The sequence below is a fragment of the Flavobacterium sp. FG19 genome (assembly GCF_057809475.1).
On record NZ_JBMDKA010000001.1, the window covers coordinates 288,358 to 346,028 of the forward strand.

Consider the following 57,671-nt stretch of genomic DNA (forward strand, 5'->3'; position numbering starts at 1 on the left):
AAATTGCTGTAACCAATAAATCAAAATTATCTCAGTTTTCTGCTCCGGGAGGAGGTTATGCGATAAGTATTATTGAAACCAAATAACACCCTAAAAAGACAAGTAATTTCCCCCAAGATTGCTTGTCTTTTTTTTAAAATGATGAAGCTGTCCTGCAAGGTTTTCAAAACCTTGTAGGTCTTCTAAAGTTTTACTCAATTTATACCTACAAGGTTTTGAAAACCTTGCAGGAAATCGAAACAAAAAACAGAAAATGAATTACAAGACAAGCTTTTTGATTTTTTTGACAGTACTTTTTTCTCTAAACAACTATTCTCAACAGAAAGTGTCAGCGAAATACGATTACTTATTGTATCTCCCAAAAGACTATTCAAAAGAAACCAAAAAGTATCCGCTTGTAATTTATCTTCATGGTGGAGGACAAAAAGGAAATGATTTAAATAAACTCAAAACATACGGCTTGCCTTATCTGGTTGAAAAAGGACAAAATTTCGATTTTATAATAGCTTCACCTCAATGTCCGGACAATAAATATTGGTCAACTGAAAATTGGTTCGAAACATTATATGCCGATTTGGAAGCAAAATATAGAATTGATAAAAGCAGAATTTATATTACCGGAATCAGTATGGGAGGTTATGGTGCTTACATTGCAGCATTAGACTTTCCAGATAAATTTGCCGCTGTTGTTGCCCTTTGTGGCGGCATTAACGACAGCGACGTAACAAGAGTATGTAATCTTAGTAAAATTCCAATTTGGGCTTTTCACGGCACAGCCGATGATAAAATTCCTTTTAGTGAAACGAAGAGAATCGCAAAAGGTCTTGAATCTTGTGAAAGTAAAAATAATTTCAAGTTTACCATTTTAGAAAATGAAGGTCATGAGATTCAGTACCTCTATGAAACAAAACCAGAAATATATAAATGGATGCTGGAACAAAAGAAATAAAAAATACAAACTATGAAAAACCAAAAAATATCACTTATCTATAAATTAATCCTGTTGGTTTTGTTGTTTTCCGCTTCCGCGAAAGCGCAAATCCAAAAAGTAGAACCTCCATTTTGGTATGCCGGAATGAAAAATTCGGAATTGCAGATTATGTTCTACGGAAAAAATATTGCACAATACGAAGCTTCCGTTTCTAATAATGTTGTGATTAAAAACGTTGAGAAAACAGAAAACCCAAACTACCTTTTCGTAACCATCAATACAAAAGATGTCAAAGCTTCTGAATTAACTTTCTCTTTCAAAAACAAAAATAAAGTCGCTTTTACTCAAAAATATGCTCTTAAAGAAAGAAGAGCCAATTCTGCCGACAGAAAAAGCTACGATGCCTCTGATTTAATTTACTTAATCATGCCGGATCGTTTTGCTAATGGAAATCCTAAAAATGACAGCAATGTTTCTTTAACTGAAAAAGCAAACCGCCAAGATCCAAGCGGACGTCATGGCGGAGATATTGAAGGAATCATCAAAAACTTAGATTATATTTCGTCTTTGGGTGCAACGACAATCTGGAGCACGCCTTTATGTGAAGACAACGACAAACAACATTCGTATCACACTTACGGACAATCTGATGTTTACAAAATTGATCCACGTTACGGAACAAATGACGATTACGCTCGTTTAGCAGCAGAAATGCATAAAAAGAACATGAAACTGGTTATGGATTATGTAACGAATCACTGGGGAATTACACACTGGATGATGAGTGATATTCCAACCAAAACTTGGTTTAATCAATTCGAAACTTTCACGCAAACACATCACCGTCGCGAAGTTATTACCGATATGCACGCTTCAAAAATCGATCAGGAAGTTTGTATTGATGGATGGTTTGTGCCTTCAATGCCCGATTTGAATTTAAGAAATCCTTTAGTTGCAAAATACCTAACTCAAAATGCCATTTGGTGGATTGAGTTTGCCAATCTTGACGGATTCAGAGTGGATACTTATAATTACTCTGATAAAACTGCCATGGCAGAATGGGCAAAATCTATTACAAATGAATACCCAAATTTCAATATTGTGGGCGAAATCTGGATGCACAATCAGGCGAGTTTGGCTTTTTGGCAGAAAGACAGTAAAATTGGTGCGATTGAAAACTACAATTCAAATCTTCCAAGTGTAATGGATTTTACGCTTCAAAGTCAGATTACTTCTGCTTTCAACGAAGACGAACCAAATTGGGACAGCGGATTGATTAAATTCTACAACAATTTTGCAATGGATTTTCTATATCCAAACACGAATAACATTTTGGTCTTCGCCGAAAATCACGATACAGATCGTATGAACGAAAAGTTCAAATATGATTTGTCAAAATACAAACTGGCTATGACTTTATTGGCAACCGTTCGTGGAATTCCGCAGATTTATTACGGTTCAGAAATCGGAATGGGCGGTGATAAAGGTAAAGGCGGAGATGCCGATATTCGTCAAGATTTCCCTGGCGGATGGGCTGGCGACAAAAACAACGCTTTTACAGCAGCAGGAAGAACGGCTCAACAAGCTTCTTTCTTTGATTTTACTTCAAAATTATTCAACTGGCGAAAATCAAATGAAGTAATTCATACTGGAAAAATGACGCATTATATTCCGGAAAACAATACTTATGTGTATTTCAGATATAATGACGCCAAAACCGTAATGGTAGTTTTCAATAACAATGCAAAAGAACAAGTTGTAAAAACAAATCGTTTCAAGGAAAACATCAAAAGCTTTAAATCAGGAAAAGATGTTATCACAGGAAAAACATTTGATTTAGCTACTGAAATCACTTTAGAACCAAAATCAGCTTTGATTTTAGAATTGGAATAAAAATATTTTTTCTCTCGCAGATTGAGCAGATTGAGCAGATAATTAAAAAAAATCTGCCGAATCTGCGAGATCTGCGAGAGACATTTTTTTTCCGCCACGAATTCACGAATTATTTTTTGACAATCTTTGAGAATAAAATTCGTGAATTCGTGGCTATTTTTTTTTAGCACAAAGTATTTCACGAATTATTTTTGACAATCTTTAAGAATAAAAATTCGTGAATTCGTGGCTATTTTTTTTAAACAAAATCTTAAATAATGAAAAAATACACTTTCCTTTTTTTATCTTTAGTATTCATAATTACGGGTTGTTCTGGCTCAAAATCAGTTACAATGAATGATACTTCAAAAACACCTTTCGTTTGGGAAGGGGCAAATGTTTATTTTTTACTTACAGATCGTTTTTACAACGGAGACACTTCCAACGACGTCAATTTTAACCGAACTAAAACGCCCGGAAAACTCCGCGGATTTGAAGGCGGTGATATTATCGGAATCACTAAAAAAATCGAATCAGGATATTTTGAAAAATTAGGAATCAATGCCATTTGGCTTACGCCGATTGTCGAGCAAATCCACGATGGCGTTGACGAAGGAACTGGATTGAGTTATGGCTTTCACGGTTATTGGGCAAAAGACTGGACGGCTCTTGATCCGAATTTCGGGACCAAAGAAGATTTAGCCAATCTGGTAAAAAAAGCACACGAAAAAGGCATTAGAATTATTCTCGATGGTGTAATTAACCATACAGGTCCTGTAACTCCAGAGGATCCTGTCTGGCCTTCTGACTGGGTAAGAACGGGCGTAGTCTGCGATTACAAATCGTTTGAAAACACCACAATGTGTACTTTAGTTGAGAATCTTCCAGACGTAAGAACAGAAAGTGTTCAGGAAGTGGAATTACCTCCTTTCTTAATCGAAAAATGGAAAAAAGAAGGCCGTTACGAAAAAGAAATTGCTTCATTAGATGCTTTCTTCAAAAGAACGAATTATCCAAAAACGCCAAAATATTACATCATAAAATGGCTTACTGATTATATACTAGAATTCGGAATTGACGGTTATCGTGCCGATACGGTAAAACATACCGAAGAAAGTGTTTGGGCAGATTTTAAAAAAGAATGCGAATACGCTTTTGAAACCTGGAAAAAACACCACCCGATGCAGGTTTTAGACCAAAATCCGTTTTACACTATTGCCGAAGTTTACGGTTATGGAATCAGCGGTGGTCAGGATTATGATTTTGGAGACCGAAAAGTAAATTACTTTCAGAATGGTTTCAACAGCATGATCAATTTTGAATTCAAATGGAATGCTGGTCAAAACGATTACGAAGGTTTATTTTCAAAATATTCGAATGCTTTAAATAATGGCTTAAAAGGTTATTCTGTACTTAATTATATGTCTTCTCATGACGACGGACAGCCTTTTGATGCCAATAGAACAAAAAGCATCGAAACAGCCAATAAACTATTACTTTCTCCAGGAATGTCTCAGGTTTATTACGGAGATGAATCGGCTAGGTCTTTAGTTGTAGAAGGCACGCAGGGCGATGCGACTTTACGTTCTAATATGAATTGGGACGATATTCAGAATAATCCTGAAACACAAAAAACACTTTTACACTGGCAGAAATTAGGACAATTTAGACGAAATCATCCTGCTGTTGGTGCTGGTGTTCACAAATTGATTAATCCGTATCCTTATACTTTTTCCAGAACCTTTACCCAAGGTAATTTTACCGATAAAGTAATTATGGGATTAGATTTACCAAAAGGCAGAAAAGAACTTCCAATCGGCGACGTCTTCCCAAACGGAACAAAATTGTTGGACACTTATTCTGGTCAAAAAACAGAAGTTATCGATGGAAAAGTGATTCTCGACAATGATTTTGATATTGTTTTACTGGAGAAAATTTAACCGCAAGGCACGCTAAGATTTACGTTAAGTACGCTATGTTTTGTTAGCCACGAATTCACGAATTATTTTTTTTCAATCTTTGAGAATAGAAAATTCGTGAATTCGTGGCTATTTAATTTTCACAAATCATTGCGTGCTTTGCGTAAAACTTTGCGACCTTTGCAGTTAAACTCGCAACAGATGCTCAAGATCGCACATAGAGGCGCCAAAGCCTACGAACCTGAAAATACTTTACAAGCTTTTCAAAAAGCCCTAGATCTAAATTCAGACGGAATAGAACTAGACGTTCATTTGAGCGCTGACGGTCACATAATCGTAATTCACGACGAAACCATCGATAGAACCACTAATGGAAAAGGAGAAGTAAACACTTTTACTTTAGTAGAATTAAAATCATTTTTGATTGATGAAAAACAACAGATTCCAACTTTGAATGAAGTTTTTGATTTAGTGGATAAAAAATGTTTCATCAACATCGAATTGAAAGGTTTGGGAACTGTTCCTAAAGTTGTGGCATTAATTGAGGAATATATTGCAAAAAAGAACTGGAAATATGAGGATTTTATCATTTCAAGTTTCGATTGGAATATGTTAGACGAAACATCAAAACTAAACTCAAATATTCCAATTGGTGTTTTAACAGAAGAAGATATAAATACCGCTTTGGCTTTCGCCGAAAAAATAAAAGCAAAAGCCATTCATCCCGATTTCCAATTATTAAATGCAGAAAATGTAAGCGAAATGCAGAAAAAGGGTTTTCTAGTTTTACCGTGGACAGTAAACTCAAAAGAAGACATTCAAAAAGTAAAAAGTTACAATGTAAACGGAATTATCTCTGATAATCCAGACAAAATATAAAAGTAAAATAGCCACGAATTCACGAATTATTTTTTTATAATCTTTGAGAATAAAAATTCGTGAATTGCTTCGCCTGTTCGCTATCGCTCGGGTCGTGGCTAACAAAAAAATATGATTAAAAATTTCGACATCATAATCGTTGGCGGAGGCGCAGCCGGTTTTTTTACCGCAATTAATATTGCAGAGAAAAACCCAAAACTGAAAATCGCCATATTAGAAAGAGGAAAAGAAGTGCTTTCTAAAGTCCGCGTTTCTGGAGGCGGACGTTGCAACGTTACGCATGCTTGCTTTGAACCTAACGAATTAGTAAAATTTTATCCTCGTGGGGAAAAAGAACTTCGCGGACCTTTTCATCAATTTTGTTCGGGAGACACTATTGAATGGTTCGAGAAACATGGCGTTGAGTTGAAAATTGAAGAAGACGGAAGAATGTTTCCAGTTTCCAATTCATCGCAAACTATTATAGATTGTTTTCTAAAAGCAACAGAAAAATTAGGCATAAAAGTATTGACAGGACAAAGCGTACAATCTATTTTCAAAAAAGAAAATCACTGGAAAATTGATACACAAAGTGATAATTTTGCTTGTGAAAAACTGGTTATGGCAACAGGAAGCAACCCAAAAATATGGGAAATGCTTCAGGAACACGGACACGCCATTGTAAGCCCTGTTCCTTCCCTATTTACTTTCAATATCAAAGATTCTAGAATTAAAGAATTGCCTGGTGTTGCAGCACAAGTTTCAGTAAAAGTAAAAGACACTAAATTAGAATCGACTGGACCTTTATTGATTACACATTGGGGAATGAGCGGTCCGGCGATACTGAAACTTTCAGCTTGGGGCGCAAGAATTCTACACGATAAAAATTATCAGTTTACCATTTTTGTGAATTGGTTAAATGATGTCGATTACGAAGATGCAGAAAAAAATCTAAAAGACTTAAAACAGGAACACGCTAAAAAAGCCGTTTCAAAAAAATCTCCTTTTGACTTCCCGAATCGTTTATGGGAAAGTTTGGTTTTGGCTTCAGGAATTGAAACGGAAACCAAATGGGCAGATTTATCTAAAAATCAATTGCAGAATCTGACTTCACAACTCACAAAAGCCGAATTTAAAGTAAATGGAAAAAGTACATTCAAGGAAGAATTTGTAACTGCTGGCGGAATCGATTTAAAAGAAATCAATTTCAAAACCATGGAAAGCAAAATTCATGAAAACCTTTATTTTGCTGGTGAAATTGTAAACATAGACGCTATTACCGGCGGATTTAATTTTCAGAATGCCTGGACAAGCGGGTTTATTCTGGCACAAAATATTTAATACAAAATGAAATTTAAAGGAATTATTTTTGATTTAGACGGAACTTTAGTTAACTCATTACACGACATTTCAGATGCGATGAATAAAGTACTTACTGCTCTAAGTTATCCAACACATGATTACGATACTTATCAATATTTTATCGGAAGCGGTTTACGAAATTTGGTAAGCAAAGCTTTGCCAGCCACAAACAATTCTGATGATGAAATTGAAAGTTGTTTTGAATGTATGGTTGATGAATATACTAAAATCTGCACGCTGAAAACAAAACCTTACGACGGAATTGTAGAACTGTTAGAAAAACTGACTTCGCAAAATATCAAAATGGCTGTTTTCTCTAACAAAGCAGATGAATTGACTAAAAAAATTGCAACAGAATTATTTCCAAAACAATTTGACACAGCAGTTGGTTTGAGCACAGAAGAACTTAAAAAACCAAATCCGTTTGAAGCGATTGAAATCAGCAAAAAATGGAATTTAAAACCAGAAGAAATTCTATTTGTAGGTGATTCTGATATTGATATGAAAACAGCTGTAAACGCAAATATGTTTCCTGTTGGCGTTACCTGGGGTTACAGAACTGAAGAAGAATTAAAATCTAGTGGCGCAAAAGCAGTTATTAATAATGCTTCAGAATTAATCGAAATGTTGTAAATCGTGAATGCTGAATTACAAAAACAAATTACATCGATCGCTTCGTTTTCTGAAAATGAAATCGAAATGATCGATTCCTGTTTTGAACATGAAAGTTTTACTGCCAAAGAATTCCTTTCCGAAATGGGAAAAACCAGCAGTAAAATCTTTTTTATTATTGAAGGCTTGGCTCGTGTTTATTACTTAAAAGACGGAAAAGAAATTACGACTTATTTAAGTTGTAATGACGGTTTTATTTCATCGTATTCCAGTTTTATAAACCAATCTGTTTCTTTCGAAAATATTCAGTGCATTGAAGATTGCGAAGTCCTTTCCATCACTTTCGAAAAAATGCAGTTTTTGTATAACCAAATTCCGAATTGGGAACGTGTCGGCAGAATTCTCGCTGAGCAGAATTACCTTTGCATGGCCGACAGAGTTTTAAAACTGCAAATGATTCCCGCCAAAGAAAAATATCAGACATTTTTGGCCTCGGCTCCAGCCAAAATAATCCAGCGAACGCCTTTAATTTATATCGCTTCTTTTCTCGGAATTACGCCCGAGTCTTTGAGTCGAATTCGTCAGGACATTTCTTAACATTTATCAAGTGAGTTGAGAAACGGAATTCAAATCTTTGCCAAAATAAAATTTGAAAAAGATGAAGAATATTGCCCAAGACGTTTACCAGATTCCTTTATTTCCCAGAAATGCTATTAATTGTTATTTGATCGAAGATGTATTAATTGATGCCGGAATCCGCAGTTCTGCAAATACCATTTTAAAAGCTTTAAAAGGTAAAACCGTTACTAAACATGCCTTAACACATGCTCACGCCGATCATCAGGGAAGCAGTAAAATAATCTGTGAAACTTTGAATATTCCTCTTTTATGCAGTGAACCTGAAAAAGAATTTGCAGAGAATGGAAATGTAATTACGGAATACCCAAACCCAAATCATATTATTTCGAAATTTCAGAAAAACTTCTGGGCAGGAAAAGGACACCCAGTTTCTGAAACTTTAAAGGAAGGCGATCAAATTGGCGGATTTACCGTTATTGAAACTCCTGGGCATTCCAGCGGGCATTTATCTTTTTTCAGAGAAAAAGACGGTGTTTTGATTGTTGGCGATGTCATGACTAATATGAATCTGCTTACTACAAAAACGGGATTACATGAACCGCCGGTTTTGTTTACCAAAGATCAGGAAACAAATAGAAAATCTATTCAAAAACTGGCTATGTTACAACCTAAAATATTGTGTTTCGGACATGGACCTGTTTTATTCAAAAATGAAGATTTTTACAGGTTTTTAAAAAAGCAGCTGCGTAATTAACATCATTTTAGATATTTCATAGGTTTTCATTAAGACAATTCTAATAATTTTACTGCCGATTAAATACCCCCTATGAAAGTAAAATTACTTACCATAATTCTAATATTAACTTATCATTCAGGAATTTCACAGACCGAAAAGGTCCTTCGTGGAAAGGTTATGTACAACAACAATGTGCTTAAGGATGTGGAAGTCATCAATAAAACAGCTAAAACAAGTACTAAGACCGATATTTTAGGGGAATTTTCAATTGTTGTAAACGTAAAAGACAGCTTACTTTTCTATTCCAAAAATTACTTTTTCAAAAGACTGAAAGTGACTCAGGAAAATATCCAGACCAATAACCTTTTGGTAAATATGATTCCAAAACCTGAAGAACTGGATGAAGTTGTAATTACCGGTATCAAATTTCCTAAAGTTACATTTGATCCGGAAGCCATCAGTAAGATTAATATCAACAAACAGTCTCGTGATCTCACTCGTTATATTCAGGGGTATAATAATGGAACTATAACAAACGGAATCAATTTTATGGCTTTAGGAGGCGGGCTTGCAGGTTTATTTAATGGAAATCGTGAAGAATCTAAAAAGAAAATTCCTGATAGTAATTTTAAAAAAATGGTAAATTCGACCTGTCCTCCTGACTTTTTTACAAAAGACCTGAAATTATCTCCGGATGAAAAAGAACTCTTTCTGGAATACTGTGATGCCGACCCCAGATCGAAACTTCTCTTAGAACATCCTAACATCCTGTCTACTATGGATTTTTTGTATAATAAAAATGAACTTTTTCAGAAAATGAAAAGCGAAATTAAAAATTAAATGAAAGCAAAATTGCTCACCACAATTTCTTTTTTAACTTATCAGCTTAGTATTTCTCAGACAAAAAAAATGATTCAGGGAAAAGTTCTCTCCAATAAAGTCCCTCTCAACAAAGTTGAAGTTATAAATAAAACAGCTAAAACCAGTACAAGAACAAATGAGCTGGGAGAATTCTCAATTTTAGCAAGAGAACAAGACAGTTTACTTTTTTTCTCTAAAGATTATTTCTTTACACGGCTGAAACTTACATCCGAAAATTTAAAGAAAAATAATCTTGTTGTTGACATGATTATTAAAGCCGAAGAACTTAATGAAGTTGTAATTACATCCATAAAATTTCAAAAAGTAGAGTTTGATGCCGAAAAAGTAAATGAAATCAACAATCGCAAAACTGCCAACGATCTTACTCGTTACACTGGCGTAAATGATGGAAGAACAAGATATTCTGCAAACATCAATATACCTTTAAAAAAATCACATCCAAAAGAAAAGTATGAAGTTGACGATCGTTTTAAAAAACATGCAGCGGCATATTGTACTCCAGATTTCTTTAGTTACAATTTAAAACTTAACCCTGATCAAAAAGAGCTTTTTCTTGAATTTTGTGATGCCGATCCAAAATCAAAAACCCTTTTAGAACACCCGAATGTTTTGGCTACAATGGATTTTTTGTATGCTAAAAATGAGGAGTTTAGGAAGTTAAAACCTTGAAGCCCTAAACAAAACTATTTATTCAGCCACCAGATACTGGCATTTAAAACCGTAGCAAAACCAACCCAGGCCAGATAGGGAACCAATAAATATCCTGAAATTTTATTGATTTTAACAAACTTCAAATACGTTTCATAAATCATCAGCCATAAAAGAATAATTTCAATTAAAGCCAGCATTGGGTTTTTTAATCCAAAAAACAAATACGACCAAATAGCATTTAAGGTTAACTGAACCAGAAAAAACAACAGTGCTTTTTTAACCTCTTCTGTATGCTCTTTTATTTTGTCCCAAACCAAAGCTGCTGCAATGGCCATAAAAATATAAAGCACTGTCCAAACCGGCATAAAAATCCAGTTGGGCGGATTAAAAACTGGTTTTTCCAACGTTACATACCAGGTCTCAATACTTGGTTTTGTTACTACCCCCGCAGAATACCCTACTGTTAAACAAATTACTAAAGCTATAGCGATTTTTACGAACTTATTCATTTTATTAAATTTTGTAGTCAAAAATAGTTAAAAGAAAGGTTTAAACCATATAAGTGATATAAGTTCATTTTAGTAAACCATGCTTATAATTTCTTATATAACTTATATGGTGGAAAAATGAAAAACCTATCTTTGCCAAAATTTTATAATTCATGTTTACAGCAGCCGATTTTATTCCAAATCCATATACTTCAGCCATCGAAAAAGGAAACTTTGAGTGGAGCGCTCCAAGTAACATCGCCTTAGTAAAATACTGGGGGAAAAAAGACAATCAGATTCCGGCGAATCCTTCTGTCAGTTTTACGCTTAACAACTGTAAAACCATTACAAAACTGGCTTTTTCGAAAAAAGAACATAATGGTACTTTTTCGTTTGATTTACTTTTTGAAGGAAAACCAAAAGAAGACTTCAAACCAAAAATCCAGAAGTTTTTAGAAAGAGTTGAAGTATATCTGCCGTTTTTGAAAGACTATCATTTTACGATTGATACACAGAATACTTTTCCGCATAGTTCAGGAATCGCTTCTTCGGCTTCCGGAATGGCTGCGCTGGCAATGAATTTTATGAGTTTGGAAAAACTTTTAAATCCAGAAATGACTGATGACTATTTCTATCAAAAAGCTTCGTTTCTGGCACGTTTAGGTTCCGGAAGCGCCTGCCGAAGTGTAAAAGGAAACATGGTCGTTTGGGGAAATCAAGCTAACATTGAAGGAAGCTCAGACTTATTTGGAGTTGAATATCCATACGCTGTTCATGATAATTTCAGGAATTATCAGGATACTATTTTATTAGTTGATAAAGGCGAAAAACAAGTTTCAAGCACAGTTGGACATGATTTGATGCACAATCATCCGTATGCAGAAAGACGCTTTGCGCAGGCACACGAAAATCTGGATAAATTAACTGCCATTTTTGAAAACGGAAATCTGGAAGAATTTATTAAAGTCGTAGAAAGTGAAGCCTTGACTTTACACGCTATGATGATGACCTCGATGCCCTATTATATTTTAATGAAACCAAATACGCTTCAAATCATAAATGCGATTTGGAAATTCAGAAATGAAACCCGGATTCCGGTTTGTTTTACGCTTGATGCTGGTGCCAATGTGCATGTGCTTTATCCCGAAAACGTTACCGAAAAAGTATTACAATTTATTCAGGACGAATTAGTTGTATTTTGTCAGAATAGTCAATACATTTGCGACAAAATTGGAAGTGGTGCAATTGCATTATAATTTTGCGTATCTTTAGTTAAATTTTTTGGTTATGGACATTCAATTAGAAAAACTCGAATTAATAAAGCTAGTAGCTGATACTGAAAACCCTGCTATTTTGAAATCTATTCGAAAAATTTTTAAAAAAGAAGAGAAAGATTGGTGGGATGATTTGACAGAAGAACAAAAGGCCGAAATTGAAGCATCTGAAAGAGAAATAGAAAATGGTGAATTTTATCTTTTTGAAGATGTAATGGCAAAATATAAGAAATGAGAAGAATTGTATTTTCTGGTCGTTCTAAATTTCAACTTGAACAGTTACTAGAATATTTAGAGATTAGATTTTCACTTTCAACTAGAGATAAGTTTATATCAAATTTTTATAAAATTATTGAAACAATTAGGCTTAATCCTGACACTTTTCCTCTTTCAAGCAGGAATAAAACTAGGAGATGTGTAATTTCAAAACAAACAATGCTTTATTACAAATATACCACTCAAGAAGTTCGTCTTTTGTCACTTTTCGACACCAGACAAAACCCAAATAAAATTAAGAAAGACATAAAATAAATCATGAAAGGACCATTATTTTATTCAAAAATATTGCTTTTTGGAGAGTACGGAATCATCCGCGATTCAAAAGGGCTTGCCATTCCTTATAACTTTTACAATGGCGCTTTAAAAAAGTCCGAAGAACCTTCAGACGAAGCCATTGCCTCAAATAAAAGTTTGAGAAGTTTTGCTTCTTATCTTGAAGTATTACAGACACAGCAGCCGGATTTGGTTACTTTCGATTTAGAAAACCTTAAAAATGATGTCGAAACCGGAATGTATTTCGATTCCAGTATTCCGCAGGGATACGGTGTTGGAAGCAGCGGTGCACTTGTAGCGGCCATTTACGATAAATATGCAGCTAACAAAATTACGGTTTTAGAAAATCTGACACGTGAAAAATTATTACTTCTAAAAAATATCTTTTCTCAAATGGAAAGTTTTTTCCATGGAAAAAGCTCTGGTTTAGATCCGCTCAACAGCTATTTAAGCATTCCAATTTTAATTAATTCTAAAGACAATATCCAGACAACCGGTATTCCAACACAAAGTTTTGACGGAAAAGGTGCTGTATTTTTATTAGATTCGGGAATTGTGGGTGAAACAGCTCCAATGATCAGCATTTTTATGGAAAACTTAAAAGACAAAGGTTTCCGTGCTATGCTTAAAAATCAGTTTGTAAAATATACGGATATCTGTATCGAGAACTTTTTACATGGCGATATGAAGTCATTGATTGGCAATACTAAAAAACTCTCCAAAGTGGTTTTAAACAACTTCAAACCCATGATTCCGGAGCAGTTTCATGCCATCTGGCAGCAGGGTATTGACACAAATGATTATTACCTAAAACTCTGCGGTTCCGGAGGAGGTGGTTATATCCTTGGATTTACTGAAGATTTAGAACGTGCAAAGACCTCTTTAAAAGACTATAAACTGGAAGTAGTTTATCAGTTCTAACCCTTTAAAACCAGAGTTGTTTGAGTAGATTTTCATAAGTTTCAACCTAAAAAGTAATGCATTATGAAAAGTATTTTAAGAATAATCAAAGCAACTTTTTTAGGAGGAATTCTGTTTTTAGCACCATTGGTTGTACTGCTTATTATTCTGGAAAAAGGATATGGCATTATTCAAAAAGTAACACTGCCGCTCGTTAATAATCTGCCCAGAGTACATGTTTTAGGAATAGCACTTCAGGAACTTGTTGGCACACTCCTCCTGATCCTTATTTGTTTCGCAGCGGGATTACTGGCCAAAACTACCAGTGCCAAAAGACTAATCCAAAAACTGGAAGACAGTATTTTAAGTTTTGTTCCCGGATACTCGTTTATGAAAAACATGAATGAAAGCATTATGGGTTTTGAATCTAAAGAAGACTTAAAAGTCATTTTGGTTCCTACTGATGCCGGCTGGCAGTTTGCCTTTTTAATAGAACCAATAGATGAAAACCATTTTACTGTTTTTGTTCCTGATGCACCAAATCCGTGGAGCGGTTCTGTTTGTTTTGTTGAAAAGAAAGACATCAAAGAAATCGACATGACCCAAAAACAAGCTTTAGCCTGCATTCGAAAATTAGGCTACGGCTCTAAAGAATTGTTAAAAAACAAGCTCTGAATTTCTGGTTTAAAAAATATCCTTTAACTTCAAATCTAATTTAATCCACAACCTGTAATTTATGTTAAGCAGACAGCACAAACTTTTAGTAATGAAAATTGTTAGTTTGTTTTCTGTGGTACGCGGTTATAACATTCCTATTATAATTTTAGCACAGTATTTATCGGCTATTTTTATTCTGGCTCCCGAGAAAAGAGCTCTGGATATTCTGTTAGATTTTTACTTGTTTCTTATTGTATCTGCTTCGGCCGTTACCATTGCTTCGGGTTATATTATCAATAATTTTTACGACAGTCAGAAAGACTTAATTAATCGTCCCAACAAATCCATGCTCGACAGATTAGTGAGCCAGAAAACCAAACTAACGGTTTATTTCAGCCTGAACTTCCTGGCTGTTTTAATGGCTTCTATTGTTTCCTGGCGTGCTTTTCTATTCTTTTCGGCCTATATTTTCCTTATTTGGTTTTACTCTCATAAAATAAAAAAATATCCAATTGTCGGAAACCTCACGGCTGCCTTTATGGCCGTAATTCCGTTTTTTGCTATTTTACTTTATTTCTATAACTCCATTTCATTCGAAGAGCTTGAAAATCACAGAGGGCATTTTGTTGTGATCTCGGCTCATGCCATGTTTTTGTTTCTTTTGCTTTTGATTCGGGAAATGATCAAAGATTTAGAAAACCTGAAAGGTGACCTGGCCAATGATTATCATACGATCCCGATTATCTATAATGAAAAAATTTCCAAACAGATTATTACCGTCCTGACATTACTGACTGTGGTTCCGGTATATATATTGATCAACATTTATGATGTAGGATATATGGACATCTATTTCTATGTCTGTTTTATCGTCCTGATCTTTTTTCTGCTTTATTTATGGAAATCCAGCTCCAAAGAGCAGTTTTTATTACTGCACAACGTATTGAAATTCCTGATTGTTTCGGGTGTTTTCTGTATCGTTTTAATCAATCCAAGTGTGTTGTGGCACGGACGCGAACTGATTTCTAATTATTAACTCTTAATGAAATAAGATATTCTCAATGCAGGCAAAAGAAACCTGTTGTCTGAATTTTAGCCCCCACCAGGTTCCGTTTATGAAATCAGATAAAACCGAAATGCTTCAAAAAATATTAAATGGACTGTTTCTGAATATCTTAAAATAAAATGCTAGTAATCTAAGAACATTGAACTTAGGATTTATTAGCAGGAAAAAACTATCTTTGCACAAATTAATGATTTTATGAACAACAAGGAAGGCAATAATAAAAGAGGCGGATCAAGACCAAACAACTCAAGATCAAACTCTAACAAGCCAAAACCTGCTTTACCAAAGCGTGCGCAAGGGCCAAAAAAAGTAAAACCTGAAGTAAAAGCAGCTCAGGAAGCAGCCGCTGAAAAATTCAGAAAACAAAATCAGCCGGCGAAGAGACAAAAGGCCTCAGACGAAATTCGTCTGAACAAATACATCTCAAATTCAGGGGTTTGTTCACGACGTGATGCCGATTTATATATTCAGTCCGGGAACGTTAAAGTAAACGGTGTTCCGGTTACTGAAATGGGATATTTAGTAAAAATTAATGATGTTGTGAATTTTGACGGTGTGGTTTTAACTCCTGAAAAGAAAGAATACATTTTACTAAACAAACCTAAAAACTTCACAACGGCACTTGAAGAAGGCCATGAATATCGTAACGTTCTGGAACTTGTTCGTGCTGCAACCAATGCAAAAATTGCTCCGGTTGGACGAATGGACAAAAATACAACAGGGTTATTATTGTTCACTAACGATACGGATATGATTCGTAAATTTAGTCTGCCGAATCAGAAATCTTCTAAAATCTACCAGGTTTCTTTAGACAAGAACCTAAAATTTGAAGATCTGGAAAAAATAAGCAATGGTTTGGTACTGGACGGGCACCGTGTGTTTGTTGAAGAAGTAAGTTATATCGAGAAAGAACCCAAAAGCGAAGTAGGTCTGAAACTACGTACCTCAAATGTAAAAGTAGTCCGTGCTATTTTTGAAAACTTTGATTATGATGTTTTACGTATAGACCGTGTATCTTTTGCCGGTTTAACTAAGAAAAACCTGCCAAGAGGAAACTGGCGTTTTTTAACCAGTCAGGAAATTATCAATTTGAAAAACGCATAAACGCTTCAACATTGATTTACGATAACGAATCCTGTTTTACTACTTCTGGTAAAATGGGATTTTTTATTTTAGAAACTAAAAAAGTTATGTCCGAAAAGAGTAAAGATAGATCTTCCGATGTTTTGATTTTTTTCTTCAACCGATTCGTAACATGAAAATCCAAGGATGATTTTGATTCCGGGCTGAATACTGTTTAAAATGTCTCTTTTTTGCTCTTCCAGAAGTAATTTCAAACTGTCGAGTAACTGGATATTATTTTTAAGATAAGAGACTACAAGCAGTGCAGAGAAGTTAAGTATTTCACGGGCTGTTTCGCTTTTGATGCCCACTTCGTTTGAAATCATTTCAGAAATTCTGCCTTTTTTATTGGTAAAGATTTCTTTTAGCAGTGCATTTCCTTCCAGGCGATAACAGTCGTCAACTGATAAAATTCTGCCGGAAGTAAAATCGACTTCCTGATAAAAATTAGAATTATCCGGTATGAGTGATACAATCCCCTTATAAAAGCCTGATTCCTCAGCCCTATTGTATAATCCCATTAAAACTGTACCGATTGAAACATCAATTCCTTTGATTAGGAGCGCATCATTTTCAAAATAAAATTTGTTTAGTTTTGAAACAACATTAGAAGAAATAAAACGTCTAAGTTCAATTTGTAGGTTTGGGGTCATACTCATAACGTATTAAAGTGATTATTTATACCTGTTCAAAATAATCGATAAAGTGGGGCTTTTTATCGTTTATCAGGATAAAAATATAAAATATTTTAACATATCCAAAAAATAAGTTAAGAATTTAGTCATTAGATTATGAGCACTTTAACATAAAAAACGCTCAATACCAGTAAATATAACCCTTTCGTAATCAAAACAAAGACAAATTGACTTTTTAAAAAATTAGAAATTTTCTTAAAAAAAATAAAAAATAAGAAAAAAGCCAATTATTTATTACATAATTAAAATAAAATGTTTCGATATTCCCATGCGGTATGAATAAAAATACCGAAATATATGATACTAAATAAAAAGTTTATAAAACTTGATGCCAGAAACCCCAAAAAGGACCCCGTTGCTGCTTTTAATGCCCGCTGATGATTGGCAGAGTCGTACATCAGCTCACCTATAAATGCCCCGACAAACGGACCAATTATAACCCCAAAAGGTATTGGAGCAAAAATACCTACCAGCAGTCCAATATTAGTTCCCCAGACCCCGTAAGAACTGCCGCCAAACTTTTTAGTACCCCTGGCCGGAATTACATAATCTAAAATTGTAATAATAATGGTCAGTACCAATGTTATACCCAAAACCCAGTAATTATTCTCGACAGTGTCTGTCAGATACAGCAGCAATAATCCAGTCCAGGAAGCAGTAAGTCCCGGAAGAACCGGAAGAAAACTTCCAAAAACCCCAATAATCATACATATAAAACCTAAAGTAAACAGTAATGAATCCATATAATTTTGTAATTTTGTACTTACATTTTTTTAACAATTCCAATAATGCGTAATGTTATATTCTATATTGCAGCCTTATTCCTGATTTCTTTAATCAGCATTAATGTATGTGCGCAAACCAAAAAACTTTCTATTGACGACCAGCTCCTGCAGGACAGCATCTATAAAAGTAATAAGAAAAAAGTTCTGAATTTCTCTATGAAAGAATTTGACAATCTTTTCTTTGAATTTTTCAATCGTAAAAATGATACCAATATTGTGCTGAGTAAAACAGAATTCTACAATTACACCGTACAAATCGCCGCTTTCTCAGACCGGCTTGCCAAATTATATCCCGATCAAAAAGAAATTGCCGCTAAAAACAAAGAACAATGGCTCTCAGAAAGCTATGAAGATTATTTACTTTATAAGGCTTCTCAAAAAAAATAATTGTATTTTTATATCGTAAATCCATTTTATCCAATTCAAAATCAAAATCTTGAAGCCTTATTCTTTCTACTTTTTAACCCTTTTACTCTGCAGCTCTTGTCAATATTTTGAGAAGAAAGTTCCATCTGAAAAAGAATTACTTCAGAAAGAGTTAAAATCTATAAACTGGAAGGAAGTGGATGAATACCCAACCGTTGCAGAATGTGAAACGATCAACGACAAAAAGCAGCGCCAAACCTGCTTCTTTGATGTAATGTCGAAGCTTATTCAGCAAAAACTAAACATTGACAGTTTGTCGACTGCATATCCTAAGCTGGATACTATACAAGTAAAAGTGACGATTTATCCCAATTCTAAGATGAAATTTGAACCTGAATTCCAAAAAGATTCGGTTACTTATGACACCATCCGTATTGACAGCATCCTGCAATCCCGTCTGGTTGATTTTCCAAAAGTAAATCCGGCTATAAAACGAGGACTTCCGGTAAAAACTCAATTCATGTTACCCGTAATTTTAAAGGCAAAAAACAAGAACTAGCTGTATCAGGAACCCACTCCCGGTCTTTGTTATATCTTTAGTGTCTGATGCCATAAGACCAGAATAGTCATTTTCAAAAAACTTACTTTTTAAACTGACGGTCTTTCCATTCATAAACCCCAAACAAACTGTACAAGGCTACAAAAGAACTAAAAAAAGGATAAAGCAAACTGCTCAATAAAAGACTTCTGATTCTGGTTTCAGTTAAAAATCTATTCGTTATTGATAATAAAATAAAGTCGGTTATAAACTTTAAAAAGGCCAATAAAACCAAAATAGGATAACTCAGAATTCCAAAGAGAAATAAGAAAAAACCAACAACTAAAGTCAGATTTCCAAAGAAAACAATCAGCCCTAAAAACTTTCCAAAAGTACTTTTATACGAACTGGTTTTAGCTGCCCAGCGCACTCTTTGATAAAAAAGAGCTTTCCAGTTTTCGGTGGGCTTTGTAATGACTATGGCTTCCTGAGCTTTAAGATAATGTACTTCCGCAGGGAATTTCTCAATGGCTTTCTGCAGTAAAAAAACATCATCACCACTGGCGATTTTATCATTTCCTTCAAAGCCATTTAAACTTTCAAAAACTGATTTGGTGTAAGCAAAATTAGCTCCGTTGCACATAAAGCCTTTGTTAATTCCAAAACTTCCAATAGTCGCCCCTTGCAGACTCGTTAAATCTAACTGCTGGAAATGATCTAAAAAAGAGTTTTTACATTGGTATGAAACTGCTCCGGCAAGCATCGAAACTTTATTCTCCTGAATGTAATTATCAAATACCAAAAGCCAGTTTTCAGGTACAATACAATCCGCATCTGTTGTAATTACCCAATTGGTTTTTACCTGCTGCATGGCGGTTGTAATCGCGTCTTTTTTGGGAGAATTTGAAACCCGGACATTATCGATAACTGACAATTGATAATTAACAGCTGGTAAATGAAATTTCTCTTTAGAGCTATCATCTACTAAAATAACCTCAAATAAATCTGTTGGATAATGGAGTTTGGAAATACTATTTAAAAGATTAGGAAGGTTCTTTTCTTCATTTCTAAAAGGAACAATAATCGTAAAACTCATCTTCGGTTTTAAATCTGCGCTTTGATATTTTTTGATTTTAAAAAAACCATAAATCAGCAAATTAACACTAATTAGATATAGGATCAATATGCTCAATAAAGCAAAAATCATACTGCTGTTTTAGTTTTAAAATTCAGCACAAAATAACTTCCCAGCACTACCGGCAGCACTACATTTAAGAACCACATTAAAGTACTGATGAAAACTACAATCCATTCGTTTACGCCCAGTATCCCAAAGAAATACATCGCAACACTTCCTTTTACAGCAAAATCCAGAAACTGAAATGTAGGCAGAGATGAAGCCAGAAAATAAACCGAGGTTATTGTAGCCATCAGAATAAAATAAGGCAGTTCGACATCAAAAGCCAAAAACAAAAAGTAGTACTGATGCGAAAAAACCAAATAACGTAAAATTCCTAAAACTATATTTTTTCGGTGAACGGTTTTCGGAATTTCATTTATTTTATGAATCAGTTTTTCAATCGAATAGCCTTTGATTTTGATCTTCTTTAAAGAGAATAAAACTATCAGAAGCAATACAAATCCTCCAAATAAAATGGCAACAGTTTTGGTTGTAATGACGTGATATTGTGCATTGAAATACAGCAATCCAAACAGTCCAAAAATGACCGTTAAAATCATCTGGATTCCATTACAGATTAAGTTCAGGAAAACTACTCTTTTAGCCTCTGATTTTGGATAATACAATGCTTTTCCAGCGTACTCTCCTACTCCGTTTGGCGTGAAAATTCCGGCAGTTAAGGCCGCTAAAACCTGTTTTGTGGCTTCATAAACAGAGATTTTATGAATGACCTGAGCCAGATTCTGCCATTTTAAAATCTCAAAATAACGATTCAAAGCACTTAAAAGCAGAATAAACGAAATTCCTAAAACCGACTGGTTTTTACGAAACAAAACAATGAATTTCTGCCAGTCCAGCTTATCATTGCTGGCCAGCTGATTGTAAATAAAATAAAAAGCACCGCCAACAATCAAAAGTTTAGCCAGAAGAACAAGGAATTGCTTAGCTTTGTGAGGAATTGAAATCATGCCGCAAAAGTAATTGAATTTGAGAATGTGGCAATTTGAAAATAAGAAAATGAATCGTTTCGTTTTTCAAAAACTTGAAACCTGAAACTTGAAACAAAAAAACACTTGACAAAAGAACGCATCATATTAGGTATTGACCCCGGAACCACCATCATGGGTTTTGGATTGATTAAAGTAACCAATAAAAAAATGGAATTTCTACAGTTAAACGAATTGCAGCTTTCCAAATACGATAATCATTACCAAAAACTACGAGTTATTTTTGAAAGAACCATCGAGTTAATCGAAACACACTGCCCGGACGAAATCGCGATTGAAGCGCCTTTCTTTGGTAAAAACGTACAATCGATGTTAAAACTAGGCCGTGCACAGGGCGTTGCGATGGCGGCGGGACTTTCGAGAGGCATTCCAATTACTGAATACGAACCTAAAAAGATAAAAATGGCCATTACCGGAAACGGAAATGCCAGTAAAGAACAGGTCGCTAAAATGTTACAGCAGCTTTTAGGCTTAAAAGAATTACCTAAAAATCTCGATTCAACAGATGGTCTGGCCGCTGCGGTTTGCCACCATTTTAATTCTGGAAAAGTTATTGCCGGAAAGAGTTATTCTGGCTGGGATGCATTTGTGAAACAAAACGAAGATCGTATTAAGAAATGAGTTAATGTGCCAATTTGATAATTAGATAATTCTATAAACGACAAATAAATTATCTAATTGACGCATTCTCTAATTATCTAATTAAAAATGTCGGGGATCTACATTCACATACCTTTTTGCAAACAGGCCTGCCACTATTGCGACTTTCATTTTTCGACTTCGATGAAAAAGAAAGACGAAATGGTTTTGGCTTTGGCTAAAGAAATTACTGCACGCAAAAAAGAATTCGAAAACGATCCCGAATTCTCGGGAGTAGAAACCATTTATTTTGGCGGCGGAACTCCTTCGGTTTTGTCAAATGATGAAATCAACTTTTTAATTTCAGAAGTTTATAAAAACTATAAAGTTGTCGAAAATCCGGAAATTACGCTTGAAGCCAATCCGGATGATTTGTCTGCGGAACGCATTCTGGAATTATCAAAAAGTCCGATAAATCGTCTGAGCATCGGAATTCAGTCTTTTTATGAAGATGATCTGAAGATGATGAATCGTGCTCATAATTCGGCGGAAGCCAAAAAATGTCTGGAAGAAGCAACAAAATACTTCGATAATATTTCACTAGATTTAATTTACGGAATTCCCGGACTTAGCGACGAAATGTGGAAACAGAACATTCAAACGGCTTTGGATTTTGGTATTCCGCACATTTCGAGTTATGCTTTGACAGTGGAACCAAAAACCGCTTTAAGCAAATTAATTCAAACCGGAAAAATTGCTGAACCACAAGACGAAGCAGCCTCGAATCACTTTATGATTCTGGTGGATATGCTTCAGAAAAACGGTTTTATTCATTACGAATTATCCAATTTTGGAAAAGAGAATTATTTCTCCAAAAACAATTCGGCTTACTGGTTAGGAAAAAAATATATCGGAATCGGGCCTTCTGCGCATAGTTATGACGGTAAAAAAAGAGGCTGGAATATCGCGAATAACTCCTTGTATTTAAAAGCAATTCAAAACGATGAGCTTCCTATTGAAACAGAAATCTTAACTATTTCAGATCGTTATAATGAATATATTATGACGGGATTACGAACAATCTGGGGTGTTTCTCTTGAAAGAATTGAAAACGAATTTGGTTCAGAATATCTGAATTATTTATTGGAACAATCTCAGAAATTCCTAAATGACGATTTACTTTCCATCCAAAACAACATTTTAAAACCAACACCCAAAGGAAAATTTTTAACGGATGGAATTGCTTCAGATTTATTTTATCTGGAAGTTTAGGTCTAACCGCAAGTTTCGCTAAGATTTACGCTAAGAACGCAATTTATTTATTTGTAGGAATAAAATTATTATTTTAAAATCAAGCATTATATTTGAATTTTAAAATATTGATCGTATGTCAGAAAATGATTTATCCCGAATTGTATTTCATTCGGCATTAAAAGTTCATCAAACTTTAGGACCAGGACTTTTAGAAAGCGCTTATGAAGAATGCTTGTTTTATGAGTTGAAGAAATTAAACTTACTAGTTGAAAAACAAAAGGCTTTACCATTAATTTACGAAGAAGTAAAGTTAGATGTTGGTTATCGACTAGATATTTTAGTAGAAAATAAACTAATTTTGGAGATAAAGTCGGTAGATTGTTTAAATGATGTTCATTTTGCTCAACTATTGACATACTTAAAACTAACAAATTGCAAATTAGGATTATTAATAAATTTTAATGTCGCATTATTAAAACATGGAATTAAAAGAATAGTAAACAATCTCTAACAAAAAACATAGCGCCCTTTGCGTAAATCTTAGCGAACTTTGCGGTTAAATCTATGAAAGCAAAAATCAACAACTTCGAAATCGACTTATCAAAACCAATAGACATCTCCATTCCATTAACCAATACCGATAAAAATCCGATAGCCTGGTACATCGAAAAACCGGTTATCGAACCAGTAATTTTTGGTGACTGGATTGGGAAAGTTTCGGAAGGAAAATCATCTACGAATTTCAATAATATTTTCTTCAATCCGCATGGACATGGTACACATACGGAATGTCTGGGACATATTACAAATGATTTTTACAGTATCAATCAAGCTTTAAAGCAGTTTTTCTTTTTTGCTGAATTGATTACAATTGAACCTGAGAAAATTGGAGATGATTTTGTCATTACGAAAGAACAGATTTCAGCTTTAGTGACTACAAAAGCTGAAGCTTTAATCATCAGAACACTTCCAAATCAGCTAGAAAAAAAGTCTCGGAAATATTCGAATACCAATCCGCCGTATTTGTCTGAAGAGGCTGCGGTTTTCATCCACGAAAGCGAAATTCAGCATTTACTGATTGATCTTCCCAGCGTTGACAAAGAACATGACGAAGGGAAATTACTGGCTCACAAAGCATTTTGGAATGTAAAAGACACGATAAATCTAAATGCTGATGCAAGATTAAATGCCACGATTACCGAAATGATTTATGTTCTGGACGAAATTGAAGACGGCGATTACATCCTAAATCTTCAAATTGCTTCATTTGAAAACGACGCAAGTCCGAGCAAACCAATTTTATATAAGATTTAAAAGTTCGCCGCTAATTGCACCAATTTACACGAATTAATTTTTTGCCACAGATTATAAGGATTAAAATGATTTAATCTGTGTTAATCTTTTTAATCTGTGGCAGAATAAAAATAGAAATCAGCGCAAATCCATGAAATTGCTTCACCTGTTCGCTATCGCTCGGGTAGTGGCAAAAAAACAACAAACTATGATTACTGTTTCAACAGATAAAACTAAACTCGACGTTCCGTTTATACAGAACTTTTTAAAAGATATTTATTGGGCAGCAGGAAGAACTCTTGAAGAAGTCCAGCGTACTATTGATGCTTCAGTTTGTTTCGGAATTTACCTGAATGACAAACAAATTGGTTTTGCCAGAGTGATAACTGATTACGTCGTTTTTGCTTATTTAATGGATGTTTTTATTACAGAAGAACATCGTGGAAAAGGTTATTCGTCTATATTAATTGACTCCTTGATGAAGGAACCTCAATTACAGGAAGTCAAAATCTGGCGACTGGCAACCACCGACGCTCACTTTTTATATGAGAAATTCGGATTCACAAAACTGAATCATCCTGAAAAGATGATGGAAAAAATAATCAAATGAAAACAGTTCTAAAACTCGAAGAAACAGCCTTATTAATTCTCGGCATTTTTTTATTTAACCGCTTAAATTACGACTGGTGGTGGTTTTTAGCTTTATTATTGGCTCCGGATTTGTCGATGATTGGCTATGTTTTTGGAAATAAAACTGGCGCTTTATCCTATAATATCTTTCATCATAAAGGAATAGCACTTTTCCTTTATGGCATTGGATGTTATTTTAGTATTGAAAGTGTTCAGTTAGCCGGAATTATTTTATTTTCACATTCGGCAATGGATCGTGTTTTTGGTTATGGCTTAAAATATGAAAAAGGCTTTAAATACACACATTTAGGTGAAATTGGAAAATAAATACAGTTATGAATTTAGAAACGTTTTATGAATACTGTCTGTCGAAAAAAGGCGTAAGTGAACACTTCCCTTTTGATGAAGACACACTGGTTTTTAAAGTGGGCGGAAAAATGTTTGCTTTATCCTCTTTATCACAGTGGGAAAAGAACCAACAATCTGTCAACTTAAAATGCGATCCGGATCGCGCACAGGAACTCAGAGCAGAATATGACGAAATACAGCCTGGATTTCATATGAGCAAAGTACACTGGAATACGGTTTCTTTAAACGGAAACCTGCCTGTAAAATTCGTTCAAGAACTTATAGACCATTCGTATGATTTGGTTTTCAAAAGTTTGACAAAGAAAATTCAGACCGAAATTATCGACCCGAGGTAAAAATTTTACCGAACTGGCGAAGCAATTAGAAAATTAGGCATTACATTTGCAAGTAAGACAACAAACTTAACAACTCAATCCTAACAGCCGAAAGGATTGCCAATTAGCAGTTTATAGAACCATGAAAGAACAATTTAAAAAATTTCTTAACGAAGAACAAGATCCAAAAGCGATTGAAAAAATCACTTCAAAACTGAACGACTTATTAATGAAAGGCGAAGAAGTTGGATATATCGCAGTACAAAAAAAACCTGCTATTACTGTTTTTCCTGATAGTATTGTATTGACAAACAAACGTATTATTATCTGTAAACCTAAAAATTTAGGCCTTTCTATGGATTTTACAGATTACACCTGGGATGATATTGCCAGTACTTTTGTAAAAGAAAACATCTTAGGTTCTGAGTTTTCATTTGGCACCAAAACAGATTTAGCAGTTTCTATTGATTATATCCCAAAAATTCAGGCCCGAAAAATTTATACATATGCTAAAGAACAATTGGATTTATTAAAAAATCCGGTTTCTGCAGCAGTTCCGGTTCAGGAAATTATTGAAGAAGAACCTGTAATTGAAGATATTGTTGAAGAAGTAGAAACGGAAGAGGTAACCAGCTTCGCTGAAATCTTACCTTCGGCTCCGGCTTTTACCGAAACTTTTGAACCGCTTCCAACGCAGCCGGCAGGAGAACGTAAATTAAGCGATTTATCTAAAGAAGAACTTTTTGATAAATTACAGAACTATAAAAAACTTCTTGATAATGGTTTGATTATGCAGGGAGAATATGATGCTTACAAAAAAGAGATTTTAAGTTATATGTAATAGCTAACCGTAAAGGTCGCTAAGACTTACGCAAGGTTCGCAAAGAAAAACCCATCAGCATAACTGATGGGTTTTATTTTATAAAAACTTTGCGAACTTTTGCGCAAAATCCTTGCGCTCTTTGCGGTTAAGCAAACTAAAGCGTACCTTCTGTTTGTCTAAAAATCTGTGTGATTGTAACTCTAATAACTCTTTTGCGTTTTTTCGCTGCAGATCGTACAGGTTTTTATCTTCGGCAATATCGGCATATACCTGATCGTGCATCTGGGCACTGGTTTTGATCAGTAGTTCACGCTGGTATTTATTTTGTTCCAGAGTCGCTTTCATGGCTGTTTCGGCTTCTTCCTGTTTGAAATCGAATTCTCCTTTTGGAGCCAATAATTTGGCAATAATCGGCGATGTTTCGATTGCCAGAAACAACAGCATGATAAAAAATGAAGGAAGCCAAGGCAGTTTGTTCAAGGCATTAATACGCGCCATTAATCCGTCGAAACCTTCAATGATGGGTTGTGTCTGTGAAACTTTTTTGTCTAAATCGGCTTGTAATTGTTTACCCGCTTTTTCTTTTTCGGCAATTTTGGCTTCGTTTGTCGTTTTTAAAGTTTCGAATTCTTTGAGAGCGGCATCGTGTTTTTCACGTTTTTCTTTGTAAACCGGGCCTTTCCCCAGTTTTTTAGTTCCGGAAGTTCCTTCAGCTTCGGTAATATAAGTATTGTATAAAGCATTTACTTCTTTCTCTTTTTTTACAATATCGGCTTTTAGGGCTGCGATTTCGGCTTTGTTTTTATCTAAATCCGATTTGAAATAATTCCCAACCTGCTTTTTGTTGGCCAGTTCCATTTCATTTTTCTCTTTCAGTAAAACAGTATTGATTTCTTTTTCAAAGATTTTAATCTCTAATGGTTTCGAAATAACAATGGCAATAATGATGGCCAGCGCAATACGGGGAGTCGCCTGAAGGAATTCATCCATAAAACGGTCTCTCTTTTTAATGGTCGAAACGATAAACCGGTCCAGGTTAAAAATTAGTAAACTCCAGACAAATCCAAAGATTAAAGCAGGATAAATGGAATCAAAAACGGTGAATAGTGCATAAGCACTGGCTAAAAATGCCATTACAGCGGTAAAAAATACGGTGGCGCCAATACCCACATATTTAGTTTGTTCGCCCTCTGAGCATCCTTCTAACAAGTCCCGGTCAGCTCCGGAACACAGGATAAAAAATTGTTTTAACATGATTGATGATTTTTGATTGATTGATACGGCAAATTTAACGCCAAATTTTCAATTACAATCAAAATATCAATTTGTTTTTCACTGCTGCTCAATTATTTGGTGAAACAAATGTTATTTAAACATTAATAAAAACAAGTCTCATTTGATTAATCATAACACTATGTTAATTTTTTTAAAGGGTTTTAGTAATACAAAGATTCTAGTTTCGCAACCAAATCAAACTAAACAACACAATGAAAAAATTCTATTTATTACTAACATTTCTATTTCTTGCCGTTTCAGGTTATGCGCAAAAAGCCATAATTTCGGGAAAAGTACTGGATGCTGATGACAAACTGCCTCTGCCTGGAGCTATGGTTCAGATTGTAGGCGAGAAAAAATACACCGTTTCTGATTATAACGGTCGTTTTGAACTATTGAATATTAACGAGGGAACTTATACAGTTGAAGTTAAATATATTGGATATACTACTTTATCTCAGGAAATAAAAGTAGAACAGGGAAAAAACAATGTAATTGATTTTGCTCTTAAGGCTTCTGAAAATGAACTGAAAGAAGTTATTGTCGGAGACATCTTAAAAGGTCAGGCAAAAGCACTGAATCAGCAGAAAAACAACAAAAATATTGGTAACGTAATCTCTTCTGATCAAATGGGACGTTTCCCGGATGCTAACGTGGGAGATGCTCTAAAACGTGTTCCTGGTATTACGATGCAGAATGATCAGGGTGAAGCCCGTAATATTATCATCAGAGGTTTAGCTCCGTCATTAAACTCGGTTACTTTAAATGGTGACCGTATTCCATCTGCTGAAGGTGATAACAGAAACGTACAAATGGACTTAATTCCGTCTGATATGATTTCGACTATTGAAGTAAACAAAACCTTAACTTCAGACATGGATGCTGATGCGATTGGAGGTTCTGTAAACTTAATTACTAGAGCCACTCCAAATGGCGAAAGAATCTCGACAACTCTTGCAGGAGGATATCTTCCAATTCGTGAACATGCAAGTTATACGGCAGGTTTAGTATATGGTAACCGCTTTTTTGATAACAAATTGGGAGCTGTTTTCAGCGGTTCCTATAACAATGTAGATTACGGATCTGACAACATCGAAAACGAATGGGTAAAAGATGAATTTGGAAACGAATATCTTCAGGCTTCAGAAATCAGAAAATATGATGTACAGCGTATTCGCCGCAGCGGATCTATTGCTTTAGATTATAAATTTAACGAAAACAATACCATTTTTGCTAATGCCATTTACAACTGGAGAGATGACAGAGAAAATCGTTTCAGAACGACTATTGATGATATTGAACCAATTTATAATGGTGAAGAAATCACTGGTTTTGAAGGTCGTGTAAAACGCCAGACAAAAGGTGGTTTAGACAACAGCCGTAACAAAAACAGAAGATTAGAAGACCAAAGAGTTCAAAATTACTCTCTTCGTGGAGAACACCTAATCAACTCAACTTTAGATTTAGACTGGTCTGCCAACTACGCAAAAGCAAGAGAATACCGTCCGGGTGAACGTTATATTGAATATCGTCAAAAAGGTCTTGATGTATTTCAAAACTTAACAGATACCAGATTTCCTTTAGTTACTACAGCTGGCGAAGCTACAGACGAATTTGAATTTGATTCGGTTACCGAAAATACAGACGAAACCAGCGAAAGTGAATTTGGAGCTAAAGTAAACATCCGTTTTCCATTTTCTGTAATTGCGGGAGAAAAAGGAAGATTGAGAACGGGTTTAAGACTTCGTTTAAAAGAGAAAGAAAGAAACAATATGTTCTATTCTTATACGCCGTTAAATGATGATATGGAATTATTATCACAAGTCCCAACAAGTTATTATGATGGACAGGGATTTAATCCGGGAAGTAAATATGTACCGGGAACTTTTGCTTCTGCGGCTTATTTAGGAAGTTTAGATTTAAACAATGCTTCCTTATTTGAAAAAGAAACTGATCCGGCAGAATATTTAGCGGTAAACTATAACGCTAAAGAAAGAATTACGGCAGCTTATGTAAGATGGGATCAGGATTTTAATGATAAACTTTCAATGGTAATGGGGGTTCGTGTTGAAAATACTCATATTGATTATACAGGAAACCGCGTATTAGACGAAGAAGAATTAGAAAGCAAAATCAACAATACAAACTCATACACAAATGTATTGCCAAGTATTTCATTCCAATACAACGCGACAAAAGATTTAGTTTTAAGAGCTGCAGTTACAACGGCTTTAGCAAGACCAAATTACTATGCTTTGGCTCCTTATGTAAACAATATTGCTGCTGATAAAGAAATTACAGCAGGAAATCCGGGTCTTAAAGCTACTTACTCCTACAACTATGATTTCATGGCAGAGAACTATTTCAAATCTGTTGGTTTGATTTCAGGAGGTGTTTTCTACAAAAGATTAAATGATTTTATTTACAACTACAGCGACAATCAATATACTGATGCTAAATTTGCTGCAGATTTCCCAAATCAATCGAATCCAATTCCAGCAGGAGAAAACTGGTCTTTCTTACAATCGAGAAATGGAGATAACGTTGATGTTTACGGATTTGAAGTTGCTTTCCAGCGTCAGTTGGATTTCCTTCCGGGTAAATTCTTAAAAGGTTTTGCTGTATACTTAAACTATACTTACACAAAATCTAAAGCAAGCGGAATTGCTGACGAAGACGGAAACGAAAGAAACGACATCAGTCTTCCGGGAACAACGCCTCACATGTTTAACGGATCTTTATCCTGGGAAAACAAACGTTTTTCTGCCAGAATCTCAACCAACTTTACCTCTGATTACTTAGATGAATTAGGTTCTGAGTCTTACAAAGACAGTTATTATGACAAGCAGTTTTTCTTAGATGCTAATGCTTCTTATAAAATTACTCCAAAACTTCGCTTTTTTGCTGAAGCTAACAACTTAACCAACCAGCCGTTACGTTACTACCAGGGAGTTGCTGCACACACCAAACAAGCTGAATACTACCAGCCTCGTTATAACTTCGGATTGAAATTAGACTTGTAAAATCAATACTAAAAACTACTAAATTAGACAGGACTTAGTGGTTCTGTCTAATTCATTTAAAATAAAATAACAAAATGAAAAATAAATCGATACTTGCTTTTTTACTTTTAAGTTTGGCCTTTACAGCTTGTAAAGACGATAAATTAGCACCCATTCAACCCAATGCTGTAAAACCTACAGTGGTTACTGAAGCTTTGCCTCATGATACAGACGATCCATCAATCTGGATTAATCCGGCAGATGCTTCCAAAAGTATTATCGTTGGAACAGACAAAGACACTGACGGAGGTTTATACGCTTTTGATCTGAATGGAAAAATCCTTAAAAAATCAATTCCGTTAAAACGTCCGAACAATGTAGATATCGCTTACGGATTAATCATTGACGGAAAAAAAGTAGACGTTGCCGTTACGACAGAACGTGAGAGCAATAAAATCAGAATCTTCAGTTTACCGGATTTAGAGCCAATTGATAATGGCGGAATCGAAGTTTTTGAAGGCGAAGCTGAACGCGATCCAATGGGAATTTCTTTATACACTCGTCCGAGCGACCAAAAGATTTTTGCTATCGTTGGAAGAAAAACAGGTCCTTCTGGAACTTATTTATGGCAGTATGAGCTTTCTGGAAATGGAAAATTTGCTGCAGCAAAAGTGGTTCGTAAATTTGGAACTTACAGCGGAAAGAAAGAAATTGAAGCTATCGCAGTTGACAATGAATTAGGTTTCGTGTACTATTGCGACGAACAAATTGGAATTAGAAAATACAAAGCAGATCCGGCTTTAAAGGACAATAAAGAATTGGCTTTCTTTGGTCAAAAAGACTTCAAAGCAGATCACGAAGGAATTGCTATTTACAAAAAAACAGATTCTACCGGATATATTTTAGTGTCTAACCAACAGGCAAATTCTTTTATGGTGTATCCAAGAGAAGGTGCAAATGGAAATCCAAACAATCATCCATTGTTAGCTGAAGTTCCAACTTCGACAATCGAATGCGATGGTGCCGACGTTACAAGCGTAAACTTAGGTCCAAAATTCAAAAACGGACTTTTCGCAGCAATGAGTAACGGAATGACGTTTCATTATTACACCTGGGATTTAATCCAAAAACGTATTGACGAAGCGAAGAAATAAAGTTTTCAGTCGCAGTCACAGTTTTCAGTCTCGCTCTGAAAACTGTGACTGAGACTGAGACTACAAAAAAAGCTGTTCAAAACGAACAGCTTTTTTACTTTGAATTAAATAATTCCTTTTATTCTGTAATCGGTGCGCCTGCTAAGATTTCAGCATTGGCAAACTCTTCAAATTTGGCAAAATTAGCTTTGAATTTCTGTGCTAATTCCAGCGCTTTTTTATCGTATAAATCTTTGTCTTCCCAGGTGTTTCTTGGGTTTAGAATTTCACTTGGGACATTCGGACAAGACTGAGGTTTTGCAATTCCAAAAACTTTGTGATCTGCGTACTCTACATTATCCAGCTCTCCGTTTAAAGCTGCGGTAATCATAGCACGGGTATATTTTAATTTCATACGGCTTCCGGTTCCGTAGGCTCCGCCTGTCCATCCTGTATTGATTAACCACACTTTTACACCGGCATCTTTCATTTTTTTGCTTAACATTTCAGCATATTTTGTTGGGTGCAAAGGCATAAACGGTGCTCCAAAACAAGCCGAAAAATTAGGCTGCGGCTCTGTTACTCCGGCTTCTGTTCCCGCTACTTTTGCTGTATAACCAGAAATAAAGTGATAAGCAGCCTGACCCGGAGTTAATTTTGAAATTGGAGGCAGGATTCCAAATGAATCTGCTGTAAGGAAAAAGATATTCTTTGGGTTATGTCCGATAGACCCCGGCTGAATATTGTCGATATGGGTAATTGGGTAACTTACACGAGTATTTTGTGTGATCGAAACATCATCATAATCTACCTCGTTAGTTCCTGTTTTAAAAACTACATTTTCTAAAAGAGCTCCTTTTTTGATTGCTCTGAAAATATCCGGTTCGTTTTCTTCTGAAAGGTTTATTACTTTAGCGTAACATCCGCCTTCAAAATTGAAAACCGTATTTTCACTTGTCCATCCGTGCTCATCGTCTCCAATTAATTTACGTTCCGGATCAGCGGATAAAGTTGTTTTTCCTGTTCCGGATAAACCAAAGAAAATCGCAGTATCACCATCTTTACCTACATTGGCACTGCAGTGCATTGGTAATGTGTTTTCAAAAACCGGCAAAATGAAGTTTAAGGCAGAGAAAATTCCTTTTTTCATTTCTCCCGTATATCCTGTCCCGCCAATTAAGGCTGTTTTTTTAGTAAAATCCAAAATAGCAAAATTAGACTGACGTGTTCCGTCTACAGCAGGATCTGCCATAAAACCAGGAGCACATATTACGGTCCACTCCGGAGTAAAATTGGCTAACTCAGAATCTTCCGGTCTTAAGAACATATTGTAGCAAAACAAGTTCGACCATGCAGTTTCGGTTACAACACGAACATTTAATCTGTAGTTTTTATCGGAGCACACATAGGAATCACGAACAAAAACTTCTTTGTTGGATAAATAAGCTGTTACCTTGTTATATAATTTTTCAAAAGCTTCCGGTGCAAAAGGAATATTTACATTTCCCCACCATACTTTATCTTCTGTAATGCTGTCTTTTACAATAAAACGATCTTGTGGAGAGCGTCCTGTAAATTCACCTGTATTAATTGCCAAAGCACCTGTAGAGGCCTCAACACCTTGTCCTGACTGCACAGTAATCGCATGTAATTCTTCTGGTGATAACTGGTAGCGAACCGCTGCATTTTCTATTCCTAAATCTTTTAGCGAAATCGATTGCGCAAATAGGGTATTATTGTCCATAAATTTTAATGTTGTTGTGTTATTTTTCGGTGCAACAAAATATAATTTTACTTAGTCCTGAACGTAAAGTACAAGTTTGCAAATTGTTATATTTTTTATCAAAGCAGATAAAAAGCAATAAAAATTCACATAAGCAACCTTATATGTTAATTATGAGACAAAATTAAAGATTAATTTTTATACAGAATTTTTTTTTCGGGATTTTATGATTTTTTCCTCAAAATAGTAAGAAATAATACTGCCCAGGCGATAATTAATAAGAATCCGCCCAAAGGTGTTGCGAAAACGATAATTTTAGAATCAAAAACTGTAAGACTTTTGGTGGCTAATAAGTAAATCGATCCACTAAAAAGAACAACTCCGGCTACAACTAAATTGTAAATAGTTTTTGTCGTTTTTTCGGCTATATCTTTACGGGTAGAAAGAAAAAGTAAAAAGAGTGCGTGGTACATTTGATAACGAACACCCACCTCAAAAGTGTTTAACTCTTCAATAGACAAATATTTTTTTAATAAATGGGCTCCAAAAGCACCAAAAATAATGGCTAACATTCCTATAAAGGCTCCGGTTAAAACAATTCTTCTTTTCATATTTTGTTATACTTTAATTTTAGCAAAAATACTTCATCCTGCTTAATTTTTGTTTCTGTTTACAAAATATTTCATATCCAAAACGGACTTTTTTATTTCATGGTACAGTAAAAAATGAATTGTATTTTTTAAATTAAATTTGTTATATTTATAACATTTTAATATGTTTGTGTTAAATACCTAAATTATGAGAAGCATTTTAATAATTGGAGCCGGCAGATCTGCATCTTCCTTAATACACTATCTGCTTTCAAAATCAGAAACCGAAGACCTGCATTTGGTTGTAGCTGATTTGTCTTTGGCCTTAGCCGAGAAAAAAACACAAAAACATCCCAATGCTACTCCAATTGCTTTAGACATTTTTGATACCAAAGAAAGACAGGCGGCTGTCGAAAAAGCTTCTATCGTCATTTCGATGCTTCCGGCTCATTTACATATTGAAATTGCCAAAGACTGTATTCTCTTCAAAAAACATCTCGTAACAGCTTCTTATATAAGTGATGCCATGCAGGCTTTGGATGAAGAAGTTAAAAAAAACAATCTGATCTTCATGAATGAAATTGGCCTTGATCCCGGAATTGATCATATGAGTGCCATGAAAGTGATTGACGAAATCCGGTCAAAAGGCGGTAATATGTTGTTGTTTGAATCTTTTTGCGGCGGATTAGTAGCTCCGGAATCTGATACTAATTTATGGAATTACAAATTTACCTGGGCACCAAGAAATGTTGTTCTGGCCGGACAGGGCGGTGCAGCCAAATTTATTCAGGAAGGTACATATAAATATATTCCGTACAGCGCTTTGTTTAGAAGAACTGAATTCCTGGAAGTAGAAGGCTACGGAAAATTTGAAGCTTATTCTAATAGGGATTCGCTTAAATACAGATCTGTTTATGGCTTAGATGATATCCTGACTTTATATAGAGGAACTATACGAAGGGTTGGTTTTTCGAAAGCATGGAATATGTTTGTACAACTTGGAATGACGGATGACAGTTATATTATGGAAGGCTCAGAAAATATGAGTTATCGTGAATTTGTGAATTCGTTCCTACCCTACCATCCAACAGATTCTGTTGAAATCAAAACTCGTTTTATTTTAAAAATAGACCAGGACGACATTATGTGGGACAAGCTTTTGGAACTGGATTTATTTAACCCAAACAAAAAGGTAAATCTGCCTAATGCAACTCCTGCCCAGATTTTAGAAAAAATCCTAACCGACAGCTGGGCCTTACAGGCGGATGATAAAGATATGATCGTGATGTACCATAAGTTTGGCTACGAACTCAACGGAGAGAAAAAACAGATCGATTCAAAAATGGTCTGCATTGGCGACGATCAGACGTATACTGCCATGGCAAAAACAGTGGGACTTCCGGTAGCAATTGCCGCATTACTGATTTTAAACGGAAAAATCACCACTCCGGGCGTACAGCTTCCTATAAAAAAGGAAGTGTATGAACCTATATTAAAAGAACTGGAAGCGTACGACGTTATTTTTAACGAACAAACTGTACCTTATTTTGGATACAATCCGGATTTATTCTAATTCGGATTCCTTTTTATTTTTAGAATTTTTTTTAGTTTATTTTATCCGCTTCTGGAAAACAGAAGCGGATTTTTTATTTTAAGACTCTACCGGAAAAGGTTTAAAGAAACAGAGGTTTTATGATTTGCCGCAATTTTAATTTTTATAACGTTTCTTAAAACAGTATACTTTAAAAGTCCCCGAAAGACAGCAAATCACCTATAAAACACTCATTTTGAAATTTTAAACACCTTTGAAACTTCAAAAATTTAACCTTTGATTTTACTTCTTTTCAAAATAAATACGTTTCTCTTTTTCCTGGTTTGTATCTATATAAATCCGAAAAACGATAATGCCTTTAACCTTTTTCCCGTTAATCGAGGCTGGTTTCCATTTTGGCGAAAGCTGAATAACCCGCAGCGCTTCTTCGTCTAATCCAAAACCTAAATTCGTCAAAACTTTAATATCAGATACAGAACCGTCTTTGTCTACTATAAACTGTACCGGAATTTCTCCCTGCACTTTTTTCCTGACTGCTTTATTAGGGATTTTAAAATTGTTTTTTACAAAATCACGAAACTTATAGATACTTCCCGGAAAATCAGCGGCAATTTCTACAGACATAAAAATATCATTTGCGGCTCCATCTTCTTGTTTTGCATTAAGATCCTGAGCCCTGCTTTTGGTGTTTAAAAAAAGTAACAGCAGCACTATAAAATTCAGACTAAGTATTTTTTTCATATTCTTTAAGTCGTTTAAACAATTAAAACATGTATGGTTCTTATATACAAATATAGATTTTTAAAAGTGTTCACTAATCTGACAAAAAAAATCCGCTCATTTCTGAACGGATTCTATATTTAAAAAACTTTGTGTCTTCGAGCTTTTAAAGCAAAAACAACTTATTTACTTAATTCGACAAAATACTTATAAAATAACGGAATAGTCTCAATACCTTTCAGGTAATTAAAGATTCCGAAATGTTCATTTGGTGAGTGAATCGCATCGCTGTCTAAGCCAAATCCCATTAGGATCGTTTTGCTTTTTAATTCTTTCTCAAACAAAGCTACAATTGGAATACTTCCTCCTGAACGAACCGGAATTGCCGGAACGCCAAAAGTTTCTGTATAGGCTTTGTTCGCTGCCTGATACCCAATACTGTCAATTGGGGTTACGTAACCTTGTCCGCCATGATGCGGCGTTACTTTTACTGTAACTCCGGCGGGAGCAATACTGGTAAAATGTTTGGTAAAAAGTGCTGTAATCTCTTCCCAATCCTGATTTGGAACCAAACGCATCGAGATTTTAGCAAAAGCTTTGCTTGCAATAACGGTTTTAGCGCCTTCGCCGGTATAACCGCCCCAGATTCCGTTTACGTCTAATGTCGGACGAATTGAATTACGTTCGTTTGTTACATACCCTTTTTCACCGTAAACATCGGCAATATTTAAAGCATTTTTATATTTTTCTAAGCTAAAAGGCGCTTTTGCCATTTCGGCTCTTTCTTCTGCAGATAATTCCTGAACTTTATCATAGAAACCCGGAATCGTGATATGGTTCTCTTCGTCGTGAAGCGAAGCAATCATTTTTGCCAGAATATTAATTGGATTAGCCACCGCACCTCCGTATAACCCTGAATGTAAATCACGATTTGGCCCTGTAACCTCAACCTCAACATAACTCAAACCTCTTAAACCTGTTGTAATGGAAGGCTGCTGGTTGGAGATCATTCCGGTATCTGAAATTAAAATAACATCATTTTTTAGTTTTTCCTGATTGCGTTCTACAAACCAGGCCAGACTTGCAGACCCCACTTCTTCTTCTCCTTCGATCATGAATTTTACGTTACAAGGCAGGGTATTACTTTGTACCATTAATTCAAGCGCTTTTACATGCATGTACATCTGACCTTTGTCGTCGCAGGCACCACGGGCAAAAATAGCGCCTTCCGGGTGAATGTCGGTAGTTTTAATAACGGGTTCAAATGGTGGTGAAGTCCATAATTCTAGTGGATCCGGCGGTTGAACATCATAATGTCCGTAAACTAAAACCGTTGGAAGATTGGGATCTATTATTTTCTCTCCGTAGATAATTGGGTAACCCGGAGTGTCGCAAACTTCAACTAAATCGCAGCCTGCTTTTGATAAACTTTCTTTTACAGCCTCTGCTGTGTCAATAACATCTTGTGAGTATGCAGTGTCGGCACTTACCGACGGAATCTTTAATAATTCGATCAATTCATTGATAAACCGATCTTTATGTTGTTGAACGTAAGACTTAATATTTTCCATTTAAATTATTTTTATAGAAATTCAAATGTACAAAAAAGAGAATTAAAAAATTTTTTGAAAAAATGCTTTGATTATTCAAAAGTATGCTTATCTTTGCACCCACAATTACCGCGGATATGGCGAAATTGGTAGACGTGCCAGACTTAGGATCTGGTGCCGCAAGGCGTGTAGGTTCGAGTCCTATTATCCGCACAAAAAAAGCTTCTGATTTTCAGGAGCTTTTTTATTTTTACCCCTCCCCTTTTTACCGGATCAATCTCAAAAACAGAAAAAAAACAACAAACAGACGATCCTATTTTCCTCTAACGAAATAACTAATTGTTAAAATTCTTTACAAGCTTAAAGTTTTTTGTCTTTTCAGAAGTTTGCCGAAATGCCTTTTTTTTTCAGAAAACCAGATAAGAAATTATAAGTTGAGGTTCGTTTTGTATGTTTTTTGATTTTTTCGTTAACTTCATTCAATTGTTCATATATTTATCTTCTGCCAGACAAACACAAAGCAATTTAAATCTTGTCACTTGATAAACTTTGTGAAAATGCCATTTTAAAGATTTCCTAATTAACCTGTAAACAAAACAAAAATGACCTTAAAAAACAATCTTATCCTTGGCTGTTTAACTGTACTGCTTTTAACTGCCTGCCAAAAGAACAAACAAAACAAAAACATCTCCGCCATAAAAAATAACGTAATCGTTAATGAACTTAAAGAAGTATCGATTGACACTTTTTCTACTTTTCCTCCTGGAGTTGAGGGCTGTTCCTGCTATTTTTCGAATGATTCGATAGAATTCAAAAAAGAGAAATACATCTATGTAGAAGATTCTGACGGAAATGCTTTTTTAAAAATAAATGGTGTATTTACCAAATTCACTTTTACCGATGTAAAAGAAATTGACCCTCTGAACAGTATTTCAAAATACAAAGGTCAAAATTTCGATATTATACTTGAGAAAAAAGACGGAAAACAAAATGGTGATGAAACTGCTTTAAAAACAGGCAAAATTATTTTGACAGACAAAAACAAAAAAACAAACACCAAAACATTTTACGGCGAATGTGGTTGTTAATTGAATGAAAAAACAAAGCTAAAAACCTCACTTCACTCCGCATCCAGATAAGGATCTAAAGTTTCTGCCAGTTTATTGAGCCAGTAAAAATTATCACCAATATTAGGTAATTCGGCTTCGAGTGTTTCGCAGCCCCGCATCGAACTCAACGAAAGCGCATAACTTACTTGTCGCAGGTTTTTGGCCAGGTCTCTAGGGTCGATAATATCTTTAAAGAAATCGTTTAATCTGGTTTCAACATCGTTTGTCATAATACTTTAATTTTATAAACCCCAAAATTCTAAGGTTTTATTTTTAAATTAGACTCATATATGCGCCTAATTCTAATTTTATTTTTCGTATAGATTCGAGATCTTAATTAACTCAAAAAGCATTAAAATCTAAACATGATAAAATACAAACATCTTGATCTAACTCAAAAAATTGCAATTGCAATTCCTGTTTTATTCATCCTTAGCTGTGCAGTAAAACATTATGTCGAGAGGTTTCGGTTTTCTACAGAACTCAGATTGATATATGAATACGGAAGCATTGGCTCTTTGTTCTTATGCTTTTTACTGTTCTTTTTTTCTTTTGCTAATTCTGTTTTAATTATCAGAGATTTAAGAACAAAACCTCTGCCCAAAACACTTTGGTTTTTGTTAAGTGCTTCTGTTTTCCTTTTATTTATTGGATTACTACTCACAATAGCATTAGGCATTGTTTAATTTTTTTTAGAATAATTTGAGCCAAAGCCTTTTCCCTCTCTTAAACACAAAACCTTTAGCTAAAACAGAAGGCAATTTATTCAGTTTTGTCATTTCGATGTAAAAAAATCCTTTTAATCCTAACAATCTGTGGCAAAAACACAACTCAGAAATTTCTTTAATTATTTCATGTTTTAATCTCTAAATATTCTTACTTTTAAAATACCAAAATCTTAAATCTGCATCTTTTATTTTGTTTTTTAATTTCAAAAATTATTTAGAACATGAAGAAATACAGATTATTAGTCATTTTTTTAGCCATTATTCCTGTTTTTTATTTGGCAAGAACGGTTCGAATCTTTACTGTTAAACAGGAAACCCGAACCCTTAAATCGGAACATTTTGTTATTTCCTACAGCGGAATTTATAAAAGCGAAGCCGAAAAAGTCAGCAAACATCTCGAAGATAATTATTCGACAATAAGAGAAAATTTAAAGGACGTAAAACACGACCTGATAAAGGTTTTTGTTTACGGCTCGCAATTTAAGTTTAATACCGCTACAGGTTTAACCGAAAATACAAAAGGCACAAGTCGTGGTCCGAACGAGTTTCATTTTGTGTGGACCAATTGGTTTAATTCCATCTTTCCAGACGATCCTCTAAAAACGGCTCTCCACGAATTTACGCATTGTGTTCAGCTGAATATATTAATCGGCAAAGCCAAAGAAACCATCATCACACAAGACCGACTAACTTTTGATAGGGAATTTGATAAAAAGTTTAAAGCCGAATATCCGCGCTGGCTCTGGGAATCGATTAGTATTTATGAAGCAAAAGAAGTTAATTCGATAAGCGTGAAATATGCCAAAAGCAAAAACCTGACTTTAGAAGAACTAAATCAAGGCAATCAGATTTACAATATTGGCTACACAATTATCGAATATATGACCCAAAAATGGGGAAAAGATATTCTGCCCAAACTAATCGCATCGTTTGGCAACATCGAAAAAACATTGAACATAACACCCGAAGAGTTCGAAAAAGGCTGGATGGCTTTTCTGGAGGAGAATTATTAAAAGTTATTTCACGCAGATTCAAAATGATTTAAGCAGATAAACGTAGATATTATCAAATTAAATCTGCTGAAATCTGCCGAATCTGCGTGAAACAAAAACCATATAACTAAAAAACTTTGCGACTTCGCGTCTTTGCGAGAGATTCATAAGTTTAATACTTTAAAAATTAATCTCGCAAAGTCGCAAAGTTTGGAATTTGGAATTTTAAGAATTGGAATTTATTTCCCCAATATCTCAATAATCTTATTCACATTAACCTCACTATAATCCTTAATATAAAAATCGCAAGGCGGAAGTTCTTCTTTGGTATGCGTGCTCAAAACGCCTACGACTTTCATTCCGGCATTTAATCCTGCTGTAACACCCGAAAAAGAATCCTCGAAAACCACACAATCAGACGGATAAACCCCAACTCTTTCTGCCGATTTTAGATATACTTCCGGATTTGGTTTATGAAACGTAACGTCTTCGCTGGACATCATAGAATCCATTTTTTCTCCAAGTTTCAGGAAATTAGCAATCAAATCCAGATTCGCACGAGGCGCCGATGTGGCAACTGCGGTTTTGAAACCACGGGATTTTAATTCGTTTAAAAAATCCATATAATGCGGAATCGTTTCGACTTTGTCTTTGTAAATTTCACGAAACATGCCTTCTTTTTCATCTTCAAGTTTGGTCAGTTCATCTCCCTGAATCGGACGCTTGAAGAAATGCGTCATGATATAACTATTGTGTTTTCCGTACATATGCTCTTCAAATTCTTCCTGCGTATACGGAATATCATATTTTTTGAAAAACTCCTCAAAAGCGACTACATGATGCGGATTGGTGTGGCAGATCACGCCATCCATATCAAAAATTACACATTGCTGGCTCATATATTTGTTTTGTTGTTTTTAACGGTTGCAAGATAAGTTATTCCGCAGAGTTGCACGGAGATTTTTCGCAGAGATTCGCTAAGATTTTGTTTTTAATCTCGCAAAGACGCGAAAGTTTATTCCACGCAGATTTAAAAAGATTTAAGCAGATAAGTGCAGATTATTTATCTCTAAAATCTTAAAATTAAATCTGCTGAAATCTGCAGAATCTGCGTGAAACAAAATCTTTTTAATCTTATTAATCTGTGGCCCTAAAAAAAACTCCGCGACTTCGCGTCTTTGCGAGATTAATTATCCAATCCAAATCTTACTTTTTACCAAAGTCATAGTCTGTCTCAAATGCTGATTGCACGCAATTAGAAAAATCAAAACTAACAATCCATATCCAACGATAGTATAAATCTCCATATCGGCCAAAAGAGTCGATTGTTTCGCAACTGTTCCGAAAATCTTTTTCATTGCTAAAACATTCGCATTATCTGCAGAATATCCTTTTGCTATAAAACTCTGTGTAGTTGAAGCGATAGTTTGCTGCGCTTCGGGATTTTCGCCAATTACAAACTGACTTAGTTTTAAAAAGTGTTTTTTATTTAAGAAAACCGTCGCATTCTGCATTACACAAAAACCAATCGTACTTCCCCAGAAACGTCCTGAAACCCCAACAATTCCCGAAGAAACCGCCATATTTGCCGGAACCGAAGAGGTGGTAAACAGAATTAACGGAACAAATAAAAACCCTACTCCGATTCCTTGCAAAATGTATGGAACAATAATATCTGACAAAGCCACATCTGGCACAAAAAGAAACGTAAACCAAAAATGAAACAATGCAATCAATGAAAAACCAATTATAAAAATGATTTTGGTAGAAACCGATTTCATCAGGAAAAAAGCAGCCAGAATTAACCCAATTACATTTCCGAGTCCGTTGATGTACTGTACACCTGCAACTCTCGACGGATCCCAATTCCAAATCGAATACATCGCCGAATGACAAAGGCTCAGCGTTGCCCTGCTGATGTAAAAAAGGAAAAACAATAAAAATCCAATTCGCAGATTGGCATATTTAAAGACCTCAAAATCAAAAGTGGGTCTTTTTACCAAAAGTTCTTTAAAGATGAACAAACCGCCCGAGATCAAAGCAATCATTAAAGCTAAAACCATTTGAGAAGAGTCAAACCAATATTTTTTCTCGGCATAAACAAAAAAGTAGGCACCGCAAAGAATAGCTGTTAAAACCAAAAAATAGCTCATCCAGTCGATTTGATACAACGGAATTTTCTTTGTGATTCGGTGCCCGCGAAAAGTAACTAAGATTAAAAAGACATTTAAAACCTGTAGTCCGCCCGAAACATACAGCATGTATTTCCAGTCGTAATGATCCAGAAACCAAACCGCAATATTCATAATAAATGGCGTTGACAATAACAGCGAACCATAATAAAAGGAAAACCCAATGATAATGGCATTTTTAGAATTGAACTGCTCAATCAATAATTGTCTGATCGTAATTACCGGAAGCGCCATTAAGATTCCTTCGGCAATTCTCATAATTAAGAAAAGCGAAAAATTGGTAATATACGCCGAGGAAACAATTGTAATTCCGATTAAGGAATAAACCGCCATGAGGTAGTTTTTGGCAGGGAAAAAACTCGAAAAACGGGCTTCGATCAAAATAGTCGCCAGCAGAGTTCCGTACGTAACGCACATCGCAAACTGCAAATCTTCGGGCTCAATGTCCAGAAAACTCGCTGCATACGTTACGTTTGACGTATAAACTCCCAATAAAATCATGGAGTGCAAAAGGCAGACAAACAAAATTATAATGATTGCCCATCTTGGAACCCATGATTTAAAAATACTTTTATCTTCCATTTTAGTGTGCTGCAATCACCGTGATATTCATTCCTGCTCTTAAAAAATCGGTTTGTTTGTCGTTGTCTTTTAACTGAATTCTAACCGGAATTCTTTGTTCAATTTTTACGAAGTTCCCCGTTGCATTATCGGGAGGAAGCAATGAAAATCTTGCCCCGCTCGCCGGAGATAAAGAAGCAATTGTACCAATGAAAGTTTTATCGCTCAAAGCATCGGCTTTAATTTCTACATCCTGCCCAACGGTTAAATATTGCAGTTGCGTTTCTTTAAAATTGGCTGTAATCCATTTTTCTTTACTTACAATTGATAACAAAGATTGTCCTTCTTTTACTAATTGCCCAGGCTGTAAAGTTCGTTTTCCAACCCAGCCGTCATAAGGCGCTGTAATAATCGTGTACGAAAGGAATAAAGCTGCATTATCTGCCACAGCTTGTTTTGAAGCAATATTAGTCTGCGTTGTCGGAACATTCGCTTCGGCAACAGAAGTACTTAAAGTCGCAGAGTGAATTCTGTTTTTCATTTCCTGAAAATGCGCCTGTGCCGATTCGTAATCGGCGCGGACTTTTTCTAATTGCTGAGAAGTCGCTGCTTCTTCGCTAACCAAAGCTTTGTATCTTTCGTATTCCAGTTTGGTTTTCCAAAGATTCGATTTGGCAGCGTCTAATTGCGCTTCGTTAATCGCTGTTGCGCTGGCCGTGTTTACCGCATTTTTCTCGGCCACTATACTATTTTGTTTCGCATTCTGAACATCGGCAAGAGCCACATCCAGTTTCGATTTGTATTCTCTGTTATCAATTATAACCAAAGTATCTCCTTTATGCACAAATTGATTTTCGTTAAAACGAACTTCCTGCACATACCCCGTAATTCTGGACATAATTGGCGTTACGTATTGCTCAACCTGAGCGTCATTGGTTTCTTCGTGATTTCGGTTAAACACATAAAACCAAATCCCTAAAATAACCCCGCTTATAACAAGCACACACGCAATAATCGTTATTAGTATATGAAACGTTTTGTTTCTTCTAGTTTCATTTTTAATCTTAACCATAAACTCTATATCTTTTTTGTCTATTTTTTTAGTCTATTCTCTATTTTCTATGCTCTAATCTAAATCTCATTAGGCATCATTCCCGCCGTATGAAGCAATTCGTAATGTTTCAAAATCGCATCCAATCGCGTAGAAATTTTGTTGTATTTCGCCTGAAGCAAAGCATTATCAGCGTCAACCATCTCAGTAATTAAAACCAGCTGATTTAAGTATTTCAGCTTTACGATTCTGTAATTTTCATTGGCTAAATCCAAAGCTTTGTCAACCACCACAAACTTTTCAAGGATTTCCTGATACTGCGTATGCTCTTTAAAAAGCTTATCCTGAATTTCATCTTTTACGATTTCAGACTGCATTTTCTGCCACTCGATTTTAGTATTCGCCTGATCCATTTTGGTTTTGTTTTTATACAAAGACGAAAGATCAAAAGTCGCTTCAATTCCGACTTGACCTAAAGTGTACAAATACGGATTGGGCGGAAAGAATTTATAGTTTGGATAATAAAAACCATAGTTCCCAAAGAAGTGAACGCTTGGCAGATAATTTCCTTTTACCAGTTTCAGTTCCGTTTTACTGATATTCAATTCCTGACTTGCAATACGCATTTCTTCATTTTGCATCGCTTTAGTCATATAATAATCATACGGATCCAGACCGTTCATTTCGTCTAGATTTGACGTCGTATCGATTGCAATTTCCTCATTTTCGGGAAGCTGAATCAGCGTTTTCAGATCGTGAAGTGCGATTTTAATGTTTTTGGAGTTAGTTAACGCATTCAATTCACGATCCGAAAGCTGTAATTCGGCACGAATAACTTCGTTTTTCGTAACCGTTCCATGTTTTTGGAGTGCTTGTACTTCTTTCAATCGGCTTTTTTCTTCTTTGATATTTTCTTCAAAAATCTTCTGAAGTTCCATCATTTTATAAATCGCCAGATAATTGGCAACGACTTCAAGCTCAATATCATTTTCGGCCTTTTCCGTTTTTATTTTGGCAATTTCGTTTTCCTGATTCGCAATTTTTATGGCATTATTAATCTTATTCCCGGCATAAATTGGCATTTTGAACGTCGAATTTACCTCATAAATTTCAGGAATTGCCGGTGCAACTTCTTTGTCTTTTAAGAATCCGCTTCCTTTGAATTCCGTAATATTCGTAATTCTGGAATACATGCCGTTTAGTTGTACGTCTGGCAGTCGGAGTTCTTTTCTTTCTTTAATGTTTTGCTCTGAGAGCGTGACCTCCAATTGAGATCTAAGGATTTTTTTGTTGTTTTCTTTCGCCAGTTTCATCGCTTCTTTTAATGAAACCGAATGAACTTCCTGCGCTTGTAAGCCATTGAATGCTAATATCATTAAGAATAACAGCAGGATTCCGGGAAAACAATCGTCTGTAGAATTAGTTGTTTTAAGGAACATGAATACTTTAATATTTGATGGTGCAAAGTTCCTTCATTTTTCTGTTGACTGATAATTCTAAAAAGCCAACAACATATTCATTTCGGACAAACGTTAAAATTCTATTTCCCGAAAACGTTATATTAAAACACTGAAAAACAATTTATTACAAAATAGATTTGAATTGTGATTATTTTTTAAATTCTCTCGCAGATTTGGCAGATCAAGTAGATTATTAATGTATTAAAATGAAAATCTGCAAAATTTGCTAAATCTGCGAGAGAAAAATAAATCATTTTCTTTCCAAAATCTCTTCACCATTTAAGTAATCGGAAGGTCTTTGGCCTAGAATCTTGAAGAATGTATTGCTGAAAGTTGGAACGCTGTTGTAGCCAACTTCTTCGGCTACCTCTTTTACCGAAAGTTTTCTTTCTAATAAAAGTTCGATTGCCTTTAAAATTCTTCGAATGGTATAATATTGAATGAACGACATGCCCAGGTCTTTTTGAAACAAACGATACAAAGAGCGTTCGCTGTAACCAAATTCATGGGCCACATCGGCAAACAAAATGGTTTCTCCGAGGTTATTTTCGATGTAACGAAGAATTTTCCCAAGACGTTTGTCTTTTGGCTGTGGTAATTCTAAAGGTAAATTATTAGTACAAATTTGCGGAAGAATCGCTTTTATAGCTTTGGCAATAGTAAAGTTTGGTGTTCCCTTTTTAAGATCACCATTCCAACGGTTGGTAAAAAGCATCATTTGCAATAACAAATTGTTTACGGGATATATTCCTTCTACTTTATAAAAGTCATCTTCGTCTTTTTCAACCGGAAAATACAGATTTCGCATCGTCACACTTTCCGATTTCGGTTCAATGCTATGCTCCACTCCACTCGGAATCCAGATAAAATGTCTTGCTGGCAAAAAGTACGTTTTGGTTTCAGTCGTTACAAAAACAACATCGCCTTCAGCATACAAAAGCTGTGCTTTCTGGTGTCTGTGTGGTGGAATAAACAATTCCCCCATCAAATCATGGTGACAGTAAATGCTCTTTTTATCAGCATCTACTTTCTTGATGTAATACTTATCGAGTTTTTGACCGGAATATTCCATTGGTGTAATTTCGTAATATAAAGATAAGAAAGAAATTTAACCGCAAAGACACAAGGGAAAGCGCAAAGTTCGCAAAGATTTTATTCTTAAAAAATTTTAGCCACAGATTAAAAGGATTAGAAGGATTTTAAAAATCTGTGTTAATCTTTAAATCTGTGGCTAAATAACTTTGCGTGCTTTGCGTAAATCTTAGCGCTCTTTGCGGTTAAACTCTAAATTCTATAAAACAAAAAAGCCCTTCCGTTAAGAAAGGCTTTTAAACAACTTAGTCTCGTTCTTTAACGAGAGGACTCGAACCCGTCTCGTCCCTAGACGAGATGACAGGCATGTATTCTAACCAGATTTACATTCCCTTATTATACTCTTTAATTAAAGCTTCAATAGATTTTCTATTTAACTTTTTCAGTCTCAATTCTTCAATTAAAGCTTCTTTTTTAGTTTCAAATGCTTTTAAATAAACCAATTCCCACGGACCTTTATTTGAAGTATATCGGCTTCTGTTTTCATTATGGTACAATAATCTCTGAGTAATATCTTCACTAAAACCTTTGTAATAAACATCAAAAGTTTTAGAATAAATTATGTAAACGTAAAACATAAATTAAAATTTAATGGCAAAAAAAAATGCCTATCATAATGATAGGCATTTTTAACAACTTAGTCTCGTTCTTTAACGAGAGGACTCGAACCCGTCTCGTCCCTAGACGAGATGACAGGCATGTATTCTAACCAGATTTACATTCCCTTATTATACTCTTTAATTAAAGCTTCAATAGATTTTCTATTTAACTTTTTCAGTCTCAATTCTTCAATTAAAGCTTCTTTTTTAGTTTCAAATGCTTTCAAATAAACCAATTCCCAAGGGCCTTTATTTGAAGTATATCGGCTTCTGTTTTCATTATGGTACAATAATCTCTGAGTAATATCTTCACTAAAACCTTTGTAATAAACATTAAAAGTTTTAGAATAAATTATGTAAACGTAAAACATAAATTAAAATTTAATGGCAAAAAAAAATGCCTATCATAATGATAGGCATTTTTAACAACTTAGGCGGTCTGGACGGGACTCGAACCCGCGACCCCATGCGTGACAGGCATGTATTCTAACCAACTGAACTACCAAACCCTGCGTTATTGCGAGTGCAAAAATACAACAGATTTTCGTTTCTGCAAGCGTTTTTACGAATAAAATTTGAGTTTTTTTTAATCGATTAAATTCCAATATTTTAAAAATCGACCTCTAAACCAAAAAAGAAGAACTTTCTTTCTTTTTAATCGCAAAGCACGCAATCCCGATAGCTATCGGGATACACGAAGAACTCAAAATTTGAAACTTTAACAAGCATTTTTTTATCTCGCTTTTAGACATAGCCCGTGGTTTCAACCACGGGGACACAATGTATATGAATACGTTTCCCGTGGTTGAAACCACGGGCTATATCTTAATATATGATAGAAAATCTTTGTGGACTTTGCGTAAATCTTAGCACTCTTTGCGGTTAAATCTTCACAATCTAATTTTGGAATTTGGAATTTTCACCGAGTATTTAGGAATTGGAATTTACCTTTTACAAAAGGTCTTAAATCAAAAAAGCCATCCACAAAAGTGGAAAGCTTTTCATTGGTCTAACTACTAAACCAGCTGCGAGTTACAAAGTCGCAGCAAAACAACACAACTAATCTTAGATACCGTATTTGGGCAAAAAAGCCTTTCCGTTAAGAAAGGCTTCTCCCAATATTGCGGTCTGGACGGGACTCGAACCCGCGACCCCATGCGTGACAGGCATGTATTCTAACCAACTGAACTACCAAACCTCTGCGTTATTGCGGTTGCAAAGATATAACAGAATTTCGTTTCTGCAAGCGTTTTTATAAAAAAAATGAAATATTTTTTCAAATTATTATCCAAAGTTTTGTTTTTCAACTAAATATGTAGTCAATATTTTTTCAAAATTATCGCCCACATTTACCGAAACATACTTAATTTGGTTCTTCGCACAGGTCAAGGCCAGGTTTTTAAAATAGGCTGCTGCTCTTTTTTCATATTCTGCCTTTACATTATCAGCAAAAATGGAAACCTCTTCTCCTGATTCTAAATCGATAAATTTTCTTGGTGTGTTGTCAAAATCAAATTTCAATTCCGTTTCATTATCCACTACGTGAAACAAAACTACCTTATGTTTATTGTGTTTTAAATGTTGTAATGCATTAAATAACTTCTCGTCGTCTTCGGTCTGAAACATATCGGTAAACAGAATAATCATCGAACGACGATGCATTTTCTCGGCAATCTGATGTAAATACGTAATCGTATCCGTTGTTTTTTTAACTTTTGGCTGAACTAATAATTCTTCCAGTTTATTCAGAAGCATTCGGTGATGGCGATCGCTTCCTTTTTCGGGAGCATAATATTCGTATTTATCCGAGAAAACACTCAAACCAACGGCATCTCGCTGTTTCTTTAAAATATTCATTAAAACTGCCGACGCTAAAACGGCAAAACCAATCTTCTTTTCATAAAAAGGCTGATTCGATTTCAATTCCGGATAATGCATCGACGACGAATTATCGACAATCAAATGACAGCGTAAATTGGTTTCTTCCTCAAAACGTTTTGTATATAAACGATCTGTTTTCGCAAACAACTTCCAGTCAATATGTTTGGTGCTTTCTCCCGCATTGTAGACTTTATGCTCGGCAAATTCAGCCGAAAATCCATGAAAAGGACTCTTGTGCATTCCCGATATAAAACCTTCCACAACCTGATTCGCCAGCATTTCCAGATGCTGAAAACTGGAGACTTTTTCTATTTCCGATTCAATTTTCATTCGGTTTCTTTTTTTATGTTTTGTGCTTTATAAAGCAAATCTGTCGCCTGAAACAATTTCCTTTTTAAAATAGGACTAAAATTAGGGTTTTCTTTTAAGAATCGCTGTACTTCATCAAAAGCAAATTTCGATGAATACCTTCCAACGGTATTATCCAGCCAGTCTTTCGGAAAGAAAATATCTCCCGTACGCTGAATTTCTTCTACCAAATCTAATGAAAATCGAATATACTGCTGTGCACTTTCCTGACGAAGCGGATGATGGATATTGGCCAAACCAACCGAAACCCAGGATTCTTTCTCCCGGTTGGCATCGTCTTTTAAAGATTCCATAAATGCATTTCTAACTGATTCCTCTTTTGATAAAGAAGGCAATAAAAACTCAAAACGCTTTTGTTTATCGGGATTCGTAATTGTTGTTCTGGTTTTCTCCAGAATTTCATCGGCTTTTTCATGTTTAAAAATAGCCAGATTCATTGCCATATTGGTAAAATCATCCTCGTTTAGCTTCAGTCCGGGAATTACAATTTCTTTATTCCAGATCTGATACAATTTGTCTTTGGCGACATAAGAATAAGCCGTTGAAACGTACAATCCAAATAATGTCTTTTTAATATTGGCTGATAAATTGGCATGCAGACGACTGAATAAAATACTTTCAAGTGTTTTTTGAACCTTATCCTGCTGTTTTTCAGAAAAAAATCTCCAGTAAATCGTATTCAGGTTATTTGAAGCAGCTCTCAAAACCAATTCATTTTGCTCTGTTTGAATTGCTTTCAGGAAACAATCAAAAGCTTTTTCTGCAGCAATGTTCCCTATAAGCATGTTTTCATATAAATTACTATATGCCGAAGCCCGGGCCACCTCATCATTCAGCGTTGCCATATAATTTAAATTATTGCCGTCAAGCGGAAAGACACCGTAACCAAAACCATTATAATTATAGAGAATCGCAAGCGGTTTTTCAAGCCCGACAGCTTCTTTAACATCGGTGCTTTTATCATTAATATTAATGGCTAAAACCTTTACATTATCAGAATACACTAAACCAATCTGAAAAACCTGAGGCCAGATATTATTAGATTTATCTTCTGCTTCTTGTTGAATTTCAAATTTTTTGATTCGTTTTTTAGAATCGTATTCCATTTTGTCTGTAAAAAGGGCTCTTCCGGATTTATTTACCCAGACTTCGCTCCATTTTTTCATATCCAGCGGCGTTTCAGCATCCAGAATTTCTACGAGATCATTCCAGTCTGCATTGTCATTGGCGTATTTCTGAATGTATTTTTCGATTCCTTTTTGAAAAGCTTCCTTTCCCATAGAAGCTTCTAACTGACGCATCATAATAGGTGCTTTGTTGTAAATAATAGCACCGTAAAGCGATCCTGCATCTTTTAAATTGGCCAGCTGCTGTTTTATCGGATGTGTCCCTAAAGAACGGTCTTCGGCATAAGCACCTGAATAGTGCGCTGTAAAAAACTGCAGGTTATGATTGACTTTCGGAAAAATCGGATTCATGATTTTATCGGCCATAAAATTGGCAAAAACCTCTTTCATCCAGACATCGTCAAACCATTTCATAGTAACCAAATCACCAAACCACATATGCGAAGTCTCGTGCGCAATAAGTTTAGCACGGTTTAATTTCTCACTGTCAGTTGCGCTGTTATCCAGAAACAATGAAGATTCTCTGTACTGAATCGCTCCTACATGTTCCATACCGCCATACTGAAAAACCGGAATCGAAGCAAAATCCATTTTTTGAAATGGAAATCTGCAGCTGGTATATTTTTCAAGAAAATTTAAAGACTGCTGATGAAGCTGAAAAATAGTATCGGTACTCGTTTTTATCTTTTCAGGATTATTTTCGCGATACAGCATGGTCATTTTCATTTTGCCGGGTTTCTGTTCCACGGTATTGAATTTTCCGGCCACAAATGAAAACAAATAAGTACTCATTTTATCCGATTCCTGAAAAACATAATAATCACTAGCCACGCTTCCACTTACTTCCTGTCTGAAATACACGGCCGGCGCTCCAGCTAAACACTTCCAGCCTTTTGGAATCCTGAGGCTAAGCTTATAGACTGCTTTTAAATCAGGCTGGTCAAAGCAGGGAAACAAAGTGCTGGCCCGATCCGGAACTAATAAAGTATACAAAAAATCGTCGTTCCGGTTCAACGATAAATTACCGGCTGTAAATGAAATGGAAACGGTGTTTTTTCCTAAAATTAAAACAGAAGGAGAAACGATAATATGTCCGTTTTCATGAACGACAGCAATGTCTTTTCCGTTTGCAGTAACTGTTTTTATATTCGAAGTCTTTTCTTTAAAATCCAAAAGCAGCGGCTGACTTAAATCAGACAGCGTCAAACTTATTTTAAGATCAGATTTGATTTCTTTGCTTTTTTGTGCCGGGATTTCAAAAGACAGATTGTAATGAAGATCCGAAATCTGTTTTTTACGAAAATGCGCCAGCTGTTCTGAAACTCCTTCTTCAAAAAGCACACTATCCTTTTCTTTTGACTGGGAAAAACCATTTGGAATCAACAAAACAAAACAAAGAAAGGTGTATAGTATTTTCATTTTTAAAGGAATATAAGATGGGTTAAAAATAGGAAAAAACTACCGCTTTAAAAAGTCTGCCGCGAATTCACGGCTTTTTTTAAACTTTATCTTAAAGTATTTTCTGGGTTCACTGCAAAAAAAAAGGTTTGACAAACGCCAAACCTTTACAAACTCACTAATTAAACTATCCAAAAATAAAATTATTCCGTTTGTTGAAACTCAAAACTTAAATCTCCTGCATTGTAATTTGCAGAAACATTGGTTGGGAAAGTTTGTGCTGTACCGCTTATCCATCTGTACTCATTAAATGTAATATTTCCTGCAGCGATTGGATAAGTAACATTGGTCAGGTCTGCTTTAGTCTTTTTATACCAGTCATTAGAATTCATGGTAATCATATATTTTTTGTCTTTTTCAAGAGCCAGAACGCTGATTTCTTTTTTAATCTCAACATCAGCAGTTATTCCGCTTACGGTCTCAGATCGCAATACTGTTTTTGAAGCATAGTCCCAGATCGTGACACGTATACTTTCATTAGCCGCCGGCAGTTTTAAAGTAATGGCTTTAAGGTTTCCTTTTACGGTTGGTGTAAAGACCAGTCCAAATTCATAATCTCCTGAGTTTACAAAATTGGTTACCGTAGAAAATCCGGTTTGGGTATAATAAACCGCTAATGGGTTTTCTACTGCAAATACTGGTGTATCGTCTTTATCATCGTCACTGCTGCAGGAAACCGTTAAAACAGCCGCTGATAAGATGGTAAAAAATGTATTTATAGTTTTCATGATGTTAATAATTGGTTAGTGCTTAATTTGGTTAAACAGATTGATTTTATGAAGAATTACGGCTGGATTTTGAAATAAGCACAAACTTCTTCGTAGCTCATTTTAGAATAATCCGTTTTAGCAGCTTTAGAAGTCGCAGCCTGCACACCGCCCGGAATCAGAATATAACGCCAGTTTAATGTTGTTGGAAGTCCTACTGTTGTTCCGTCTGCAATATGTTTAAACCTGAAAAGTTTAATTTTTTGTAAACTGGAAATTGCTGTAATTGTATTTACAAATCCTCCGGCTGTAGAAGTATAAGGCATTGTATAAGTTCCGCCTCCAAAAGACATATAAACTAATATCGTTCCTTTAGACAGGATATCCGCTGATAGTTCCGGTGCATTAATAGAAGTCGATAATCCTGAAGTTCCGTCTATTGTTTCGGCAGCTGCTGCCGGAGCGTTCATCCAGGCACTGTAAATAACATTGGCCGTTCCTGGTTCTCCCTGCGGTCCTGTCGCACCGTCAGCGCCATTTGTTCCGTTAGTCCCGTTAGTCCCGTCAACTCCGTTAGTTCCGTCAGCCCCGTCATCGCTGCTGCATGAAATTGTAGAAACAGCAACAAATAAAATAGCAAAAATAGTTTTAGATAATTTCATAATAATTTTGGTTTAATAATTTACTAAATGATTCTTTTTTAATTCAATAACATTATTTTTGTAAACCCAGAATCTTATATTTGGATGTTTATTTTTAGCTTCTGAAAGAATTACAAGACAAATTTGCGCCATTAAAACCATGCTGAAAACAGCGAATAGACGAACAACATTTTAAATAGACAGACGACATAAAACAGAGTTGGAACGATGAAAAAATACGCTTGTATTATAGTTGACGATGATGAAATTGACAGACTAACGGTAGTATCTTTTACTAAAAAATTTCCTGTTATGGATATTTTAGGCGTTTTCGAATCGGCAGATGATGCACTTCCTTTTATAGAAGGAAACAAAATCGATATTTTATTTCTCGATATTGATATGCCGGGCATAAACGGTATCGAATTCAGGAAACAGGCACTCGAAATTCCGGTCTGTGTTTTTATAACCGCCCATCCTGAACATGCCGTGGAAAGTTTTCAGATTGAAACACTGGACTTTATTGTAAAACCGCTCAAACTGGATCGTTTTTCTCAAACCGTAAGCCGTATTGAAGAGTTCATGGAAATTAAACTCAAAGCTTCTCTTTTTGAAGCCAGCATAGGCGGCGATACGATCTATATAAAAGAAGGTCACGAACAAACCAAAGTAAAACTGCATGAAATCCTGTATCTCGAAGCTTTAAAAGATTATACACTGATTATTACCGACAAAAAAAGACATTGTGTTTTATCAAGTATAGGCAATCTTTTAAAAGAAGATCATTTCAGGTCGTTTATCAGAATTCACAGAAGTTTTGCAGTGCAGAAACAGTTTATTCAGAAGATGAATTCAACCGAAATCCTTTTAAATAATAATGTTACTATTCCTGTGGGAAGAAGTTATAAAGAAAACCTAAACCTGATCTAAATGAAGAAAAGCTGTCTTTTGTTTTTTCTCTTCATCAGTATTTCTGTTTGGGCACAACAGGAACCCAATCTGGCAAGACTTAAAACAAGAGACGAAAAACTGAAAGCCTGGCTCCAGTACACCAATACCATTTTAGAATCAGAAGATTACCCAAAACTTATTACGGCTTCACAGAAAGGAATAGAACTTTCAGGAGATCAGCTGGCTTATAAGTCCCGATTTTATTTTTACAAAGGCACTGCCTACGAGTTTAGCAACAACCAATACAAAAAAGCTCTGATCTATTACGAACAGGCCTTAAAATATGCTCAGAAAGCGCACCATCTTAAAAATGAAACCTCTATATTGATGCGCCTCAATTATGCCTATTATTCTGTTAAGGACAGCGTAAAAGGAAAAGCATTAATAGATTATATCAAAAAAGTAGTAGACACTACCCAAGTTGATTTTACAAAAGCCGTTTTGTATGGAAGCCTGGCCGAATATTATATGAACGATTATGAATATGAAACCTTTATTGCGTATCAGTTAAAAGCCATATCCTATAAAAAGAAACTTATTGGCAGCGATGCCAATATAGAAAACGTGGGGATTTCCTATCTTCAAATTGGAAATGCTTATACACGAATGAAGCAGTACAACAAAGCCATTGAATACCTCAACTATGCCAAACCTTATATCAGCTCTGCTTACGCCAATGCTTTTTTATGCAATTACTACCTTCAGAGTTTTGTTCCGCTGAAGAAAAAAGACAGTATCGAGAAATACTATAAACAAGTATATACCTATCCCAGCGATAAAGATTCTTTGTTTCTCAACCTGAGTCTGGCCAACCAAAGTCTGGCGGAGTATTATGCCAATGAAAGCAAAATAAGCACAGCTTTCCAATATGCCTCAAAAGGCGTAAAACTGGCTCAAAAATCTACAGATGAAGAAATTATGATGGAAGCCAATACCGTTATGGGCCGGATTTTATATGAAAAAAGAGATTATAAAAATGCCATTCAAACCTTAAAAGAAGCTTCTAAAAATGCTTTACGTTTCGACAAGGAATCGTATGTGAATATCAACAAAAGGCTGTCTGACAGTTATGCCGCATTAGGACGCTGGCAGGAAGCTTTTTATTACAACAAAATTTACAGCAGATATAATGACGAAGTACTGCAGGAATCAGCTAAACAAAGTATTGCCAATGCCGAAGCCCGTTATCAGAACAAGACCAAACAGCAGAAAATTAAAAATCTGTCTACCGAAAATACAATCAAAAACATTCAGATCAGTGAGGCCAAAAAACAGCGTTTGTTTTTAATTGCGGGACTGGTTTTAGTTGCTATTATCGGATTACTTTTGTTCAAACAGAATCAGAACCGAAAAAAAACCAACCAAAAACTGCAGCTTTTAAATCAGGAACTGGACGAAGCCAATAAAATCAAGGCTCGTTTTTTTAGTATTCTAAACCATGATCTTCGAAGTCCTATTTCTAATTTGATTCATTTTTTGCATCTGCAGAAAGAAAATCCTGAACTCATTGATGAAGAAACTGCAGCCAGAATGCAGACCAAGATAATCTCCGGAGCCGAGAATTTATTATCATCTATGGAAGATATCCTGCTTTGGAGCAAAGGGCAGATGGAAAATTTTAAACCTCACTTTAAACACATTGCTGCAGATACTATATTTGAAGACACTCAAAAACATTTTTCCGGAATTCAAAATATCGAAATCACGTTTGAAAATCACGAAAACCTGGTTTTAAATACCGATGAAAATTACCTTAAAACCATTATCCGTAACCTGACCGGAAATGCCATAAAAGCTCTGGACAAAACAACAGACCCAAAAATAATCTGGAAAGCCTGGCAGAACGAAAACCAAATGTATCTTTCAATAACCGATAATGGTCCGGGCGGAACTGCAGAAAAATTTAAAGCCCTTTATGACGAGTCTGAAGTTATTGGAATAAAATCCGGACTTGGACTGCATTTAATCCGTGATCTGGCCAACGCCATCGACTGTAAAATAGAAGTGTGTTCAAAACCCGGTTTAGGAACTACTTTTACCATAGTATTTAACTACACTTAAACATCCTTATGAGTTTTACCACAGATTGATTAAATAAATTTTTTAATCTGCGGTGAAGGTGCCAATAAAAAAGGCCTGAATACATCAGGCCTTTTTTATATAAATCATAATCTTACGATTACAACAAAGCATCTAAGCTGTCAGCGTAGGCTTGTTTCGGAGCTACTCCTACTTGTTTTCCTACTACTTCACCATTTTGAAACACCAAAACGGTTGGTATGTTACGCACACCATATTTAGCAGCAAATTCCTGGTTAGCATCTACATCTACTTTACCCACCACAACTTTACCTGCATATTCTTCGCTTAATTGGTCAATGATTGGACCAACCATTCTACAAGGACCGCACCATGCTGCCCAAAAATCTACCATTACTGGTTTATCTGATTTTAAAACTACTTCATCAAAAGTAGCATCTGTTATTGCTAATGCCATAATTATTTTTCTTTAAAAGTTAGTATCAGTTCTTGCCTCATAGAGACTTTTTAAATACTTTCAGAACTGAGGTACAAAGTTAAAAATTAAAAACAAATCATACACCATCTGCAAATTAGTTTTGGTTATAAATGAATCGCTAATAGTTATACTATTCACATCTCCTTTATTTACAATCTGATACGCTGCAAAAGAAATCGTTTTTTATTCCTATCTTTAATCATCCTGAAAATTCACACCAATGAAGGAAACTCTGTTCCAGATAAAAAGCTTTTTACAGTCGGTTCATTTTAAAAAATACGCCAGACGTTTTGGTATTTTTATTTTGGTACTCATTGGGCTTCTTTTACTGGCCTGCGGCGGATTGTCGGTTTATTTCAACCGGAACAAAACCGAAATTATAGCCCAGATAAACTC

At 35.2% G+C, this 57,671-nt stretch carries 60 protein-coding genes and 3 tRNA genes (2 of these 63 only partly in view); 37 read left to right on the top strand and 26 right to left on the bottom strand.

Going from position 1 to position 57,671, the window contains the following annotated elements:
* From ACODST_RS01215 to ACODST_RS01265, 11 genes are all read left to right on the top strand, one after another.
* A protein-coding gene (locus tag ACODST_RS01215) for a glycoside hydrolase family 97 protein (protein WP_488930290.1) crosses the window boundary here: on the top strand, window positions 1-86 show its end. It extends 2,029 nt beyond the left edge of the window; the window shows 86 of its 2,115 coding nt (coding positions 2,030-2,115); its start codon lies beyond the left edge, outside the window; its stop codon occupies window positions 84-86.
* Window positions 87-253: 167 nt separating this feature from the next.
* Window positions 254-949: a carboxylesterase family protein gene (locus ACODST_RS01220; RefSeq protein ID WP_488930291.1), complete on the top strand. Its 696-nt coding sequence runs from the start codon at window positions 254-256 to the stop codon at window positions 947-949.
* A 12-nt stretch (window positions 950-961) separates the two neighbouring features.
* The gene (locus tag ACODST_RS01225) at window positions 962-2,824 is read left to right on the top strand and encodes a glycoside hydrolase family 13 protein (protein ID WP_488930292.1); all 1,863 of its coding nucleotides are present in this window, start codon (window positions 962-964) and stop codon (window positions 2,822-2,824) included.
* Window positions 2,825-3,081: 257 nt separating this feature from the next.
* Window positions 3,082-4,743, top strand: a complete 1,662-nt coding sequence (locus tag ACODST_RS01230; RefSeq protein WP_488930293.1) for an alpha-amylase family glycosyl hydrolase — start codon at window positions 3,082-3,084, stop codon at window positions 4,741-4,743.
* A gap of 180 nt (window positions 4,744-4,923) precedes the next feature.
* Complete coding sequence (locus ACODST_RS01235) at window positions 4,924-5,601, top strand: glycerophosphodiester phosphodiesterase (RefSeq protein WP_488930294.1); 678 nt, start codon at window positions 4,924-4,926, stop codon at window positions 5,599-5,601.
* Window positions 5,602-5,712: 111 nt separating this feature from the next.
* Complete coding sequence (locus tag ACODST_RS01240) at window positions 5,713-6,921, top strand: BaiN/RdsA family NAD(P)/FAD-dependent oxidoreductase (RefSeq protein ID WP_488930295.1); 1,209 nt, start codon at window positions 5,713-5,715, stop codon at window positions 6,919-6,921.
* Between the two features lie 6 nt (window positions 6,922-6,927).
* Window positions 6,928-7,575 (top strand): HAD family hydrolase, encoded by a 648-nt coding sequence (locus ACODST_RS01245; RefSeq protein ID WP_488930296.1) that lies wholly within the window; start codon window positions 6,928-6,930, stop codon window positions 7,573-7,575.
* Between the two features lie 3 nt (window positions 7,576-7,578).
* Window positions 7,579-8,151, top strand: a complete 573-nt coding sequence (locus ACODST_RS01250; protein WP_488930297.1) for a Crp/Fnr family transcriptional regulator — start codon at window positions 7,579-7,581, stop codon at window positions 8,149-8,151.
* A gap of 61 nt (window positions 8,152-8,212) precedes the next feature.
* Window positions 8,213-8,887 carry an MBL fold metallo-hydrolase gene (locus tag ACODST_RS01255; RefSeq protein ID WP_488930298.1) on the top strand — a complete coding sequence of 225 codons (675 nt, stop codon included), beginning with the start codon at window positions 8,213-8,215 and terminating at the stop codon, window positions 8,885-8,887.
* A gap of 72 nt (window positions 8,888-8,959) precedes the next feature.
* Window positions 8,960-9,709, top strand: coding sequence for a hypothetical protein (locus tag ACODST_RS01260; protein WP_488930299.1), 750 nt, complete (start codon window positions 8,960-8,962; stop codon window positions 9,707-9,709).
* The gene (locus tag ACODST_RS01265; RefSeq protein ID WP_488930300.1) at window positions 9,710-10,420 is read left to right on the top strand and encodes a hypothetical protein; all 711 of its coding nucleotides are present in this window, start codon (window positions 9,710-9,712) and stop codon (window positions 10,418-10,420) included.
* Between the two features lie 14 nt (window positions 10,421-10,434).
* Here the strand turns inward: ACODST_RS01265 and ACODST_RS01270 are convergent, their stop codons facing one another.
* Complete coding sequence (locus tag ACODST_RS01270) at window positions 10,435-10,911, bottom strand: TspO/MBR family protein (protein WP_488930301.1); 477 nt, start codon at window positions 10,909-10,911, stop codon at window positions 10,435-10,437.
* A gap of 152 nt (window positions 10,912-11,063) precedes the next feature.
* Here ACODST_RS01270 and ACODST_RS01275 point away from each other — a divergent pair, with 152 nt between their 5' ends.
* The 7 genes from ACODST_RS01275 (at window position 11,064) to ACODST_RS01305 (ending at window position 16,443) form a co-directional block, all read left to right on the top strand.
* Window positions 11,064-12,146 carry a diphosphomevalonate decarboxylase gene (locus tag ACODST_RS01275; protein WP_488930302.1) on the top strand — a complete coding sequence of 361 codons (1,083 nt, stop codon included), beginning with the start codon at window positions 11,064-11,066 and terminating at the stop codon, window positions 12,144-12,146.
* 31 nt (window positions 12,147-12,177) lie between these two features.
* Entirely contained in the window at window positions 12,178-12,399 is a 222-nt protein-coding gene (locus ACODST_RS01280; protein WP_488930303.1) for a hypothetical protein, read from the top strand.
* Entirely contained in the window at window positions 12,396-12,695 is a 300-nt protein-coding gene (locus ACODST_RS01285; protein ID WP_488930304.1) for a type II toxin-antitoxin system RelE/ParE family toxin, read from the top strand. The genes ACODST_RS01280 and ACODST_RS01285 overlap by 4 nt, the downstream gene beginning before the upstream one ends.
* 3 nt (window positions 12,696-12,698) lie before the next feature.
* Window positions 12,699-13,637: a mevalonate kinase family protein gene (locus ACODST_RS01290; RefSeq protein ID WP_488930305.1), complete on the top strand. Its 939-nt coding sequence runs from the start codon at window positions 12,699-12,701 to the stop codon at window positions 13,635-13,637.
* A 63-nt stretch (window positions 13,638-13,700) separates the two neighbouring features.
* A complete protein-coding gene (locus tag ACODST_RS01295; RefSeq protein WP_488930306.1) occupies window positions 13,701-14,291 on the top strand; it encodes a DUF502 domain-containing protein in 591 nt (196 codons plus the stop codon).
* Between the two features lie 61 nt (window positions 14,292-14,352).
* Window positions 14,353-15,309 (top strand): geranylgeranylglycerol-phosphate geranylgeranyltransferase, encoded by a 957-nt coding sequence (locus ACODST_RS01300; RefSeq protein WP_488930307.1) that lies wholly within the window; start codon window positions 14,353-14,355, stop codon window positions 15,307-15,309.
* Window positions 15,310-15,534: 225 nt separating this feature from the next.
* Window positions 15,535-16,443: a pseudouridine synthase gene (locus tag ACODST_RS01305; RefSeq protein WP_488930308.1), complete on the top strand. Its 909-nt coding sequence runs from the start codon at window positions 15,535-15,537 to the stop codon at window positions 16,441-16,443.
* Window positions 16,444-16,511: 68 nt separating this feature from the next.
* Here ACODST_RS01305 and ACODST_RS01310 read toward each other — a convergent pair whose 3' ends face one another.
* On the bottom strand, window positions 16,512-17,114 hold the full coding sequence (locus ACODST_RS01310; protein WP_488930309.1) for a DUF937 domain-containing protein: 603 nt from the start codon (window positions 17,112-17,114) through the stop codon (window positions 16,512-16,514).
* 284 nt (window positions 17,115-17,398) lie between these two features.
* Window positions 17,399-17,899: a DUF456 domain-containing protein gene (locus ACODST_RS01315; protein WP_488930310.1), complete on the bottom strand. Its 501-nt coding sequence runs from the start codon at window positions 17,897-17,899 to the stop codon at window positions 17,399-17,401.
* 45 nt (window positions 17,900-17,944) lie between these two features.
* On the opposite strand from ACODST_RS01315, the gene ACODST_RS01320 reads away from it, so the two are divergent.
* Both ACODST_RS01320 and ACODST_RS01325 read left to right on the top strand, forming a co-directional pair.
* Entirely contained in the window at window positions 17,945-18,328 is a 384-nt protein-coding gene (locus tag ACODST_RS01320; protein ID WP_488930311.1) for a hypothetical protein, read from the top strand.
* A 49-nt stretch (window positions 18,329-18,377) separates the two neighbouring features.
* Window positions 18,378-18,866, top strand: coding sequence for a hypothetical protein (locus ACODST_RS01325; RefSeq protein ID WP_488930312.1), 489 nt, complete (start codon window positions 18,378-18,380; stop codon window positions 18,864-18,866).
* Window positions 18,867-18,948: 82 nt separating this feature from the next.
* Here the strand turns inward: ACODST_RS01325 and ACODST_RS01330 are convergent, their stop codons facing one another.
* A complete protein-coding gene (locus ACODST_RS01330; protein WP_488930313.1) occupies window positions 18,949-20,052 on the bottom strand; it encodes a glycosyltransferase family 2 protein in 1,104 nt (367 codons plus the stop codon).
* The gene (locus ACODST_RS01335; RefSeq protein WP_488930314.1) at window positions 20,049-20,993 is read right to left on the bottom strand and encodes a hypothetical protein; all 945 of its coding nucleotides are present in this window, start codon (window positions 20,991-20,993) and stop codon (window positions 20,049-20,051) included. The genes ACODST_RS01330 and ACODST_RS01335 overlap by 4 nt, the downstream gene beginning before the upstream one ends.
* Before the next feature lie 105 nt (window positions 20,994-21,098).
* Here ACODST_RS01335 and ruvC point away from each other — a divergent pair, with 105 nt between their 5' ends.
* The 8 genes from ruvC (at window position 21,099) to ACODST_RS01375 (ending at window position 26,312) form a co-directional block, all read left to right on the top strand.
* The gene (gene ruvC / locus ACODST_RS01340; RefSeq protein WP_488930315.1) at window positions 21,099-21,653 is read left to right on the top strand and encodes a crossover junction endodeoxyribonuclease RuvC; all 555 of its coding nucleotides are present in this window, start codon (window positions 21,099-21,101) and stop codon (window positions 21,651-21,653) included.
* An 87-nt stretch (window positions 21,654-21,740) separates the two neighbouring features.
* Window positions 21,741-22,883 (top strand): radical SAM family heme chaperone HemW, encoded by a 1,143-nt coding sequence (gene hemW / locus ACODST_RS01345; protein WP_488930316.1) that lies wholly within the window; start codon window positions 21,741-21,743, stop codon window positions 22,881-22,883.
* A gap of 115 nt (window positions 22,884-22,998) precedes the next feature.
* Window positions 22,999-23,376, top strand: a complete 378-nt coding sequence (locus tag ACODST_RS01350; protein WP_488930317.1) for a GxxExxY protein — start codon at window positions 22,999-23,001, stop codon at window positions 23,374-23,376.
* A 53-nt stretch (window positions 23,377-23,429) separates the two neighbouring features.
* A complete protein-coding gene (locus ACODST_RS01355; protein WP_488930318.1) occupies window positions 23,430-24,179 on the top strand; it encodes a cyclase family protein in 750 nt (249 codons plus the stop codon).
* Window positions 24,180-24,366: 187 nt separating this feature from the next.
* On the top strand, window positions 24,367-24,768 hold the full coding sequence (locus ACODST_RS01360) for a GNAT family N-acetyltransferase (RefSeq protein ID WP_488930319.1): 402 nt from the start codon (window positions 24,367-24,369) through the stop codon (window positions 24,766-24,768).
* Window positions 24,765-25,115 carry a DUF4260 domain-containing protein gene (locus ACODST_RS01365; RefSeq protein WP_488930320.1) on the top strand — a complete coding sequence of 117 codons (351 nt, stop codon included), beginning with the start codon at window positions 24,765-24,767 and terminating at the stop codon, window positions 25,113-25,115. The genes ACODST_RS01360 and ACODST_RS01365 overlap by 4 nt, the downstream gene beginning before the upstream one ends.
* An 8-nt stretch (window positions 25,116-25,123) precedes the next feature.
* Window positions 25,124-25,492: an MmcQ/YjbR family DNA-binding protein gene (locus tag ACODST_RS01370; protein ID WP_488930321.1), complete on the top strand. Its 369-nt coding sequence runs from the start codon at window positions 25,124-25,126 to the stop codon at window positions 25,490-25,492.
* 121 nt (window positions 25,493-25,613) lie between these two features.
* Window positions 25,614-26,312, top strand: coding sequence for a PH domain-containing protein (locus ACODST_RS01375; protein ID WP_488930322.1), 699 nt, complete (start codon window positions 25,614-25,616; stop codon window positions 26,310-26,312).
* A 78-nt stretch (window positions 26,313-26,390) separates the two neighbouring features.
* On the opposite strand, the gene ACODST_RS01380 is transcribed toward ACODST_RS01375, so the two are convergent.
* Window positions 26,391-27,548: a DUF4407 domain-containing protein gene (locus ACODST_RS01380; protein WP_488930323.1), complete on the bottom strand. Its 1,158-nt coding sequence runs from the start codon at window positions 27,546-27,548 to the stop codon at window positions 26,391-26,393.
* A gap of 233 nt (window positions 27,549-27,781) precedes the next feature.
* On the opposite strand from ACODST_RS01380, the gene ACODST_RS01385 reads away from it, so the two are divergent.
* Both ACODST_RS01385 and ACODST_RS01390 read left to right on the top strand, forming a co-directional pair.
* The gene (locus ACODST_RS01385; RefSeq protein ID WP_488930324.1) at window positions 27,782-30,592 is read left to right on the top strand and encodes a TonB-dependent receptor; all 2,811 of its coding nucleotides are present in this window, start codon (window positions 27,782-27,784) and stop codon (window positions 30,590-30,592) included.
* 74 nt (window positions 30,593-30,666) lie between these two features.
* A complete protein-coding gene (locus tag ACODST_RS01390; protein ID WP_488930325.1) occupies window positions 30,667-31,725 on the top strand; it encodes a phytase in 1,059 nt (352 codons plus the stop codon).
* A gap of 118 nt (window positions 31,726-31,843) precedes the next feature.
* On the opposite strand, the gene pckA is transcribed toward ACODST_RS01390, so the two are convergent.
* Together pckA and ACODST_RS01400 are read right to left on the bottom strand one after the other, a co-directional pair.
* The gene (gene pckA, locus ACODST_RS01395; RefSeq protein ID WP_488930326.1) at window positions 31,844-33,448 is read right to left on the bottom strand and encodes a phosphoenolpyruvate carboxykinase (ATP); all 1,605 of its coding nucleotides are present in this window, start codon (window positions 33,446-33,448) and stop codon (window positions 31,844-31,846) included.
* A gap of 203 nt (window positions 33,449-33,651) precedes the next feature.
* Window positions 33,652-34,038 (bottom strand): DUF423 domain-containing protein, encoded by a 387-nt coding sequence (locus ACODST_RS01400; protein WP_488930327.1) that lies wholly within the window; start codon window positions 34,036-34,038, stop codon window positions 33,652-33,654.
* A gap of 187 nt (window positions 34,039-34,225) precedes the next feature.
* Between ACODST_RS01400 and ACODST_RS01405 the strand changes: the two genes are divergently transcribed.
* Entirely contained in the window at window positions 34,226-35,590 is a 1,365-nt protein-coding gene (locus ACODST_RS01405; protein ID WP_488930328.1) for a saccharopine dehydrogenase family protein, read from the top strand.
* Window positions 35,591-35,851: 261 nt separating this feature from the next.
* On the opposite strand, the gene ACODST_RS01410 is transcribed toward ACODST_RS01405, so the two are convergent.
* Window positions 35,852-36,310, bottom strand: coding sequence for an energy transducer TonB (locus ACODST_RS01410; RefSeq protein ID WP_488930329.1), 459 nt, complete (start codon window positions 36,308-36,310; stop codon window positions 35,852-35,854).
* Between the two features lie 161 nt (window positions 36,311-36,471).
* The gene (locus ACODST_RS01415) at window positions 36,472-37,860 is read right to left on the bottom strand and encodes a dipeptidase (RefSeq protein WP_488930330.1); all 1,389 of its coding nucleotides are present in this window, start codon (window positions 37,858-37,860) and stop codon (window positions 36,472-36,474) included.
* Between the two features lie 110 nt (window positions 37,861-37,970).
* On the opposite strand from ACODST_RS01415, the gene ACODST_RS01420 reads away from it, so the two are divergent.
* Together ACODST_RS01420 and ACODST_RS01425 are read left to right on the top strand one after the other, a co-directional pair.
* Window positions 37,971-38,052 (top strand) — tRNA-Leu (locus ACODST_RS01420).
* A gap of 389 nt (window positions 38,053-38,441) precedes the next feature.
* Complete coding sequence (locus ACODST_RS01425; protein WP_488930331.1) at window positions 38,442-38,927, top strand: hypothetical protein; 486 nt, start codon at window positions 38,442-38,444, stop codon at window positions 38,925-38,927.
* Between the two features lie 32 nt (window positions 38,928-38,959).
* On the opposite strand, the gene ACODST_RS01430 is transcribed toward ACODST_RS01425, so the two are convergent.
* Window positions 38,960-39,178, bottom strand: a complete 219-nt coding sequence (locus tag ACODST_RS01430) for a hypothetical protein (protein WP_488930332.1) — start codon at window positions 39,176-39,178, stop codon at window positions 38,960-38,962.
* Window positions 39,179-39,399: 221 nt separating this feature from the next.
* Window positions 39,400-39,627 carry a hypothetical protein gene (locus tag ACODST_RS01435; RefSeq protein ID WP_488930333.1) on the bottom strand — a complete coding sequence of 76 codons (228 nt, stop codon included), beginning with the start codon at window positions 39,625-39,627 and terminating at the stop codon, window positions 39,400-39,402.
* A 270-nt stretch (window positions 39,628-39,897) separates the two neighbouring features.
* Here ACODST_RS01435 and ACODST_RS01440 point away from each other — a divergent pair, with 270 nt between their 5' ends.
* The gene (locus ACODST_RS01440) at window positions 39,898-40,689 is read left to right on the top strand and encodes a hypothetical protein (RefSeq protein ID WP_488930334.1); all 792 of its coding nucleotides are present in this window, start codon (window positions 39,898-39,900) and stop codon (window positions 40,687-40,689) included.
* Between the two features lie 218 nt (window positions 40,690-40,907).
* Here the strand turns inward: ACODST_RS01440 and ACODST_RS01445 are convergent, their stop codons facing one another.
* The 13 genes from ACODST_RS01445 to ACODST_RS01505 all read right to left on the bottom strand — a co-directional run bounded on the left by ACODST_RS01445 (window position 40,908) and on the right by ACODST_RS01505 (window position 53,827).
* Window positions 40,908-41,567: an HAD family hydrolase gene (locus ACODST_RS01445; protein ID WP_488930335.1), complete on the bottom strand. Its 660-nt coding sequence runs from the start codon at window positions 41,565-41,567 to the stop codon at window positions 40,908-40,910.
* 291 nt (window positions 41,568-41,858) lie between these two features.
* Window positions 41,859-43,442 carry an MFS transporter gene (locus tag ACODST_RS01450; RefSeq protein WP_488930336.1) on the bottom strand — a complete coding sequence of 528 codons (1,584 nt, stop codon included), beginning with the start codon at window positions 43,440-43,442 and terminating at the stop codon, window positions 41,859-41,861.
* A gap of 1 nt (window position 43,443) precedes the next feature.
* Complete coding sequence (locus tag ACODST_RS01455) at window positions 43,444-44,493, bottom strand: HlyD family secretion protein (RefSeq protein ID WP_488930337.1); 1,050 nt, start codon at window positions 44,491-44,493, stop codon at window positions 43,444-43,446.
* Between the two features lie 59 nt (window positions 44,494-44,552).
* Window positions 44,553-45,911 carry a TolC family protein gene (locus tag ACODST_RS01460; protein WP_488930338.1) on the bottom strand — a complete coding sequence of 453 codons (1,359 nt, stop codon included), beginning with the start codon at window positions 45,909-45,911 and terminating at the stop codon, window positions 44,553-44,555.
* A 271-nt stretch (window positions 45,912-46,182) separates the two neighbouring features.
* A complete protein-coding gene (locus ACODST_RS01465) occupies window positions 46,183-47,004 on the bottom strand; it encodes a helix-turn-helix transcriptional regulator (protein WP_488930339.1) in 822 nt (273 codons plus the stop codon).
* 343 nt (window positions 47,005-47,347) lie between these two features.
* A complete protein-coding gene (locus ACODST_RS01470) occupies window positions 47,348-47,602 on the bottom strand; it encodes a GIY-YIG nuclease family protein (RefSeq protein ID WP_488930340.1) in 255 nt (84 codons plus the stop codon).
* Between the two features lie 137 nt (window positions 47,603-47,739).
* Entirely contained in the window at window positions 47,740-47,994 is a 255-nt protein-coding gene (locus ACODST_RS01475) for a GIY-YIG nuclease family protein (RefSeq protein ID WP_488930341.1), read from the bottom strand.
* A 64-nt stretch (window positions 47,995-48,058) separates the two neighbouring features.
* Window positions 48,059-48,132, bottom strand: a tRNA-Asp gene (locus tag ACODST_RS01480).
* A gap of 615 nt (window positions 48,133-48,747) precedes the next feature.
* Window positions 48,748-48,821 (bottom strand) — tRNA-Asp (locus tag ACODST_RS01485).
* A gap of 86 nt (window positions 48,822-48,907) precedes the next feature.
* Window positions 48,908-49,834, bottom strand: coding sequence for a DUF58 domain-containing protein (locus ACODST_RS01490; RefSeq protein ID WP_488930342.1), 927 nt, complete (start codon window positions 49,832-49,834; stop codon window positions 48,908-48,910).
* Complete coding sequence (locus tag ACODST_RS01495) at window positions 49,831-52,419, bottom strand: M1 family aminopeptidase (protein WP_488930343.1); 2,589 nt, start codon at window positions 52,417-52,419, stop codon at window positions 49,831-49,833. Before ACODST_RS01495 ends, ACODST_RS01490 begins: the two co-directional genes overlap by 4 nt.
* Window positions 52,420-52,601: 182 nt before the next feature.
* On the bottom strand, window positions 52,602-53,186 hold the full coding sequence (locus ACODST_RS01500; protein WP_488930344.1) for a hypothetical protein: 585 nt from the start codon (window positions 53,184-53,186) through the stop codon (window positions 52,602-52,604).
* 56 nt (window positions 53,187-53,242) lie between these two features.
* A complete protein-coding gene (locus ACODST_RS01505) occupies window positions 53,243-53,827 on the bottom strand; it encodes a hypothetical protein (RefSeq protein ID WP_488930345.1) in 585 nt (194 codons plus the stop codon).
* A 207-nt stretch (window positions 53,828-54,034) separates the two neighbouring features.
* Here ACODST_RS01505 and ACODST_RS01510 point away from each other — a divergent pair, with 207 nt between their 5' ends.
* Together ACODST_RS01510 and ACODST_RS01515 are read left to right on the top strand one after the other, a co-directional pair.
* Window positions 54,035-54,736 carry a LytR/AlgR family response regulator transcription factor gene (locus ACODST_RS01510; RefSeq protein ID WP_488930346.1) on the top strand — a complete coding sequence of 234 codons (702 nt, stop codon included), beginning with the start codon at window positions 54,035-54,037 and terminating at the stop codon, window positions 54,734-54,736.
* Window positions 54,737-56,818 carry a tetratricopeptide repeat-containing sensor histidine kinase gene (locus tag ACODST_RS01515; protein WP_488930347.1) on the top strand — a complete coding sequence of 694 codons (2,082 nt, stop codon included), beginning with the start codon at window positions 54,737-54,739 and terminating at the stop codon, window positions 56,816-56,818.
* Window positions 56,819-56,936: 118 nt separating this feature from the next.
* Here the strand turns inward: ACODST_RS01515 and trxA are convergent, their stop codons facing one another.
* Complete coding sequence (gene trxA, locus ACODST_RS01520) at window positions 56,937-57,254, bottom strand: thioredoxin (protein ID WP_008466289.1); 318 nt, start codon at window positions 57,252-57,254, stop codon at window positions 56,937-56,939.
* 241 nt (window positions 57,255-57,495) lie between these two features.
* On the opposite strand from trxA, the gene ACODST_RS01525 reads away from it, so the two are divergent.
* Window positions 57,496-57,671, top strand: the beginning of a protein-coding gene (locus ACODST_RS01525) for an AsmA family protein (RefSeq protein WP_488930348.1). It continues 2,287 nt past the right edge of the window; 176 of the gene's 2,463 nt are visible here — the first part of the coding sequence; the start codon lies at window positions 57,496-57,498; the stop codon falls past the right edge of the window.

Excerpts from the sequence above, each read along its gene's own strand:
- ACODST_RS01220 (WP_488930291.1), top strand. The coding sequence starts at position 254 with ATGAATTACAAGACAAGCTTTTTGATTTTTTTGACAGTACTTTTTTCT.
- ACODST_RS01225 (WP_488930292.1), top strand. The coding sequence starts at position 962 with ATGAAAAACCAAAAAATATCACTTATCTATAAATTAATCCTGTTGGTT.
- ACODST_RS01230 (WP_488930293.1), top strand. The coding sequence starts at position 3,082 with ATGAAAAAATACACTTTCCTTTTTTTATCTTTAGTATTCATAATTACG.
- ACODST_RS01235 (WP_488930294.1), top strand. The coding sequence starts at position 4,924 with ATGCTCAAGATCGCACATAGAGGCGCCAAAGCCTACGAACCTGAAAAT.
- ACODST_RS01240 (WP_488930295.1), top strand. The coding sequence starts at position 5,713 with ATGATTAAAAATTTCGACATCATAATCGTTGGCGGAGGCGCAGCCGGT.
- ACODST_RS01245 (WP_488930296.1), top strand. The coding sequence starts at position 6,928 with ATGAAATTTAAAGGAATTATTTTTGATTTAGACGGAACTTTAGTTAAC.
- ACODST_RS01255 (WP_488930298.1), top strand. The coding sequence starts at position 8,213 with ATGAAGAATATTGCCCAAGACGTTTACCAGATTCCTTTATTTCCCAGA.
- ACODST_RS01260 (WP_488930299.1), top strand. The coding sequence starts at position 8,960 with ATGAAAGTAAAATTACTTACCATAATTCTAATATTAACTTATCATTCA.
- ACODST_RS01265 (WP_488930300.1), top strand. The coding sequence starts at position 9,710 with ATGAAAGCAAAATTGCTCACCACAATTTCTTTTTTAACTTATCAGCTT.
- ACODST_RS01270 (WP_488930301.1), bottom strand. The coding sequence starts at position 10,911 with ATGAATAAGTTCGTAAAAATCGCTATAGCTTTAGTAATTTGTTTAACA.
- ACODST_RS01275 (WP_488930302.1), top strand. The coding sequence starts at position 11,064 with ATGTTTACAGCAGCCGATTTTATTCCAAATCCATATACTTCAGCCATC.
- ACODST_RS01280 (WP_488930303.1), top strand. The coding sequence starts at position 12,178 with ATGGACATTCAATTAGAAAAACTCGAATTAATAAAGCTAGTAGCTGAT.
- ACODST_RS01285 (WP_488930304.1), top strand. The coding sequence starts at position 12,396 with ATGAGAAGAATTGTATTTTCTGGTCGTTCTAAATTTCAACTTGAACAG.
- ACODST_RS01290 (WP_488930305.1), top strand. The coding sequence starts at position 12,699 with ATGAAAGGACCATTATTTTATTCAAAAATATTGCTTTTTGGAGAGTAC.
- ACODST_RS01295 (WP_488930306.1), top strand. The coding sequence starts at position 13,701 with ATGAAAAGTATTTTAAGAATAATCAAAGCAACTTTTTTAGGAGGAATT.
- ACODST_RS01300 (WP_488930307.1), top strand. The coding sequence starts at position 14,353 with ATGTTAAGCAGACAGCACAAACTTTTAGTAATGAAAATTGTTAGTTTG.
- ACODST_RS01305 (WP_488930308.1), top strand. The coding sequence starts at position 15,535 with ATGAACAACAAGGAAGGCAATAATAAAAGAGGCGGATCAAGACCAAAC.
- ACODST_RS01310 (WP_488930309.1), bottom strand. The coding sequence starts at position 17,114 with ATGACCCCAAACCTACAAATTGAACTTAGACGTTTTATTTCTTCTAAT.
- ACODST_RS01315 (WP_488930310.1), bottom strand. The coding sequence starts at position 17,899 with ATGGATTCATTACTGTTTACTTTAGGTTTTATATGTATGATTATTGGG.
- ACODST_RS01320 (WP_488930311.1), top strand. The coding sequence starts at position 17,945 with ATGCGTAATGTTATATTCTATATTGCAGCCTTATTCCTGATTTCTTTA.
- ACODST_RS01330 (WP_488930313.1), bottom strand. The coding sequence starts at position 20,052 with ATGATTTTTGCTTTATTGAGCATATTGATCCTATATCTAATTAGTGTT.
- ACODST_RS01335 (WP_488930314.1), bottom strand. The coding sequence starts at position 20,993 with ATGATTTCAATTCCTCACAAAGCTAAGCAATTCCTTGTTCTTCTGGCT.
- hemW (WP_488930316.1), top strand. The coding sequence starts at position 21,741 with ATGTCGGGGATCTACATTCACATACCTTTTTGCAAACAGGCCTGCCAC.
- ACODST_RS01350 (WP_488930317.1), top strand. The coding sequence starts at position 22,999 with ATGTCAGAAAATGATTTATCCCGAATTGTATTTCATTCGGCATTAAAA.
- ACODST_RS01355 (WP_488930318.1), top strand. The coding sequence starts at position 23,430 with ATGAAAGCAAAAATCAACAACTTCGAAATCGACTTATCAAAACCAATA.
- ACODST_RS01360 (WP_488930319.1), top strand. The coding sequence starts at position 24,367 with ATGATTACTGTTTCAACAGATAAAACTAAACTCGACGTTCCGTTTATA.
- ACODST_RS01365 (WP_488930320.1), top strand. The coding sequence starts at position 24,765 with ATGAAAACAGTTCTAAAACTCGAAGAAACAGCCTTATTAATTCTCGGC.
- ACODST_RS01370 (WP_488930321.1), top strand. The coding sequence starts at position 25,124 with ATGAATTTAGAAACGTTTTATGAATACTGTCTGTCGAAAAAAGGCGTA.
- ACODST_RS01375 (WP_488930322.1), top strand. The coding sequence starts at position 25,614 with ATGAAAGAACAATTTAAAAAATTTCTTAACGAAGAACAAGATCCAAAA.
- ACODST_RS01380 (WP_488930323.1), bottom strand. The coding sequence starts at position 27,548 with ATGTTAAAACAATTTTTTATCCTGTGTTCCGGAGCTGACCGGGACTTG.
- ACODST_RS01385 (WP_488930324.1), top strand. The coding sequence starts at position 27,782 with ATGAAAAAATTCTATTTATTACTAACATTTCTATTTCTTGCCGTTTCA.
- ACODST_RS01390 (WP_488930325.1), top strand. The coding sequence starts at position 30,667 with ATGAAAAATAAATCGATACTTGCTTTTTTACTTTTAAGTTTGGCCTTT.
- pckA (WP_488930326.1), bottom strand. The coding sequence starts at position 33,448 with ATGGACAATAATACCCTATTTGCGCAATCGATTTCGCTAAAAGATTTA.
- ACODST_RS01400 (WP_488930327.1), bottom strand. The coding sequence starts at position 34,038 with ATGAAAAGAAGAATTGTTTTAACCGGAGCCTTTATAGGAATGTTAGCC.
- ACODST_RS01405 (WP_488930328.1), top strand. The coding sequence starts at position 34,226 with ATGAGAAGCATTTTAATAATTGGAGCCGGCAGATCTGCATCTTCCTTA.
- ACODST_RS01410 (WP_488930329.1), bottom strand. The coding sequence starts at position 36,310 with ATGAAAAAAATACTTAGTCTGAATTTTATAGTGCTGCTGTTACTTTTT.
- ACODST_RS01415 (WP_488930330.1), bottom strand. The coding sequence starts at position 37,860 with ATGGAAAATATTAAGTCTTACGTTCAACAACATAAAGATCGGTTTATC.
- ACODST_RS01425 (WP_488930331.1), top strand. The coding sequence starts at position 38,442 with ATGACCTTAAAAAACAATCTTATCCTTGGCTGTTTAACTGTACTGCTT.
- ACODST_RS01430 (WP_488930332.1), bottom strand. The coding sequence starts at position 39,178 with ATGACAAACGATGTTGAAACCAGATTAAACGATTTCTTTAAAGATATT.
- ACODST_RS01435 (WP_488930333.1), bottom strand. The coding sequence starts at position 39,627 with ATGCCTAATGCTATTGTGAGTAGTAATCCAATAAATAAAAGGAAAACA.
- ACODST_RS01440 (WP_488930334.1), top strand. The coding sequence starts at position 39,898 with ATGAAGAAATACAGATTATTAGTCATTTTTTTAGCCATTATTCCTGTT.
- ACODST_RS01445 (WP_488930335.1), bottom strand. The coding sequence starts at position 41,567 with ATGAGCCAGCAATGTGTAATTTTTGATATGGATGGCGTGATCTGCCAC.
- ACODST_RS01450 (WP_488930336.1), bottom strand. The coding sequence starts at position 43,442 with ATGGAAGATAAAAGTATTTTTAAATCATGGGTTCCAAGATGGGCAATC.
- ACODST_RS01455 (WP_488930337.1), bottom strand. The coding sequence starts at position 44,493 with ATGGTTAAGATTAAAAATGAAACTAGAAGAAACAAAACGTTTCATATA.
- ACODST_RS01460 (WP_488930338.1), bottom strand. The coding sequence starts at position 45,911 with ATGTTCCTTAAAACAACTAATTCTACAGACGATTGTTTTCCCGGAATC.
- ACODST_RS01465 (WP_488930339.1), bottom strand. The coding sequence starts at position 47,004 with ATGGAATATTCCGGTCAAAAACTCGATAAGTATTACATCAAGAAAGTA.
- ACODST_RS01470 (WP_488930340.1), bottom strand. The coding sequence starts at position 47,602 with ATGTTTTACGTTTACATAATTTATTCTAAAACTTTTGATGTTTATTAC.
- ACODST_RS01475 (WP_488930341.1), bottom strand. The coding sequence starts at position 47,994 with ATGTTTTACGTTTACATAATTTATTCTAAAACTTTTAATGTTTATTAC.
- ACODST_RS01490 (WP_488930342.1), bottom strand. The coding sequence starts at position 49,834 with ATGAAAATTGAATCGGAAATAGAAAAAGTCTCCAGTTTTCAGCATCTG.
- ACODST_RS01495 (WP_488930343.1), bottom strand. The coding sequence starts at position 52,419 with ATGAAAATACTATACACCTTTCTTTGTTTTGTTTTGTTGATTCCAAAT.
- ACODST_RS01500 (WP_488930344.1), bottom strand. The coding sequence starts at position 53,186 with ATGAAAACTATAAATACATTTTTTACCATCTTATCAGCGGCTGTTTTA.
- ACODST_RS01505 (WP_488930345.1), bottom strand. The coding sequence starts at position 53,827 with ATGAAATTATCTAAAACTATTTTTGCTATTTTATTTGTTGCTGTTTCT.
- ACODST_RS01510 (WP_488930346.1), top strand. The coding sequence starts at position 54,035 with ATGAAAAAATACGCTTGTATTATAGTTGACGATGATGAAATTGACAGA.
- ACODST_RS01515 (WP_488930347.1), top strand. The coding sequence starts at position 54,737 with ATGAAGAAAAGCTGTCTTTTGTTTTTTCTCTTCATCAGTATTTCTGTT.
- trxA (WP_008466289.1), bottom strand. The coding sequence starts at position 57,254 with ATGGCATTAGCAATAACAGATGCTACTTTTGATGAAGTAGTTTTAAAA.